At 64.3% G+C, this 57,671-nt stretch carries 51 protein-coding genes and 4 pseudogenes (1 of these 55 only partly in view); 19 read left to right on the plus strand and 36 right to left on the minus strand.

Annotated elements, in window-relative coordinates; translation table 11 throughout:
* The first annotated feature begins 156 nt into the window (after positions 1-156).
* On the plus strand, positions 157-1,497 hold the full coding sequence (locus FPV16_RS07560) for an LLM class flavin-dependent oxidoreductase (protein WP_227437574.1): 1,341 nt from the start codon (positions 157-159) through the stop codon (positions 1,495-1,497).
* Positions 1,498-1,724: 227 nt separating this feature from the next.
* Here FPV16_RS07560 and FPV16_RS07565 read toward each other — a convergent pair.
* A pseudogene (locus FPV16_RS07565) lies at positions 1,725-1,847 on the minus strand (integrase core domain-containing protein); the annotation flags it as partial.
* A gap of 269 nt (positions 1,848-2,116) precedes the next feature.
* On the opposite strand from FPV16_RS07565, the gene FPV16_RS07570 reads away from it, so the two are divergent.
* The 4 genes from FPV16_RS07570 (at position 2,117) to FPV16_RS07585 (ending at position 6,127) form a co-directional block, all read left to right on the plus strand.
* Complete coding sequence (locus FPV16_RS07570) at positions 2,117-3,025, plus strand: ABC transporter ATP-binding protein (RefSeq protein ID WP_227437577.1); 909 nt, start codon at positions 2,117-2,119, stop codon at positions 3,023-3,025.
* 159 nt (positions 3,026-3,184) lie between these two features.
* The gene (locus tag FPV16_RS07575; protein WP_227437579.1) at positions 3,185-3,862 is read left to right on the plus strand and encodes an ABC transporter permease; all 678 of its coding nucleotides are present in this window, start codon (positions 3,185-3,187) and stop codon (positions 3,860-3,862) included.
* A gap of 41 nt (positions 3,863-3,903) precedes the next feature.
* Entirely contained in the window at positions 3,904-4,953 is a 1,050-nt protein-coding gene (locus tag FPV16_RS07580) for an ABC transporter substrate-binding protein (RefSeq protein WP_227437580.1), read from the plus strand.
* Between the two features lie 10 nt (positions 4,954-4,963).
* Positions 4,964-6,127: an LLM class flavin-dependent oxidoreductase gene (locus FPV16_RS07585; RefSeq protein WP_227437583.1), complete on the plus strand. Its 1,164-nt coding sequence runs from the start codon at positions 4,964-4,966 to the stop codon at positions 6,125-6,127.
* Between the two features lie 152 nt (positions 6,128-6,279).
* Here the strand turns inward: FPV16_RS07585 and FPV16_RS07590 are convergent, their stop codons facing one another.
* The 9 genes from FPV16_RS07590 to FPV16_RS07630 form a co-directional block, all read right to left on the minus strand.
* Positions 6,280-7,062: an ABC transporter permease gene (locus tag FPV16_RS07590; protein ID WP_227437585.1), complete on the minus strand. Its 783-nt coding sequence runs from the start codon at positions 7,060-7,062 to the stop codon at positions 6,280-6,282.
* Positions 7,063-7,084: 22 nt separating this feature from the next.
* Entirely contained in the window at positions 7,085-7,891 is an 807-nt protein-coding gene (locus FPV16_RS07595) for an ABC transporter ATP-binding protein (protein ID WP_227437587.1), read from the minus strand.
* A 31-nt stretch (positions 7,892-7,922) separates the two neighbouring features.
* Positions 7,923-8,939 (minus strand): aliphatic sulfonate ABC transporter substrate-binding protein, encoded by a 1,017-nt coding sequence (locus FPV16_RS07600; protein ID WP_227437589.1) that lies wholly within the window; start codon positions 8,937-8,939, stop codon positions 7,923-7,925.
* Between the two features lie 32 nt (positions 8,940-8,971).
* Positions 8,972-10,294 carry a M20 family metallopeptidase gene (locus FPV16_RS07605; protein WP_227437688.1) on the minus strand — a complete coding sequence of 441 codons (1,323 nt, stop codon included), beginning with the start codon at positions 10,292-10,294 and terminating at the stop codon, positions 8,972-8,974.
* Between the two features lie 241 nt (positions 10,295-10,535).
* A complete protein-coding gene (locus FPV16_RS07610; protein WP_227437591.1) occupies positions 10,536-11,969 on the minus strand; it encodes an amidase in 1,434 nt (477 codons plus the stop codon).
* Positions 11,966-13,276, minus strand: a complete 1,311-nt coding sequence (locus FPV16_RS07615) for an amidase family protein (protein ID WP_227437593.1) — start codon at positions 13,274-13,276, stop codon at positions 11,966-11,968. Before FPV16_RS07615 ends, FPV16_RS07610 begins: the two co-directional genes overlap by 4 nt.
* Positions 13,277-13,369: 93 nt before the next feature.
* Entirely contained in the window at positions 13,370-14,209 is an 840-nt protein-coding gene (locus FPV16_RS07620) for an ABC transporter ATP-binding protein (RefSeq protein ID WP_227437689.1), read from the minus strand.
* Complete coding sequence (locus FPV16_RS07625) at positions 14,206-14,931, minus strand: ABC transporter permease (RefSeq protein ID WP_227437595.1); 726 nt, start codon at positions 14,929-14,931, stop codon at positions 14,206-14,208. The genes FPV16_RS07620 and FPV16_RS07625 overlap by 4 nt, the downstream gene beginning before the upstream one ends.
* 144 nt (positions 14,932-15,075) lie before the next feature.
* Entirely contained in the window at positions 15,076-16,065 is a 990-nt protein-coding gene (locus FPV16_RS07630) for an ABC transporter substrate-binding protein (protein WP_227437597.1), read from the minus strand.
* A 1,020-nt stretch (positions 16,066-17,085) separates the two neighbouring features.
* Between FPV16_RS07630 and FPV16_RS07635 the strand changes: the two genes are divergently transcribed.
* The 3 genes from FPV16_RS07635 (at position 17,086) to FPV16_RS07645 (ending at position 19,491) form a co-directional block, all read left to right on the plus strand.
* Positions 17,086-17,376, plus strand: a complete 291-nt coding sequence (locus FPV16_RS07635) for a co-chaperone GroES (protein WP_227437600.1) — start codon at positions 17,086-17,088, stop codon at positions 17,374-17,376.
* A 34-nt stretch (positions 17,377-17,410) separates the two neighbouring features.
* Complete coding sequence (gene groL, locus FPV16_RS07640) at positions 17,411-19,033, plus strand: chaperonin GroEL (protein WP_227437602.1); 1,623 nt, start codon at positions 17,411-17,413, stop codon at positions 19,031-19,033.
* Positions 19,034-19,218: 185 nt separating this feature from the next.
* On the plus strand, positions 19,219-19,491 hold the full coding sequence (locus FPV16_RS07645; protein ID WP_227437603.1) for an usg protein: 273 nt from the start codon (positions 19,219-19,221) through the stop codon (positions 19,489-19,491).
* Positions 19,492-19,748: 257 nt separating this feature from the next.
* Here FPV16_RS07645 and FPV16_RS07650 read toward each other — a convergent pair whose 3' ends face one another.
* The 7 genes from FPV16_RS07650 to FPV16_RS07680 form a co-directional block, all read right to left on the minus strand.
* Positions 19,749-20,744 (minus strand): ABC transporter ATP-binding protein, encoded by a 996-nt coding sequence (locus FPV16_RS07650; RefSeq protein ID WP_227437605.1) that lies wholly within the window; start codon positions 20,742-20,744, stop codon positions 19,749-19,751.
* Positions 20,707-21,729: an ABC transporter ATP-binding protein gene (locus FPV16_RS07655; protein ID WP_413629221.1), complete on the minus strand. Its 1,023-nt coding sequence runs from the start codon at positions 21,727-21,729 to the stop codon at positions 20,707-20,709. Before FPV16_RS07655 ends, FPV16_RS07650 begins: the two co-directional genes overlap by 38 nt.
* Entirely contained in the window at positions 21,726-22,598 is an 873-nt protein-coding gene (locus FPV16_RS07660; protein WP_227437607.1) for an ABC transporter permease, read from the minus strand. The genes FPV16_RS07655 and FPV16_RS07660 overlap by 4 nt, the downstream gene beginning before the upstream one ends.
* A gap of 4 nt (positions 22,599-22,602) precedes the next feature.
* A complete protein-coding gene (locus FPV16_RS07665; RefSeq protein ID WP_227437609.1) occupies positions 22,603-23,589 on the minus strand; it encodes an ABC transporter permease in 987 nt (328 codons plus the stop codon).
* 7 nt (positions 23,590-23,596) lie between these two features.
* A complete protein-coding gene (locus FPV16_RS07670; protein ID WP_227437611.1) occupies positions 23,597-25,045 on the minus strand; it encodes an ABC transporter substrate-binding protein in 1,449 nt (482 codons plus the stop codon).
* Between the two features lie 598 nt (positions 25,046-25,643).
* Positions 25,644-26,587 (minus strand): IS630 family transposase gene (locus tag FPV16_RS07675; protein ID WP_227437613.1). Its coding sequence is split into 2 segments (ribosomal slippage): positions 25,644-26,251 and positions 26,251-26,587, totalling 945 coding nucleotides; the frame shifts between segments, so codons are not numbered across the junction.
* A gap of 879 nt (positions 26,588-27,466) precedes the next feature.
* On the minus strand, positions 27,467-28,363 hold the full coding sequence (locus FPV16_RS07680; protein WP_227437615.1) for a LysR substrate-binding domain-containing protein: 897 nt from the start codon (positions 28,361-28,363) through the stop codon (positions 27,467-27,469).
* A 175-nt stretch (positions 28,364-28,538) separates the two neighbouring features.
* Here FPV16_RS07680 and FPV16_RS07685 point away from each other — a divergent pair, with 175 nt between their 5' ends.
* From FPV16_RS07685 to FPV16_RS07695, 3 genes and pseudogenes are all read left to right on the plus strand, one after another.
* Positions 28,539-29,366: a DMT family transporter gene (locus FPV16_RS07685; RefSeq protein ID WP_227437617.1), complete on the plus strand. Its 828-nt coding sequence runs from the start codon at positions 28,539-28,541 to the stop codon at positions 29,364-29,366.
* 46 nt (positions 29,367-29,412) lie between these two features.
* A pseudogene (locus FPV16_RS07690) lies at positions 29,413-29,541 on the plus strand (GFA family protein); the annotation flags it as partial.
* Positions 29,542-29,928: 387 nt separating this feature from the next.
* Entirely contained in the window at positions 29,929-30,582 is a 654-nt protein-coding gene (locus tag FPV16_RS07695; RefSeq protein WP_227437619.1) for a 2-hydroxychromene-2-carboxylate isomerase, read from the plus strand.
* On the opposite strand, the gene FPV16_RS07700 is transcribed toward FPV16_RS07695, so the two are convergent.
* The gene (locus FPV16_RS07700) at positions 30,498-31,928 is read right to left on the minus strand and encodes a nucleobase:cation symporter-2 family protein (protein WP_227437622.1); all 1,431 of its coding nucleotides are present in this window, start codon (positions 31,926-31,928) and stop codon (positions 30,498-30,500) included. The two genes, FPV16_RS07695 and FPV16_RS07700, sit on opposite strands and share 85 nt — an antisense overlap.
* Before the next feature lie 205 nt (positions 31,929-32,133).
* Here FPV16_RS07700 and FPV16_RS07705 point away from each other — a divergent pair.
* Positions 32,134-32,531, plus strand: a pseudogene (locus tag FPV16_RS07705) (transposase); the annotation flags it as partial.
* Complete coding sequence (locus tag FPV16_RS07710) at positions 32,515-32,712, plus strand: hypothetical protein (protein WP_227437624.1); 198 nt, start codon at positions 32,515-32,517, stop codon at positions 32,710-32,712. The pseudogene FPV16_RS07705 and the gene FPV16_RS07710, both read left to right, overlap by 17 nt.
* Before the next feature lie 99 nt (positions 32,713-32,811).
* Here the strand turns inward: FPV16_RS07710 and FPV16_RS07715 are convergent, their stop codons facing one another.
* From FPV16_RS07715 to FPV16_RS07740, 6 genes and pseudogenes are all read right to left on the minus strand, one after another.
* The gene (locus FPV16_RS07715) at positions 32,812-34,203 is read right to left on the minus strand and encodes an MATE family efflux transporter (RefSeq protein WP_227437626.1); all 1,392 of its coding nucleotides are present in this window, start codon (positions 34,201-34,203) and stop codon (positions 32,812-32,814) included.
* Positions 34,204-34,481: 278 nt separating this feature from the next.
* A complete protein-coding gene (locus tag FPV16_RS07720; protein WP_227437627.1) occupies positions 34,482-35,441 on the minus strand; it encodes an SMP-30/gluconolactonase/LRE family protein in 960 nt (319 codons plus the stop codon).
* A 116-nt stretch (positions 35,442-35,557) separates the two neighbouring features.
* Positions 35,558-36,736, minus strand: a complete 1,179-nt coding sequence (locus FPV16_RS07725) for a thiolase family protein (protein WP_227437629.1) — start codon at positions 36,734-36,736, stop codon at positions 35,558-35,560.
* A 36-nt stretch (positions 36,737-36,772) separates the two neighbouring features.
* Positions 36,773-36,937, minus strand: a complete 165-nt coding sequence (locus FPV16_RS07730; RefSeq protein ID WP_227437632.1) for a hypothetical protein — start codon at positions 36,935-36,937, stop codon at positions 36,773-36,775.
* A gap of 135 nt (positions 36,938-37,072) precedes the next feature.
* Positions 37,073-38,357 (minus strand): annotated as a pseudogene (fabF, locus tag FPV16_RS07735) (beta-ketoacyl-ACP synthase II).
* Between the two features lie 85 nt (positions 38,358-38,442).
* A complete protein-coding gene (locus FPV16_RS07740) occupies positions 38,443-38,985 on the minus strand; it encodes a TetR/AcrR family transcriptional regulator (protein WP_227437634.1) in 543 nt (180 codons plus the stop codon).
* A 166-nt stretch (positions 38,986-39,151) separates the two neighbouring features.
* On the opposite strand from FPV16_RS07740, the gene FPV16_RS07745 reads away from it, so the two are divergent.
* The 3 genes from FPV16_RS07745 (at position 39,152) to FPV16_RS07755 (ending at position 41,930) form a co-directional block, all read left to right on the plus strand.
* Entirely contained in the window at positions 39,152-39,478 is a 327-nt protein-coding gene (locus FPV16_RS07745) for a hypothetical protein (protein ID WP_227437636.1), read from the plus strand.
* A gap of 237 nt (positions 39,479-39,715) precedes the next feature.
* Positions 39,716-41,161 (plus strand): dGTP triphosphohydrolase, encoded by a 1,446-nt coding sequence (dgt, locus tag FPV16_RS07750; protein ID WP_227437637.1) that lies wholly within the window; start codon positions 39,716-39,718, stop codon positions 41,159-41,161.
* Positions 41,154-41,930: a hypothetical protein gene (locus FPV16_RS07755; protein ID WP_227437640.1), complete on the plus strand. Its 777-nt coding sequence runs from the start codon at positions 41,154-41,156 to the stop codon at positions 41,928-41,930. Before dgt ends, FPV16_RS07755 begins: the two co-directional genes overlap by 8 nt.
* A 322-nt stretch (positions 41,931-42,252) precedes the next feature.
* Here the strand turns inward: FPV16_RS07755 and FPV16_RS07760 are convergent, their stop codons facing one another.
* From FPV16_RS07760 to FPV16_RS07815, 12 genes are all read right to left on the minus strand, one after another.
* Entirely contained in the window at positions 42,253-42,597 is a 345-nt protein-coding gene (locus FPV16_RS07760; protein WP_227437641.1) for a hypothetical protein, read from the minus strand.
* A gap of 552 nt (positions 42,598-43,149) precedes the next feature.
* The gene (locus FPV16_RS07765; RefSeq protein WP_227437643.1) at positions 43,150-43,647 is read right to left on the minus strand and encodes a nitroreductase family protein; all 498 of its coding nucleotides are present in this window, start codon (positions 43,645-43,647) and stop codon (positions 43,150-43,152) included.
* Between the two features lie 163 nt (positions 43,648-43,810).
* Positions 43,811-44,404 carry a 7-cyano-7-deazaguanine synthase gene (locus FPV16_RS07770; RefSeq protein ID WP_227437645.1) on the minus strand — a complete coding sequence of 198 codons (594 nt, stop codon included), beginning with the start codon at positions 44,402-44,404 and terminating at the stop codon, positions 43,811-43,813.
* A gap of 165 nt (positions 44,405-44,569) precedes the next feature.
* Complete coding sequence (istB, locus tag FPV16_RS07775) at positions 44,570-45,304, minus strand: IS21-like element helper ATPase IstB (protein WP_319802226.1); 735 nt, start codon at positions 45,302-45,304, stop codon at positions 44,570-44,572.
* On the minus strand, positions 45,301-46,800 hold the full coding sequence (gene istA / locus FPV16_RS07780; RefSeq protein WP_227437647.1) for an IS21 family transposase: 1,500 nt from the start codon (positions 46,798-46,800) through the stop codon (positions 45,301-45,303). Before istA ends, istB begins: the two co-directional genes overlap by 4 nt.
* A gap of 161 nt (positions 46,801-46,961) precedes the next feature.
* Positions 46,962-47,480, minus strand: coding sequence for a MucR family transcriptional regulator (locus FPV16_RS07785; protein ID WP_227437649.1), 519 nt, complete (start codon positions 47,478-47,480; stop codon positions 46,962-46,964).
* A 514-nt stretch (positions 47,481-47,994) separates the two neighbouring features.
* The gene (locus FPV16_RS07790; RefSeq protein ID WP_227437651.1) at positions 47,995-48,411 is read right to left on the minus strand and encodes an ester cyclase; all 417 of its coding nucleotides are present in this window, start codon (positions 48,409-48,411) and stop codon (positions 47,995-47,997) included.
* 254 nt (positions 48,412-48,665) lie between these two features.
* The gene (locus tag FPV16_RS07795) at positions 48,666-48,959 is read right to left on the minus strand and encodes a hypothetical protein (RefSeq protein WP_227437653.1); all 294 of its coding nucleotides are present in this window, start codon (positions 48,957-48,959) and stop codon (positions 48,666-48,668) included.
* Between the two features lie 4 nt (positions 48,960-48,963).
* The gene (locus tag FPV16_RS07800) at positions 48,964-49,662 is read right to left on the minus strand and encodes a tetratricopeptide repeat protein (RefSeq protein WP_227437654.1); all 699 of its coding nucleotides are present in this window, start codon (positions 49,660-49,662) and stop codon (positions 48,964-48,966) included.
* Between the two features lie 4 nt (positions 49,663-49,666).
* The gene (locus tag FPV16_RS07805; protein ID WP_227437656.1) at positions 49,667-50,791 is read right to left on the minus strand and encodes a hypothetical protein; all 1,125 of its coding nucleotides are present in this window, start codon (positions 50,789-50,791) and stop codon (positions 49,667-49,669) included.
* Between the two features lie 130 nt (positions 50,792-50,921).
* Positions 50,922-53,354 (minus strand): LamG domain-containing protein, encoded by a 2,433-nt coding sequence (locus tag FPV16_RS07810; protein ID WP_227437658.1) that lies wholly within the window; start codon positions 53,352-53,354, stop codon positions 50,922-50,924.
* A 106-nt stretch (positions 53,355-53,460) separates the two neighbouring features.
* The gene (locus FPV16_RS07815; RefSeq protein ID WP_227437660.1) at positions 53,461-53,901 is read right to left on the minus strand and encodes a N,N-dimethylformamidase, small subunit; all 441 of its coding nucleotides are present in this window, start codon (positions 53,899-53,901) and stop codon (positions 53,461-53,463) included.
* Positions 53,902-54,737: 836 nt separating this feature from the next.
* On the opposite strand from FPV16_RS07815, the gene FPV16_RS07820 reads away from it, so the two are divergent.
* The 3 genes in view from FPV16_RS07820 to FPV16_RS07830 are tightly spaced (at most 22 nt apart) and all read left to right on the plus strand, a layout consistent with a single transcriptional unit that may run on beyond the window.
* A complete protein-coding gene (locus tag FPV16_RS07820) occupies positions 54,738-55,427 on the plus strand; it encodes a response regulator (protein WP_227437662.1) in 690 nt (229 codons plus the stop codon).
* Positions 55,420-56,967 carry an ATP-binding protein gene (locus FPV16_RS07825; protein WP_227437664.1) on the plus strand — a complete coding sequence of 516 codons (1,548 nt, stop codon included), beginning with the start codon at positions 55,420-55,422 and terminating at the stop codon, positions 56,965-56,967. The genes FPV16_RS07820 and FPV16_RS07825 overlap by 8 nt, the downstream gene beginning before the upstream one ends.
* A gap of 22 nt (positions 56,968-56,989) precedes the next feature.
* Positions 56,990-57,671, plus strand: partial view of an ABC transporter substrate-binding protein gene (locus FPV16_RS07830; RefSeq protein ID WP_227437666.1) — the 5' portion only. Its footprint extends 602 nt past the window's final position; 682 of the gene's 1,284 nt are visible here — the first part of the coding sequence; its start codon is at positions 56,990-56,992; its stop codon lies beyond the right edge, outside the window.

Consider the following 57,671-nt stretch of genomic DNA (forward strand, 5'->3'; position numbering starts at 1 on the left):
GCTATTTGGAAACTCACCAGCGCCGAGCCGGCGTTTCGGAGACGAAAACTTCGACTCGCATCGGCGCGAAGAACCGGATCGTCTCCCGGACATGACCGCACCGCGCCACGCTCGCCCCGACACGTCCCACCCCGCGATCGACGGATCACCTTCCCGATGTCTCCACGCCAGCTGCATCTCAACGTGAACCTGCTGCATTCGGGCGTGTACCCGTCGGCCTGGCGCTTGCCCGACAGTCAGCCCGACGCCTTCGTCGACATCGCCCATTACGTACGGGTCGCCCAGGTCGCCGAGCGGGGCTTGTTCGACGCGATCTTCCTCGCCGACACCCCCTCGATCTCGGACCGCCTCGATTACCGCCCGTTCAATGCCCTGGAGCCCACCATCGTGCTGGCCAGCATCGCCGCGGCCACGGCGCGGATCGGGCTGATCGCGACGGCCTCGACCAGCTATAACGAGCCCTACAACCTCGCCCGCCGCTTCGCATCACTGGACCACGCGAGCGGCGGACGGGTCGGTTGGAACGTGGTCACCACGGCCGATGCCGCCGCGAGCCGGAACTTCGGGCTGACCGCCGCCGTCGAGCACGGGACGCGCTACGCGCGCGCCCGGGAATTCGTCGAGGTCGCTCACGCCCTGTGGGACAGCTGGGAGGACGATGCCCTCATCGGCGACAAAGCCAGCGGCCGCTTCGTCGACCCGGGGAAGGTGCATGCCATCCGCCACCGGGGCACTCACTTCTCCGTCGACGGGCCCCTCAACGTGCCGCGCTCACCCCAGGGCCGCCCGGTGACGGTTCAGGCCGGCGGCTCGCAGGATGGACGTGATCTGGCGGCGGCCACCGCCGAGGCGGTTTTCACCCTGTCGCAGACCATCCCGGATGGAGTGTCCTATGCGCAAGATCTGCGCGCCCGGGCCGCCAGCTTCGGGCGCCCGGCGGATTCCCTCGTCATCCTGCCGGGGCTCACCACCATCCTGGGCAGTACCGAGGCGGAGGCGCGCCGCCGCCAGGACGAGTTATGGGATCTGGTTCCCCTCGAATACAGCTTGGCGCGTCTCGCCGGCACGCTCCAAATCGCACCTGATCGCCTCGCCCTCGACAAGCCGCTGCCGGACGCGCTGCCACTGCCCGCCAATGCCAACCACACCATGTTCCTCGGAACCGTGGCGCTCGCCCGTCGCGACAACCTCACGGTGCGTGAATTGCTGCGGGCCCTCGGAGGCGGTGTCGGCCACCGCATCATCGTAGGCACGCCGGAAGCCGTGGCCGACGACATTGAGGCGTGGTTCCGGGCCGGAGCGGCGGACGGCTTCAACCTGATGCCCGACGTGCTGCCCGACGGTCTGGAGACCTTCGTAGACGCCGTTGTGCCGATCCTCCAGAAGCGCGGCCTGTTCCGCACCGCCTATTCGGGAACCACTCTGCGGGACCATCTCGGTCTCGCCCGGCCGCCGAGCCGTTTCGCGGATAGCCCGGAGGTTCGAGTTACGGCCTGAACCCAGCGATCTGTCCCCAACTCGCTACCGGCGCGGGCTTACGGCACGATCGAGGTCAGAACCTCGGCAAGAGGAGGTTTTCGTTCAGCCTGCTGACCTTGCAGGCTGAACGGAGCTGACTGTGACCTCGAAGTTCGGGCCTCTTCGTGACCTGACCCCATTCGGTGGCCCAGGATCGAAGTTAGTGCATCGTCGGTCTGAGGTTGACCCCGTTTGTGGTCCACGGCCTATGCAAGTTCTCGGGCTGTGACAGCTTGGTTGGCGAAGGCTCGGGGCGTCAAGCCGCCCAGGGCCGTGTGGGGTCGATCTTCGTTGTAGTGGCACCTCCATTCCTCGATGCGCTTGCTCGCGGAACAGGACGCACATGGAGGTTTGCGGTTGGCTGACGTCGATCAGCCTATCCGAATGTGGTGCAAGGGAGAGAAAGGCAGAAGCAGCGGCAACACAATGTCGCGACACCATCGACCCATACAATCCGGCCAACGCATGCCGATGTGTGTACAAAGCCAGGGCAAAGTCTGCACGCCATCCAAAGATAAATTTTATTCATATTGCAATTTTATAGGAACAAGCATCCTTCGCGCCGGAGAATAAAAACTAAATATTGCTTTTGACTACCATGACCGATCATTTTATACACAGTACTTACTGGCACTGGCTGACGCCTCCCTCTCTTAAAATCAATACGGCGTCGGCTGTGAATAATTATGGTGCGTTCCGACAAAAAGCAGATCGAAAGCGCTTTGTGTTCAATTTTGTGAACGTTAGTAAAAGCTATCCGGAACGCAGAGCGCTTATCGGCAATTTGGCGATTTCAGATATAACTTTCGAAGTGCGGGACGGTGAGTTTCTATGCTTGATTGGTCCATCGGGTTGTGGAAAATCAACTTTACTTAATATCATGGCCGGCTTCGACCGGCCATCAAGCGGCGATGCACACTTTAGAGGGGCGCCAATAGAGAAGCCCGGTCCCGATAGAACTGTCATTTTCCAAGACTATGGTCTGTATCCCTGGATGACCGTGGCCGAGAACATAGGCTTCGGCTTGAGCGCGAAATCGGTTGCAAAATTGGAGCGACGTCAGACCATCGCTCGTCTCGTCGAATTCGTGCGCTTGAGTGGATTTGAGGACCGTTTCCCTGACGAACTGTCAGGCGGGATGCGCCAGCGCGTTAGTTTGGCTCGTGCCTTGGCGCCTGATCCAAGTGTCGTTCTGATGGACGAACCATTTGCGGCACTCGACTCGATCACGCGAGATGCATTGCAGGAGGAATTGCTTCGCATCTGGGCAGTCTCCCATCAGACGTTCGTCCTCATCACCCACAACATCGAGGAGGCCGTCTTCCTCGCCGATCGGGTGCTCGTCATGAGCGGCCGGCCCGGGCGCGTCGACACTGTGATCGACGTCGATCTCCCCCGGCCACGGACGAACGCCGTCCGCGTCGATGCGCGCTTTGTTGCCCTAAAGGAGGAGATTTCGCGCCGTTTGCGCATAGGCGTCCTAGCACAGAATGGCGAGAGGGCTTGAACCATGCCGGAAGCATTAGCGACGGCCAACCGCGCCTCACCCATATCTCCGCGCGTAAAAGCATCGCTACACACTGCGGGGCATTTGATCACGAGCAGCGCCCACGCGGTCAAACGCTTCATCCTTATACCAGTACTCCTGGCCAGCTGGGAGATGGGGGTGCGCACCGGATGGCTGAACGGAAACCTAGTTCCCCCGCCGTCGGCTGTGCTGAGCGCACTTCGCGACCTCGCCTCGAGCGGGATGCTGTGGGAGGATACCCGTGCGAGCATTCAGCGCGTCACGATCGGCTTCGGTATCGCCGCGGCTGTTGGAATTGCGTCTGGACTGCTTCTCGGGCGTATCCGATGGCTGGCCTTCTATATCCTGCCCCTCATCGACCTCGTCCGTCCGATCTCGGTGATTGCCTGGATCCCGCTTGCAATCCTGTGGTTCGGCCTCGGCGACCAGCCGGCTTGGTTCATCATCGCCCTCGGCGCCTTCTTCCCGATCTTCAGCAATGCTTATCAGGGAGCGCTTTCCGTCGCCGAAATCCACCTGCGCGTGGCACGGTGTTTCGGTGCCGGTCGATGGCTCACGCTGCGGAAAGTGCTTCTGCCATCTGCCCTTCCGTACATCCTGACGGGTCTGCGCGTCGGGTTGGGAGTGGGATGGATGTGCGTGATCGCTGCCGAACTTATTTCGTCGACTTCGGGGCTTGGTTACCTGATCCAGCTCGCGCGCACGACGATCGAAACGGAGAAGGTTCTGGCCGGCATGGTCGTCATCGGGCTGGTCGGTCTCTGCATGAATGGCATCATGCTCGGACTCGAAAATTTCCTCATTCGTCGCCGGTGACGTCCCACACTCCATGCCAACTCTAAAGCGGATCAAGGTCAATGCAGCGTAGGCAATTTCTCGTCGGCTCGAGCCTCGCGGTCGGGGCTTTCTCAGGCCTTGCACCAATCCGGTCCCGCAGCCAGGAGCGCATCAAGGTTACACTCGGCTACCAGTCACTTTGGGCAGGAGGTGGCAGCGTCTTCGAGACGCTCAAGCACACCAATATCCTTGAACTGCACGGCGTCGACGCGAGCTTCAAGACGTTTACCTATGGCGGTCCCTTGGCGGAAGCTGCCGTGGCCGGCGCAATCGACAACATTTTCGCGGCGGATGCCCCGACGCTGCGGGCAATGGCGAGGATTCCAGGATCGAAGGTCCTTCAGCGCACGCATGATCAGCGTTTCGCCGTGATCGCACGGCCTGATTTCATAGGTGACCTCGCCGACCTACGTGGCAAGCGCCTCTCCGGCCCATTCGCAACGACAGTGTTTCCGCGATGCATTCAGGCCATCATCGCCGCGGGCGTGAGGGAGCCGTTCAAGGAAATTCGTATCGTAAACCAAGATGTGGCTGAGCAGGCCGACGCGATGCGAGCCGGAGCGGTCGATGCGGTGACAAGCTGGGATCCCACCTTCGAGAACCTGATCCGGCAGAAGCTTGGCCGTGTCGTCTGGCAGGCCCCCCTCGGGGCTGGGTCTGGCATACAGGGGTTCTCGGGCCCGTGGCTGCAGCGCTACGGCCAGGACGGAGCGGTGAAATTCCTCAAGGCCTGGATCGCCGCCACTTGGTGGACCTCACGAAACATTGACCAAGCAGACGCTTGGTTCAGCAAGACGTCACGCCTCGACCCTAAAATTCTGACTGCGGCAGACAAAGCGGACCGCTATCTACGGTCGCCAGTGGCCGAGATTAAGACGCTTGATTTCTTGATTTCCGCGCAGGAGGTTCAAGACACCCAAGGTGTTCTTGACTTCCTGCATGACCAAAAGCTCCTGACTAATCGAATTGAAGCCGCACCCTTCTACGACATGGCCCCCCTGGAGCGCGCCCAGCGGGAGATCGCTGCAGGCGATCACGTCGATCTCAGCCGTATTACCATCACCTCCTGAGGCAAGCGCAATGGATCTACGGCTCGACCTTCCGGAACCTCCGGAGCCGGCAAGCTTCGCTGAAAGCCCGCTGTCCCATGCCCTAGCGCAGCCTCTGATGTTGGGATTGTTTCTTCCAATTCAGAGCGGTGCGTGGTCCCCGTCTCTCGAACCCCGCTCGACGTCATGGACCTTCGACTATAACGCCGAGCTCACGTTGCGAGCTGAGGCGCTGGGATTCGACCTCGTCTTCGGTCTGGCAGAGTGGGTCCGTCACGGCGGTTACGGCGGCGTATCCAGGTTTCGAGAAGAGTCGCTCGATCCGTTCATCACTGCGACGGCTTTGGCCGCGCTGACAAAACGGATCATTCTCATCTCGACGATCCATATCCTCTACGGCCCGTGGCATCCGCTACACCTCGCTAAGTTTGGGGCCACACTCGACCACATTGCGGCCGGCCGTTGGGGCGTCAACATCGTCACCGGCTACGCTCCGCGCGAGCCCTCTATGTTCGGCATGAAGAAGATCGAGCACGACCTGCGCTATAAAATGGCCGATGAGTTTGCAACCATCCTGAAACAGCTTTGGCGTTCGAGCGAGGATGTCACAATCTCGGGAGATTATTGGCATCTCGATGCTGCCTTCGCGCGGCCAAAACCGCGCTTCGGTCGACCCATCCTCGTCAGCGCTACAGGCTCCCCGGCCGGCTTTGACTATGCGGGCCGGCACTCCGACATCGCTTTCATCACAAGCCCTGCCGGTGCCAAGTTAGTGAACGCGTTACCTGCGTTGCCACAGCACATAGCAGCGATCAAAGCGGCCGCGGGGAAATACGGGCGCAATCTTCGAACGATCATCAACCCCATGATCGTCTGCCGGGAAACCGATGCGGAAGCATGGGCTTATTACGATCGCATCGTCACGAACGCGGATCACGGGGCGGTCGAGGGCTATGCCCGACATCATGCCCTCGCTGACAGCAAAGCATGGAAGAACCACCTTCCGCAGGATCGAATTCTCGGCGGCAATGTTCATATCGTCGGTGGCCCGGAATACGTCACGGAGCAACTCTGTAACCTAAAGCGCGCCGGTTGCGACGGCTTGCAAATATCGTTCTTCGACTTCAAACCCGATCTCGAATTCTTTGGAACACGCGTCCTTCCACTGATGCGTCAGGCAGGACTGCGAAAGTGACTGGCGCGTCCCCGAACCCAGAAGGGACGGGACTTTTGCAGGGCCTGAGGCATCCGCATTGGTAGGGCTGCCATGAAATCAGGCGCGCCACGTCGGGTTCTGGCCACATGTCACGTGAATCAATCCTCCAATTTTAAGGGCTCATCTGCGCTTCAGCGCTTTCCTTCCCAGTGGATAATTCGCCCCCTAAGGGCGACGAGGACCAGGTCGCTTACAAAGCCGATCAGTCCGATGAGAATGATACCGGCGAACACGTAGGTCGTTCGAAAAAAGCTCGAAGCATCAAGGATCAGGAAGCCGAGACCGCGATCCCCGCCGAGCAACTCGGCCGCGACGAGAATAGTCAGGCCGGTGCCCATCGCGACACGCAACCCCGTCATGATCTGAGGCAGCGCGGTGGGAAACACCACGAAGCGGAACGTCTGCCAACCGGACGCTCCCATGGATTGAGCGGCCCGAAGCGTGTCGAGCCCACACGCCCGTGCGCCGGCTTGGGCGTTCACCATCGTGATCAGGAAAATCGAGAGGAACATCAGGAGGATCTTCGAGGTCTCGCCGATTCCGAACCAGAGAATGAACAGGGGTATGAGGCCCAGCGGCGGGATCGGCCGGACAATTTCGGAGGGCACCAGGAACAGGGCATCGATCTCGATCACACGGCCCCGCAACAGGCCGACCACGGTGCCGCAGACGGCGCCGGCGACGAACGCGATGCCGACGCGACGCAGGCTTGAGACCACATGCGTGCCGAGATCGACGCCAGAATAGCCTTCGACGACCATGTCCTTCAGGGCAGCGAGCACGGCCAGCGGAGGCGGCAGCAGGATCGGCGTCACCAGCTCCTGCATCGTCACGACGGCCCAGAGAGCCAAGAGGGCCAGCGGTGAGAGCGCGGCCAGAATCCGGTAGCGCCACGGAACCGTGTTTCTGTTCAAGGGAGCCTCGCGGCGCGGGTGTTCAATGGGAATGCCGCATGGTCCGGTAGATCGCTTCGCGCAGGCGGAGGAAGGCGGGAGCAAGGCGGTTCTCGGACGACGCGCGAGGGGCGTTCAGTTCCACCGCGAACGTCTCGAACTGGCCCTGACGGAGGTTGTCGATGAGGAAGACACGGTCTCCCAGAAACACCGCCTCGTCGATACTGTGCGTCACGAAGACGATCGTGCACCCGGTGCGGTCGCGCAGCCGCAGGACCTGCTCCTGCAGGTCCTCCCGCGTCTGCACGTCGAGCGCCGAGAACGGTTCGTCCATGAGCATCACGCGCGGGCGGGCGGCGAGCACGCGGGCGAGGCCGACGCGTTGGCGCATGCCGCCGGACAACTCGTACGGATACGCATCCTCCCGGCCCGCGAGGCCGACGAGGGCGGCAGTTTCTTCGGCCACCCGTCTCCGCTCGCGCTTAGAGCGCCCGGCGCAGCGCAGGCTGAACGCGATGTTCTCCGCCACCGTCATCCAGTCGAACAGGGCCGCGGCCTGGAACACGACGCCTCGATCGGGGCCGGGGCCGGAGATTTCGGCCCCGTCGACGAGAGCCCTGCCTTCAGTCGGGCGGAGAAAGCCGGCGATGAGGTTGAGGATCGTCGTCTTGCCGCAGCCCGACGTTCCCAGGAGCGAGACGATCTCGCCGGAGCCGATCCCGAAGGAGACGTCGCGCATCACCGTTCGATCGCCGTACGCGAAGCCAACCCGGTCGAACGTCAGGACCAGCCGCTCCGTCGCCGCTTCCGGCTCGGTCGTGCCGACGGATTTCGACGTAGTACCGATCACCTGGCGTCACCGATCACTTGGACGCGCCCGATCACTTGGACGCACCGGACAATGCGGTCTGGATCGGCCGGGTGTCGAACAACGCCGTCCAGTCGGCAGGCAGGGCCTGGATGCGCTTCTCGGCGACGAGGAAGGCACCGATGCCCTGGAGGTGCTTCATGAGACGCGAGTCGATCTCCTGTCCCGGCGCCCCGAGAAAGTCCGCGGTCAAGGTCTGCCGAAAGGTCGGATGCGCTACGTTCTGACCGGCGACGAGGCGGTCGAAGTCCGGGCCGTCCATGCCGATCCGCTTCGCCTCGGCGGCCCGAACGGCGGCCGGGTCGCTGCCGTAGGCCGTCTGCGCTTGGTCCCAGGCCCTGAGGAAGCGCTGGACCGTTTCGGGGTTGCCCGTCACGAAGGGCTTGCGCCCGACCCAGACGCCTCCCGTTATCATGCCGAGGCTCCGGGTCGAAGCGATGGGCTTCGCACCCTGACGCTCCATGGCACCGACGTTGGGCTCCCAGACGAAGGCGGCATCGATCTGGCCGGCCGCGTAGGCCGGGGGCATGTTGGCCGGGCTGAGATTCACGAGGCGCACGTCGTCGGCCTTCAATTCCGCCTGAGCGAGGGCCCGCAGCAGGTGGTAGTGGCTAGTCGAGCCGATGGCGACGCCGACCCTCTTGCCCCTCAGGTCCGACGGAGTCTCGATGCCCGCGCCCGGGTTGACCACCAGCCGGACATTCGTCGCATCGATCCGTTCCATGAACAGAATCGCGATGGGGAGCCCGTTCGCGTAGCCGGTCACCGCCGGAAACTCGCCCATCCAGGCGAGATCGACCTCGCCGGCCGCTAGGGCCGGCAGCATCGCCGGGCCAGCCGGGAACTGAGCCAGGGTGACAGCGAGCCCGTTGGCCTCGAACAGACCGGCCTTGAGTGCGTGAGAGAGCAGGACGTTCACCTCACCGGTCTGAAAGCCGATCCGGAGGGGCAGCGTCTCCTCCGCTCGCCCCCCCGTGGTTCCGAGGAACAACGAGCCGAGCAGGGCGAGCAAGAATGCAAGGCGGGTCATGGACGGAATCTCCGAGAGACGGTCGAGGGGTTTCATTCGCTACCGAGTAGGTCGAGAACCGTGAGTGCCAGGATACGGGTGGCGGCCACGGCCTTGGCGATGTCGATGTACTCGTTCACCGGCGGCCAACCGTCCTCGCCGGGGCCGAACGTTACGGCGGCGTGGCCGCGCTCCGCGAACCGGATCGTGTCGTTGAAAGCGTTCTTCCGATAGATCTGCGGCGCTTCGCCGAGCAGGCGCTCATAGGACCGGGCGATGGCCGCGGTGGGCTGGGCCGCTTCATCCTGCTCCGCCGTTCCGTCGACGAAGAGCGCACCCGGATAGGGACGGGCGCTGGCCCGTAATTCGGGGTCCGCCGCCGCCGCCGATGCGATCACCGCGTCGATGTCGGCCATCACCGTCTCGACGCTCATGCCGGGAAGGATGCCGACGACGGCCATCACGGCGCGGCAGAGATCGGGGGTGAACTGCATCTCCCGCGGGAGTCCCCCCGAGACCCGCAGGATCGTCGTGCGGGGCGGCGTACCGCCGGCGAGACGAGCGGGCTCGTGCGCGAAGGTCATCGTCTCGAGGGCCGGGAGCAGGCGGGCCATCTTGGCGACGGCGTTCACGCCCGTGTCGGGCCGCCAGAGATGGGTCTTCACGCCCCGCGTCTCGACTTCAACGAGGACGTGGCCGCCATTGGCGACCGCGATGCCCATGCCCCAGGAACGACCTGCCCCCTGGGGGCCATCCGGCTTCGTCCAGCCCGTCGGCTCGCAGACGATGGTGTAGTCCGCGCGCAGGCCATGCTCGTCGAGGAGGAAGATCGAGCCGTCCGGACCATTCTTCTCCTCGTCGACGGTGTAGACGCAGCTCAGCGTCCCCTTGAGGCGGATACCGGCCTCCCGGATCGCGCGGACCGCCAGGAGGGTGCAGGCGAGGTTGCCACGGGTGTCCGATGTTCCCCGCGCGTAAAGGCGCCCGCCATGGCGCGTCGGCTTGAACGGGTGGCCGTTCGTCATGGTCCAGGCCGACCAGTCGCCCGCCGGGTAGGTGTCGAGATGATCGTTCAGAATGAGAGAGGGGCCTTGCGGGTCCGAGCCCGGCAGGACGGCGATGACGTTGGGCCGTCCCGGGCGCTTGGCGACAAGGTCGACGGACAGGCCCATGTCCTCGAGAAGACCGGCGATGAACAGGGCCGCCGCCTCCTCCCGGGCGGACGGCTCGTCTGGATCGAGGGGGTTCTCGGCTTCGGGCTGGCCGGCAGGGATCAGGGCGCAGGCAAGATCGAGCCACGCAGGCTCGTCGATTTTCTCGAGAACCCGTCGCTCTGTGTCGGAGAGATCGTCCCGCTCCATCGAAACCAGCTCCATCACCGATGCCGTCACCCTATTCCCAGACCGATTCTTGGTGCCTTCACAGTTGTCCCGAGACAAATCCCCCCGAACGGCGGGACGTCATAGCCTGGATTGCTGTGGACGCCGCAGATAAAGCCACCGGTTCGACCTTCAGATAGACGCACGAGAAACCGAAGCAATTAATTGACGCCCCTGCATCGAGGGGCGCCCTTTTTCCCACGGTGGATCTTCGCCGCGCGGCATCGTCGTGCCCCGCCTATGGGATCGGCGCCCCGTCGAAGCGGTGAGCCCGGTCCTGCGCCGTCGCCCGCTCGATGGCCGCCGCCACGCGGATCACGAGCGCTTCCCCCAGGGCCGGCCCAACGACCTGAAGACCGATGGGCGATCCGTCGGCGGCGGTGCCAGCGCACAGGGAGAGCGCGGGTTGTCCCGTCAGGTTGAAGGGATAGGTGTACATGGACCACGAGATCGGTCCTCGCCCGGCCAGATGGGCGGGGGCATTCCATCCGACGCCGAGGCTTGAGACCGGAAGCGTGGGGGTGATCAGGACATCGAAGCGCGCGAACCCACGCTCCATGCGGTCGCGGAGCGCGAGGCGTTCGGCGGCACGGGTGCGGTTTCCCTCACAATTCTGTCGCAGAGCCCAGTCGAGCCGCTCGGCGACGGCGGGATCGACGAGCTTCCGCTCGTTCAGGAGAGTGGCGCGAAGGTGGGTACCGACACCGCCGTAGAATTCGGATGACCAGATCGGCTCCGGATCTGCGCCGAGGATGTCCTCCAGCTCCTCGACGAGAGCCCCCTCGTCGGCCAAGGCCAGGACGCGGCTCCGGCCGATCCGCACGATGTCCGGATCGGCTCGGGCGTATCCGAGGGTCGCGCTCCAGGCGATGCGCACCCCTTCCACGGAGGACCGCAGGGCGGCGAGGAGATCGGGCGGCGGACCGGCGATGGAGAACGGGTCGCGCGGGTCGTACCCGGCCAGAACCGACGTCAGCAACGCCGCATCCCCGACCGTACGGGCCAGAGCGCCGACATGGGCCAGGGTCGGCGTGGCGGTCGGCGGCCAGACCGGCACGCGGCCGAACTGCGCCTTGAACCCGACGAGGCCCGTTAGGGCGGCGGGAATCCGAAGCGATCCGCCGCCGTCCGTCCCGACGGCGAGGGAGGTGATGCCAGCCGCGACGGAGGCTGCGGCGCCTGCGCTCGATCCTCCAGGGGTCTTACTGAGGTCCCGGGGATTTCGCGTGATGCCGGTCGCAGGCGAGTCCCCGACCGCCTTGCACCCGAACTCGCTCGTCGTCGTCTTCCCGATGAGAATGGCGCCCTGAGCCCGCACTCGTTCGACGACGGGCGCGTCCACCGTCGCGGTGATCCCGGCCCTCGACCGGGAGCCCATTTCCCAGGGCTCCCCGGCCACCGCAATCAGATCCTTGACCGAGACCGGCAGGCCGTGAAGCGGACCCGTCGGGTCACCCCGCAGGATGGCCGCTTCCGCCCGCCTTGCGGCTTGGCGCGCGGAGACCGGCATCAGGCAGGAGAAGGCGTTGATCGTGGATTGCGTGGCTTCCGCCCGGCGAAGGGCGCGTTCGGTCAGTTCGACCGGCGAGACCTGCCTGGCGGCGAGGAGCCCGCGCAACTCTATCGCCGACAGGAGGTCGAGGTCGCTCGCGTCGTCCGGGACCGGCGTCACGCCGCCCCGCCCCGGGGGGCATCCATCGCGGCTTCGAACCGTGCCGCAAGGTCGGCGACGGTCCCGTCGCGTCCCGCGAGGCCGATGAAGGATAGGGATGAGGGCAAGCCGTCGGTGCGGACCGATCCAGGAACCGCGACCGCGCACAGGTCCATGGGATTCACGAAATAGGTGTAGCGGCCCATTACGGCGTTTCGCGCCACGGGCTCGGCCAGCATGTCAGCGATCGTATAGAGGGTCGGTACCGTCGGCACCACGAAGGCGGCAAAGGGGGCCAGCGCCGCGCGTGCCCATCGCCGAGCCTCCGTGAGTTGGCGGATCGCGTCGAAGGCGTCCTTTGCCGAGTAGCGCAGCCCCGGCTCGATGGCGGCCCGGACGACGGGATGGATGGTCTCTGGCCGCCCGGTGACGACGTCCCAGTAATCCACCAGCCGCTCGGCCACGAGGGCGGATTGGAAGACGAGTCGCCCAGCTTCAGCGAACGGATCGAAATCAATCTCGACGAGCGTAAAACCGAGAGCTTCGAGGGTTTCGAGATTGGCACGATGCGCCGCCTCGGCAGCGCGATCCGTCTCGAAATCGAGCTGGTCGAGCCGCGGAACGGCGATCTCCCGCGGGAGGTCGCCCAGAGGCGCGGCCACCGGTGGAGGGAGATCCCGTCGGCTGGCGGGGTCGAGGGAGTCGAACCCCGCGATGGTCCGGAGGATCTCGTTCGCGTCGGCGCAGGTGCGGGCGAAGACCGGAATGCAGTCGAGGAAGCGGCTGTTGTACAGGAGGCCCCGGCCGCTCACGAGACCGATGCTCGGCTTCACGCCGACGATACCGTTGCAGGCCGCCGGCACCCGGCCAGAGCCCCCCGTGTCGCTCCCAAGAGAGAAGGCGACGAGGTCGCGGGCGACGGCGACCGCCGAACCCGAACTCGACCCGCCGGGAATGTAAGAGGGATCGATGGCGTTCCGGCACAGCGGCTCGGGACTGCGCGTGCCGTTCAGGCCCGTAGCGAACTGGTCCATGGTGTTCTTGCCGACCAGCACGGCACCCGCCGCCTCCAGGGCGAGGACGGCGGCGGCGCTGGCCTCCGGTTCGAGGGAGAGGCCGGGACAGTTCGCCGTCGTCCGCATCTCCGCGACATGGATGTTGTCTTTCACGCTGAAGGTCAGGCCGAGAAGCGGCAGGTCCGCGCCCGCACGAGCCTGGGCGGCAGCGGTCCGGACCCGGTCGACGGCGACCCCCGCCGGGACGAGGGCGGTGAAGCAGCCAGTCCCATAGAGTAAGACCCGCCGGCAGCTTTCCGCGACGATCGCCACGGGATCAGCCCCCTCTGACAAAGCCGCACGCACCGAAGTGAAAGTCATTGCGAGGGAATGGAAATCGCTCATCGCTGTCCCGTTGGGTTCACCTCAACGGCCTGGCCGGGCTTCGTCAGCCTCGAACACATGCCGGCTCTCCTGCCTGATCAGATCCAGGCACTCCTTCTTGAGCGCCAGGAAGCTGGGATCCACGGCGAAGTCGACAGAACGGGGGCGGGGAAAATCGACGGCGATCTCCCTCAGGATCCGGCCCGGCCCGGCGCTCATGACCAGGATCCTGTCGGCCAGGAGGATCGCTTCGTCGATGTCATGCGTGACGAAGACGATCGTCGCGCTGATCCGCGGCCACAGCCTCAGGAGGTTGTCCTGCATGATGGAGCGCGTCTGCGCGTCGAGGGCCCCGAAGGGTTCGTCCATGAGGAGGATGCCCGGCCGCGTGGCGAGCGCCCGCGCGATCGCCACGCGCTGCTGCATGCCGCCCGACAGTTCATGGGGATACGCGCCCGCGAACCGGCCAAGGCCGACCATGTCGATCAGCGCGTCGGCCTGCCTCAGGGCCTCGGCCTTCGAATGCCCGGCCATCCGGGGACCGTGGGCGATGTTGTCCCGGGTGGACTTCCAGGGGAACAAGTTCGGCTGCTGGAACACCACGGCACGATCTGGACCCGGACCAACGACCTCCGACCCGGAAACCCGTATCGTCCCGGACCGGAGCGGTTCGAAGCCCGCGATGGCGTTGAGGAGTGTCGACTTTCCGCAGCCGGAAGGCCCCAGCAAGCAGACGAATGCGCCGCGGGCGATCCGAAGCGAGACAGCGTCTACCGCGATTGTGGATTTGCCTCCCCACTCAAAAACGATCGAGGCCCCCTCAATCTCGATGGCAGGCTCCGCCGATCCCAGGGCGGCTTGGCCGTACTGTGACGGCATCATCGCCACCAGACCAGGCGCGCGGCGGCTGCAGCAAATGCGCGATCGGCCAGGAAGGAGACGAGCCCGAGTACGACGAGGCCGCCGAGCACCAGGCCGGTCTGCATGTTCTGCTGGGCAAGGGCGATCCGGTAGAAGACGCCCGAAAAGGCCCCCGCGAGTTCGGCGGCCACCAGGGTATAGAACGAGATGCCGACGGCTGTGCGAAGGCCGACGACGATGTAGGGCAAAGCACCGAGGAAAATGATCTCCCAGTGCAGGCGCAGGCGCGGCGTGCCAAGCATCTGCGCTGCTCTGATTAGGCCTCGATCCACTTTCTGAACCCCAAGATGGGTCGACAGCCAAACGGTGAAGAACACGCCCCAGAAGATGAGAAAGATTTTGCCCGACTCCGCAAGTCCGAACCACAGGATGACGATGGGCACGAAGGCGATCGGCGGGATGGGACGCAGAATTTGGAAGACCGGGCCGAGGAGCCGAGCAACAAATGAGATGCGTCCGGTCAGAATGCCGACCCCGACGCCGCAGGTGGATCCCAGCAGGAAGCCCACAGCAACCCGCGCAAGGCTCGCGGCTAGGTCCGACGGCAGTTCACCAGAGATCAGCCATTCGTGCAGCGCCTGCGCCACGACAGTCGGCGGCGGGAAGAGCACGGTGTTGACGATGCCCGCCCGCGACACGGCTTCCCAGATCAGGAGGAACAGCGGGAGCGACAGGTATCCCACGGCAGCATTAAGGAGCGAACCGATGCGACGGGTTACTGCGCTCCTACCGACGGGAGATGCCTCGAGCGAATGACCCGTTGACATCGCCGTGGGTGAGGGAGCTTGAGAACGTGAGACAGGAAATGCAGCAATACCCGTCACGTCTCAGCCCCCCGTATAGGTGACGCGAGACGGATCGAGGCTCCGCAGGGGGGCGGGGATTACGAACTTGGAAAAGTCCGGGACCGCTGTGACGCCTGGTGGATGGTTCTTGGTATCAAGTCGCCATTGGGCGTGAGTCTTTAATGCGTCGATCTGCTTCTCACCAATCGCGACGTGAAACACGTAGTCGCTCCAGATCTCCGTCAGATCCTCGGCTTTCATACCGACGGCCTTTGCAATGATGCTAATCGCCTCGTCCGGGTTCTGCTTTAACCAAGTCTCAGATTCGATCAGAGCGGCCAGGAAGCGATCAACGACCTGAGGATGCGTCGTGAGGTAATCCTGCGTGACGACGATGTTGAAGGTCTCAGCATAGACGCCTTTCGTGTCGAGCGGGACGACCTTGTCGCCCAGGGCCCGTCGGCCGTTAGCGATATGCGGCTCCCAACTGTTAAATGCATCGATGCTGCCAGATGCTAAAGCTGGAAGCATCTCCTGCGGCTTCAAATTGACAAGCGTTACGTCTTTGCTCGTAAGGCCGGCCTTTTTGAGAAGTTCCGTCGTATAGACTTCGCTGCCCGTGCCGGCGGTGTAGGCGATGATCTTTCCTTTCAACGAGGCTACTGTCTGGATGCCCGACGATCGAAGCGTCAAGGTCTTGTCGTCCGAATACTCCATGCCAGCAACGAACGCGATGCTTTGCTGGGCCATAGCCGCAGCTGTCACGGGCGCTTCGGCTGTCGTCGCAATATCGGCGCCGCCTCCGATCACCGTGTCGAGACATTGCTTGCCGCTGGTGAAGTTGCTGATCGATATGTCAAGACCATTCTTCTCAAAAAGCCCTTTCGCCTTCGCGACAATGGTCAGGCCAGATATGGGCGACAGGTTCTGCGCAAGACGGGCTTTGACGAGCTCGCCCGCCTGCGCATGTGATGAAGCCGCGAAGCCGAGACTGATGAAAAGTACGGCAGCACTTTTTCCGATTATGCGCATCGTTGATCCAGTTTTGCTAACGAACTCGGGTCTGCGAATGCTCGGAAGCATACGGCTCGCAGCCCCTCGCATGAACGACTCTGGCGGGTTCGACCGGCAGGAGGTGTTGCTTGGGGCTCCGATGGTGAAGCAGGTATGGTCACCTGCCGGCATGAAGCGAGCAATTAATTTCATCTAAGGTGCGAGATAGATCTGCTATTTATGGGCTATTTAAAAGAATTCGTATCCCCCATACGTAGAGGAGCCTCCAAATTTACTAAGATATAAAACCACAAGTGTTATGGCGGTGGAATGTGAACTTTCGGTCTGTAGCTAGTCTGCCGGAGACAGATTGAAGAGTCTCATGACCGGAGAATGGCAGGTTCATCGCAGTCCTAAGGGGCGAAGAAGAGGTAATATCTGGTCCGCCGTGGAAGGCGGCGGAAGCCCTGACCAAGCATGTCCGCTTGGCCGCTCGTCGGCAGGTCACGTCCGAGCAGGAGATCGGTACCGTGTGGGCTTCCACCTCGGTAACGACTGCGTTGTGAGTCAGGTGAATGCAAAGCGGCAACGCAAATAGTGTCTCGGAGCCACCCCTCATGGCAACGGGAATGTTCTTTTTAAAGAACGGCTGAAAGCGGAAATGCCGCCGCAAATTCGCATAAACCCAGGATTTATTTCCAAGGCTCGGGTGCCGCTGGGACGGCTCGGCAATTAACGGCGATGCGTTCGGGGCGTACGCATTCCTTCCATTCGTCATGCCCTCATTGAGATCCGATCTCAGGGTGAATTCTGTTCAACAATCGGATCACACGGGCTAGGGCCCGCTGCCGCGAAACAATCGTATGCGTTTTGGCCTCTAGCGTAATCTTCCGGACAGCGCCGGTTTCGCCGTCAATTTAGCCCCCACGACTGCGTTCTATAAAAAGAACAATCTTGTTGACTGTAGGCACAGCGCTCTGCACTCTTTCATAGCCCGGCCGTCGCCTATTACGCCCGCCGGGACAGTCCACCGACCTTTCAGACGGAGCTTCAAGTCCGATGGCCTTTCGACCTTTGCACGATCGTGTGCTGCTGCGACGCCTCGAAGGCGAAGAAAAAACCAAAGGCGGCATCATTATCCCTGACACCGCCAAGGAGAAGCCACAGGAGGGCGAGGTCGTCGCTGTCGGCCCCGGCGCCCGCGATGAGGCCGGCCGTATCAACGCTCTCGACGTGAGGGCGGGCGACCGGGTGCTGTTCGGCAAGTGGTCCGGCACCGAGATCAAGGTCGACGGTCAGGATCTACTGATTCTGAAAGAATCTGACATCCTCGGCGTGATCGCCGCCTGAGCGACTTATAAGCATCAACAAGCGGAGAACAAGAATGGCTGCCAAGGACGTAAAATTCTCAGCCGATGCGCGTGAGCGCCTGCTGCGCGGTGTCGACATCCTGGCGGATGCGGTGAAAGTTACGCTGGGGCCGAAAGGCCGCAACGTCGTGATCGAAAAGAGCTTCGGCGCACCTCGTATTACCAAGGACGGCGTTACCGTCGCCAAGGAGATCGAACTCGAGGACCGCTTCGAGAATCTCGGTGCTCAACTCCTTCGGGAGGTCGCCTCGAAGACTAACGATCTCGCCGGAGACGGCACGACGACTGCCACGGTGCTCGCTCAGGCCATCGTCCGCGAGGGCGCCAAGGCTGTCGCGGCGAACTTCAACCCGCTCGACCTGAAGCGCGGCATCGACCTCGCCACGGCCGCCGCCGTCAAGGACATCACGGCCCGCGCCCGCAAGGTCAAGAACTCCGACGCCATCGCCCAGGTCGGCACGATCTCGGCCAATGGCGATGCCGAGATCGGCCGGCTGATCGCGCAGGCCGTGGAGAAGGTCGGCAACGAGGGGGTGATCACCGTCGAGGAGGCCAAGACCGCGGAGACCGAGCTCGACGTCGTCGAGGGATTGCAATTCGACCGCGGTTACCTCTCCCCGTACTTCGTGACCAACACCGAGAAGCTGATCGCCGAACTCGAGGATCCCTACATCCTCATCCACGAGAAGAAGCTGTCCTCGCTCCAGGCACTGCTACCGGTGCTCGAGGCGGTCGTTCAATCGAGCCGCCCCCTGCTGATCATCGCCGAGGATGTCGAGGGCGAGGCGCTCGCCACCCTCGTCGTGAACAAGCTCCGCGGCGGCCTCAAGATCGCGGCCGTGAAGGCGCCGGGCTTCGGAGACCGCCGCAAGGCGATCCTCGAGGACATCGCGATCCTGACCAACGGCCAGGTTGTGTCCGAGGATCTCGGCATCAAGCTCGAGAACGTGACACTCGCCCTGCTCGGGCAGGCCAAGCGCATCCGTATCGACAAGGAAAGCACCACGATCGTCGACGGTTCGGGCGACAAGGCGGTGATCGAGGCCCGTGTCGGCCAGATCAAGGCGCAGATCGAGGACACCACCTCCGACTACGACCGCGAGAAGCTCCAGGAGCGCCTGGCCAAGCTCGCTGGCGGCGTCGCGGTCATCCGCGTCGGCGGTGCCACCGAGGTCGAGGTCAAGGAGAAGAAGGACCGCGTCGACGACGCGCTCAACGCCACCCGCGCCGCGGTGGAAAAGGGCATCGTTCCCGGCGGCGGGGTTGCCTTGTTGAGTGCCCAGAAAGCCGTCTCCGCACTTAAGAGCGAGAACGCGGATGTCCAGGCCGGCATCAAGATCATTCTCAAGGCGCTCGAGGCTCCGATCCGTCAGATCGTCGCCAATGCCGGCGTCGAGGGCTCGATCGTCGTCGCCAAGATCCTCGAGAACCCGTCCGACACCTTCGGCTTCGATGCGCAGACCGAGACCTACGGTGACCTCATCGAGGCCGGCATCGTCGATCCGGTCAAGGTCGTGCGCACGGCGCTGCAGGACGCGGCGTCCGTGGCCGGCCTCCTGGTGACGACCGAAGCGCTCGTCGCCGAACGGCCGAGAGAGAAGTCGGCGCCGCCCGCCCCAGGCGGCCCGGACTTCTGATCGTCTCCGGCGAGGGGCCGGCTATGCGGTCTCTCGCCGCCTCGGCAAACGGATGGCCGATTGACTCGGCCAGCATCCTATCGGCGGCGCCTTCTTCGCGAATGAGGAAGGCAACGCCCCTAAGAGAAGACAAACTACCGATCGCAAAGACGTTTTTCTGCCACGTCCTTCAATAAGGTGGGTTTATGGCTGTTTCGCAGGAGTTTCGCCGTCAGCTAGAGGGGTACAGCCTCACTACCGCCGAGGTGCTGTACCATCTTCCCGATCACCCCCATCTGTTGCAGGTCTTCGTCTGGCAGCAGCACGACATCTTCCCGCTGTTTCCCCATCTAAAACGCTTCCTGGCTTTCTGGCAGGAAACGCTGGATGGACCGCTCCATTCGGTCAGGGTGATGCACAGTCGTCTGATCAAACCGGCCGAGTTGAAGACGATTTCGGGCGAATTCAACCTCCACTAAACTTACCCTGGACCAAGCAGCCACGACGTCGGAGAGGCCGTGCACCTCGTCCGCCGAAGGAGCGAGGCTGTCCTTTGGGCCGGGGCGGAGACAGGCGCGGCTCGTGATCGGGCAGGTGACGTGGCGTCTGGGCTGATCCATGAGCGGACGATCGGCGATGATGGCGCCCTGCGCCTGTTAGAGCCGCACCCGTTCGGTTTGCAACCGCGAGGGCGCGGGCATGAACGACCGGACATGTGCCGCTTCTGTCGCTCAGCTCAGGCGAGATGGCAGGCCACCTGATGCCCTGTTTCCGCGGTTGGGCGGAGTGCTGGCGGCTCGGAGCGGCAGCGTTCGACCGCGATCGGGCAGCGGGGATGGAAGTTGCAGCCCGCCGGAGGGGCGTAGTGACTCGGCAATTCGTCGGGTTTCCCGGAACCCCTCTCGATCCTGTGCCGCCTGCGCTCCTGTGACGGTACAGCCGCGAGGAGCCTGCGAGTGTAGGGATGGGCCGGCGCGCGCCACAGCGCCTCGCGGGACGCGATCTCGACGATCCGGCCGAGATACATCACGGCGACCCGATCGGAGACGTACTCGACCACGGAGAGGTCGTGGCTGATGAACAAGAGAGCGACACCGCGCTCTACCTGACAATCGTGCAGCAGGTTCAGGATCTGCGCCTGGACCGAAACGTCGAGGGCCGAGACCGGCTCGTCGCAGACGACAAGGTCGGGTTCCAATGCCAGAGCGCGCGCGATGCCGATGCGCTGGCGCTGGCCGCCCGAGAAGGCGTGCGGATAGCGCCCGGCGGCATCGGCGGGCAGGCCGACATCTGCCAGCAGCCGCGCCACCCGCGCCCGGCGCTCGGCGGCCGAGCCGCGCCCGTGGATGCGCAGCGGCTCCTCGATCAGCCGGCCGACGGTCCAGCGCGGGTCCAGCGCCGCCCCGCTGTCCTGGAACACCATCTGGAGGCGGGCTCGCTCGCTTCTCAAGGCGCGGGCGGGCAATCCGACGAGGTCGCGGCCGCCGAGGCGGATCGCTCCCCGGCTGGGCTCCACGAGGCGCAGGATGGCGCGGCCGAGGGTGGACTTGCCGCAGCCCGATTCGCCGACGAGGCCGAGGGTCTCGCCTGGGTGGATCTCGAACGACACACCGTCCACCGCCCGCACCGTGCCGCGCCCGGTCCGGTAATGGACCGCAAGGTCGGCGACGGCCAGCAGCGGAGGGGCATCGATCTCAGGCACCGAGTGGTGCAGCGGATTGCTCTGAAGCACGGATTTCGTTCCAGCGGAGGCAGGCGACTCGCCCGGCGGCGGACCCGGCCGCGTCCAGGGACGGCAGGGTCTCGCGACAGGGCAGGGCGGCGAACGGGCAGCGGGGCGCGAAGGCGCAGCCGGGCGGCATGGCGCCCAGCAGCGGGACCTGGCCGGGAATCTCGGCGAGGCGTCGCCTCGGACCTGTCCCAAGGCGCGGACGCGCCGCGAGAAGGCCGCGCGTGTAGGGGTGGAGCGGCGCCGCGATCAAAGTCTCGGCGGAGCGTGTCTCGACCACGCGGCCGGCATACATCACCGAGACCCGGTCGGCATGTTCGGCAACGAGGCCGAGATCGTGGGTGATCAGCACCACCGCCATCCCGGTCTCGCAGCGTAGGTCGTCGAGCAGGTCGAGGATCTCCGCCTGCACCGTGACGTCGAGGGCCGTGGTCGGCTCATCGGCAATGAGAACGGCCGGCGTGCAAGCCAGCGCCATGGCGATCATCACGCGCTGGCGCATGCCGCCCGACAAGCGATGGGGATACTCGCCGAACCGGCGCTCCGGATCGGGGATGCGGACACGCGCGAGCAGGGCGAGTGCCCTGGCACGGGCCTCGGCGCGGCTCACCGCCTCATGCTCGCGGATCGCCTCGACGATCTGCGCACCCACGGTCAGAACCGGATTGAGGGCCGTCATCGGCTCCTGGAAGATCATGGCGATGCGTGCGCCCCGCAGGCGCCGCATCGCCTCGCCTTCCAACCCAAGGATGTCGCGTCCCTCGAGACGGACGCGGCCCCTGGCGCGGGCGTTGGCGGGCAGCAGACCGAGCAGGGCGTAGGCGGTGAGCGACTTGCCGCAGCCGGATTCGCCGACGAGCGCCAGGGTCTCGCCCGGCGCCACAGCGAAACTGACGCCTCGCACGGCGACGAGTTCGCCGCCCCGGTCGTGGAAGGCCACGGACAGGTCCTCCACCTCCAGAACCGGCCGTTCGTTGTGCGCGCTCACCGGGCCGCCCGCTTCAGGTCGAGGGCATCGTTGAGACCGTCGCCCAGGAGATTGAGGCCGAGGACGGCGGCCACGATGGCAAGCCCAGGCACTGCGGCCACGAACCAGTCGGTGCGGATCACCTCGCGGCCGGCTCCGACCATGCCGCCCCAGCTGACGACGTTGGGATCGCCGAGACCGAGGAAGGCGAGGCTCGACTCGGCCAGGATCGCGTTCGCCACAAGGATCGAGGCGGAGACGATCACCGGTGCCAGCACGTTGGGCAGGATGTGGAGCCCGATGATGCGTGCATCCGAGGCCCCGATGACGATGGAGGACTGGACGAGCTCGCCATCCCGCAGGCGCAAGACCTCCGCGCGCACCAGACGGGCGAGCGCCGGCCAGCCGGTGAGCCCGATTGCCAGCACGATGGTCGAAATGGAGGGCTGCAGCACCGCGACGATGGCGAGGGTGAACAGGAAGGGCGGGATGGTCTGGAACAGCTCGGTGAGCCGCATCAGGGCAGCTTCAATGCGCCCCCCGTAATACCCTGCCACCGCACCGATCCCGACGCCGATGACGAGGGCCACGAGGGTGGCAACAGCGCCGATTAGGAGCGAGATCCGGGCCCCGTAGGCGATACCGGCGGCAAGATCGCGGCCGAGCATGTCGGTTCCCAGGGGAAAGTCCGGATCTGCGCCGGGCCATTGCAGGGGAGCGCCCACCATGTCGAGGGGATCGCCCGGATAGAGGACCGGCGCGGCGAGGCCCAACCCAGCAACGTGGCCGAGGAGAATGAGGCCGACAAGCGCCGACGGGCGTTGCACCAGGCGGGCGAGAAGCCCGGCCGGATTCCGCCGCGACGCGGCCAGGGGAAGGGCAGACGCCATCGGCTCAGGACCGGGTGGTGCGCGGGTCGAGCACCCCGTAGAGCAGGTCGACCGCGAGGTTGGCGAGGACGACCACCACCGAGCTGCAGAGCAGGATGCCGAGCAGCAGGTTAAGATCACGCTGGAACAGGGCCTCGAAGGCAAGGCGGCCAAGGCCTGGCCAGGCGAAGACCGTCTCCACCAGAACGGCGCCGCCGAGGATTGAACCGAGCTGAAGCCCAAGCTGTGTCACGATGGGCAGGAGCGCATTGCGCAGAACGTGGCGGCGGGCGATCCGGTGCGGCCGCACGCCCTTGGCCACCGCCGTGCGCACGTAATCCTGCCCGTAGGCCTCCAGCATCGCGGCGCGGGTCAGGCGGGTGTAGACCGCGAGGTAGTACAGACCGAGGGTGAGGGCCGGGAGCACGAGATGCTGTGCGACGTCAGCGGCGTAGCCAAGCCCGGTGAGGCCGGCCTCCACCTGCGCCATGCCGCCCACCGGCAGCCAGTCGAGCCAGACCGAGAACACTACGATCAGCATCACCCCGATCCAGAACACCGGCGTGGCGTAGAACAGAAGCGCGAGAATCGAGATCGCAGTGTCGAGGGGGCGGCCCGCATGGCGCGCGGCGGCAAAGCCCAGCGCCCCGCCGACAAGGACGGCAAAGCCGATGCTGGTTCCCATCAGCAGCAGCGTCGGCCCGACCCGCTGGAGGATGAGGGTCGCGACGGGTAGTCCCTGTCGGAAGGAGAAGCCGAGATCGAGGGCGAGCACGTTGGAGAGGTATCTGGCGAACTGAACGGCCATCGTCTGATCGAGGCCGAACTGCGCGCGAAGCGCCGCGATGTATTCGGGCGTGGCTGACCCAGCCTCCCCGGCCAGGACCTGGACGGCGTCGCCGGGCGCTAGGTGCAGCAGGCAGAAGTTGATGACGGCGATGCCGACCACCACCGACGCCATCTGGAGGAGGCGCCGGCCAAGGGTGCCCAGATTCGCCGTCAGCCTGCTCATCGCCCGCTCAATTCGCACTTGCGCGCGAATGCCCCGGCACCGGCCCGTCGAAGCGGAAGTCGCGCAGGGTGCCGTAGACCTGATCGCCCCGGGCGTCGTGGCGCAGGTTGGACGCCTCGACGGTGAAGAACTTGAGTTCCAGCAGCGGCAGGGTCGGCAGGTCCTCCAGCACAATCTGCTGGAAGCGCCGGAACAGGTCGCGGCGCTTGCCCGCATCCGCCTCGCCCTGGACCGCTGCGATCAGCCCGTCGACCTCCGGGTTGCGGTAGCCCGAGCCGTTCGTCCATGGAATGTTCTTACCGATCGAAGCTGACCAATAGGCCCGGGTGACGCCGACCTGCGGATCCGAGAAAGCGGCGAACCAGGTGATCGCGATGTCGAAATCGCGATCCCCGTAAATGCGGCGCGTATAGCTCGGCGTGTCCTGGCTCCGGATATTCGCTTCGACGCCGACGCGGCGCAGGGAGGCTTTCAGGAATTCGGCCGTCCGTTTGAAATCGTCGCCATAGGGAATGTAGTCGATGTCGAGACTGAAGCGCGTCGCGTTCGCATCGCGCTTGAACCCGGCCTCGTCGAGGAGCACCTCGGCCCGTTTTGGGTCGAACGGATGGGCCGGAACGTCCTTGGCGTGGAAATCCGTGAGCGTCGACGGCACCGGGCTCGTCGCCGGCTGGCCGAAGCCGAACCAGACGACCTTGGCCAGAGCTGCACGATCGATCGCGAGGGCCAGGGCGCGGCGCACCCGCACGTCCTTGAGTGGGCCGCGCTCGACGTTGAAATCGGCAAACAGCCACGGCGAAAGCCATTCGTAGCCAGTGGTCGCGACGCGAAGGTTCGGCAGCGCGCCGAGGCGGGCGGCGTCTCGCAGGGGCACAGGGCTCAAGGGTGCGTATTGCGCCTCGCCCTTCTCCAGCGCCGCAGCGCGGGCAGCGGCATCCGGCAGGACACGGAAGACGACCTTGTCCAGATACGGCTTGCCCTGATCCCAGTAGCTCGGGTTGCGCTCCAAGACGATGTGGTTGCCCCGGTTCCATTCCTTGAAGACGAAGGGGCCCGTGCCGACGGGCTTATTGTTGTAGGGGTTCGAGAGCACGTCCGTACCCTCATAGAGGTGCTTGGGAAGCACCTGCGCGCCGTTGCTGTTGAGGGACGACAGGATCGCCGGCGAGGGCTGGCTCAGGCGCAGGATCACCGTGAGCGGATCGGGCGTTTCGACGGTCGTCACCTTGCCGAAGGTGATCTGGTTGCGCGGATGGATCTTGGTCCAGACGTTCTCCAGGGTCCACTTCACGTCCGCCGCCGTGAAGGGCTTGCCGTCATGCCAAGTCACGCCAGAGCGCAGGTGGAGGGTCAGGCTGAGCCCGTCGGGTCCTGTCTCCCAGGCGGTGGCGAGAGCCGGGATCGGCTTGAGATCGCGGTCGTAATCCACGAGCCCGTCGAAAATTGTCCCGCTCACAACCCCGGTCGGAGCGGCCGAACTGACCGCCGCGGTCAAGATCACCGGTTCCGGCTGTACGATCGCCGTCAAGGTCCCGCCGTTCCGCTCAGGCTCGGCGCATACTGGACCCACCGTGAGTGCCAGACCAAGCATCACACCTGCGACGCCTCGCTTGTACGCTGATACCATCCCGCCGCTCCCGTCGTACACGCCGAAGGCTAAAGACAGCCGACCCGCCCCGCCACAACACGACGGCTGTGTATTGGATAATGGGACTGTCAGTACCAGCATGATCCGTTCGATTGAATTCTCTATTTTTTCTCAGTGAGAGATGATCATTTTACCGGAGTCGGCAAGATTGGGATTTATATTCGTCGCATTCGATGCCGCGCAACGCTCCTCGCGAATGTCAATCTAGCTGAGCGCCGAACGAATTTGCATTTGGCGGGTTACACTTAATCTTGAAGGCGCTTTATCCCCGAACCAGATCGAGAATACCGTGCTCAGGAGGGCAGCGGGGCCCATTCTGCGTCGCGCACCTAGATGGCGCGGGAGATTAGGCCAAGGCGAGGGAAGGGTCCGTCGTCGCTTGCTGGTTCGCTAGAGCATTTTCGGTTTAATCTGGTTCGTATCCTGCGGCGGCGAAGAAGTTGGCGCACTCATCCGGGGTGACGGTGTCGATGAGGCGTCCGATGGCCGCCCATAAATCCTCGACGGTTCGCTCGGCCGCTTTGCGCAGCAGCGCCTTCAACTTCGAGAACGCCATCTCGATAGGGTTGAAGTCGGGCGAGTAAGGCGGGAGGAACAAGAGCCGTGCGCCGGCCGCTTCGATGGCGGCGCGCACGGCCGGCCCCTTGTGGCTGCCGAGGTTATCCATGACGACAATGTCGCCAGGGGTGAGTTCAGGCACCAAAACCTGATCGACGTAAGCCTGGAAGGCGTCACGGTTGATCGGCCCATCGAGTACGAACGGTGCGGCGATCCCGGACAGGCGCAGGCCCGCCACCAGGGTGGTGGTCTTCCAATGGCCGTGCGGAACAGGCGAGCGCAGCCGCTCGCCGCGGGGCGAGCGTCCGCGCAGGCAGGCCATGTTGGTCGAAGTCCAGGTCTCGTCGAGGAACACGAGGCGCGTCGGGTCGAGATCGAGTTGGCCCTCGAACCATGCCTCGCGCGCGGCCTTCACGTCCGGGCGTTCCTGCTCGGCGGCGTGAGCTGTCTTTTTTTGTAGGTGAGATCACGTGCGTCGAGGAAGCTCCACAGGGTGCCGAGCCCGACCGCGAGGTCGTGCTCGTCCCGCAGTCGGGCGCGCATCTCCTCCAGGGTGATGTCGACTTGTCCGTCGATCAGTCCGCGCAGGAACGCCTCGTGTGGATCGAGCTTCGAGCGGCGTGCCCGCCCTTGCGGACGAGCAGCCACCGTCCCGGTCGTCGTGAGCGCGGCCATCCAGCGGATCGAGGTCGCGATGCCGACCCCAAACCGCGCGGCCGCCTGCCGGCGGGAGGTCGTTGCAGCGGCTTCCACCACTCGCTCGCGCAGATCCTGGCTGTAGGGTCGTCCCATCTATCGCTCCTCCTCCAGAGCGATCAGTGAATCAGCCCGTGACCTCTTCGTGAACCCCACACCATCGATTCAGCGCAAACCGAAAACGCTCTAAGCGACGTAATCGTCCAGACAGGCAGAAAGCAACGTGACCTTATCACGGTCTGCTGTTTGGACAAAGCGTGCCATCTTTTATCTCCCGCCTCGGGCGATAGACTGTCATAATAAAATAGAAAATTGAACAAGAAGATCGACGATTTACATTATTCGCATATGCGATACGACTGACAGCATGCTTGATTTTGACCTGCGTCATATCCTGGCAGCGCTCGGAGCGCAGGCCATCGAATGCTCATGGACGATGAGCGGTGTCACTGCATACGATGCGGCTTTCGATGCGACGGGCGAATAGGCCGGACGTCTCGAAGAGCTTGCGACCTCCGGCAGGCGGATCAAGGGAGATCGGCTGCGAGACCTCGCCAACGGAACCAAGCAGGTCATCTGGGGCGAGTTTCAGGCTTACGCGGATGCGAGCGCTACAGTGCCCCTGTTGATCGTGCGCGCCATCGACAGCAGCTTCTACGAGGTCGCCACCAACGACCCATATGTCCTGCAAAACCTCAGGGCAACCTTCCGCGATGTCAGGCCGGCCTAATCACCAGACGCTCTTTTCACACAGCCTCGGTGGGGAACGGACCTTGGCCGTGCGTCCGGAAGCGGACTTTGCGCCTCCGACCCAAGCCGGTCACACGGGGGGCTGCCCACACCACCGGAAAGCGGAACTAAGCTTCGATGCTCGCTGACGGCAGGACGTGGCCGGGAGTAGAATGGCAGCTTTCGGGCAGACGACTGAAGAAATCGAACGTCCTTCGCAATGCATCGACTCTCAGCTTGTGAACATCAACACCGCTGAAGCAGTTGGCTCCCTTCCTCCTCGATCCAGGACAGAAAATGGGTAATACTTAAGTTTGAGACCCCATCGTTACGCACATAAGTGCAATAGCTTCGGGCCGGGAGAGAAGGGCCAGTGAATGGCGCGACGAGACGTTCTCGCGCGAGATCGCCTTCGATCAGCGCCACGGGACCCATTGCAACGCCAATGCCGTCGAGGGCCGCCTGCAGGGTCAGGTAGAAATGGTCGAGACTGAGTGCCGCGACGGTTGCGAGACCTGGGACACCGGCTTCCGCCAACCAATCGTCCCAGAGCCTGGGAAGGCTGAGGGTGTGCAGGAGAGTGTGAGCCCCCAGATCCCCAGGTGTTCGCAGCGGAAGACGGTCGAGCAGACCCGGACTGCAGACCGGCAGCCGTCGGTCCGTTAGGAATGGGCGCATCGCGTATCCATAGAAGGTGTCGGGACCGCCTCGAATGACGACGTCGTAGTCCTCGGGAAGGGCTTCAAGGCTCTGGTTAGAGGTCTCCAGCCTCACCTTCACGTCGGGGTGACGCTCTCGAAAGCTTGCGAGACGTGGAACGAGCCAACGCAAGGCGAAGGTCGCCGGCGCGTTGATCCGGAGGACGGCACTGTCGGCTTGGCCGTACCGAGCCGTGGCAGCGGCAAGCCGGTCAAAGGCTGGCCCGACCTCGGCGAGGTAAGCGCGCGCCGCTGGCGTAAGGACGACGCGCCGATTGTGTCGTTCGAATAGGGGTGCTCGTAGCCAGTCTTCGAGCAGGCGCACCTGCTGGCCAATCGCGCCGTGCGTTACACCCAACTCGCCCGCAGCCGCCTTGAAGCTGCCAAGACGCGCAGCCGCCTCGAAGGCTCGTAGGGCGTTCAACGAGGGTAGGCTGCGACGCATTCGCGATAGATTTCCTGTCCAATCGTGCCCGAATAAATGGTTTGTAGCTGGCGTTCGTAATAGGCAACCTGCTCGCTCCTGTCCTGGAGCGCTTACCCTTGTTCGGTCGTCCTCACCAGAAATCAGCTGTCCGCGTGGTCACGACCGCGCTCCGGATCACCAGCGGGGCCATCGCATGAGCCCATTCGTTCTTGGATGCGTCACATGCGCCGCGATCCTTCACGCGAGCTGGAATGCGGTGCTGCGCGGCGGCAGCGACCGCATGTGGTCGATGACGCTGATGATGGTTGCCGTCACCTGCGTCACCGCCGTCGGAGCCTTCTTACTCCCGTGGCCGAACGCTACCAGTTGGCCCTACGTGATCGCCTCGGCGTTAATCCATACCGCCTACAATCTGTCCCTCGTGCAAACCTACCGGTCGGGCGATCTCGGCCAAACGTATCCGATCTCGCGCGGCTCATCCCCCGTCCTCGTCTCGCTTGGCGCGGCCGTCTTCGCCCATGAGGCGGTCAGTGTCCTGTCCCTGATCGGCATCGCGCTGGTCTCGGGCGGCATTGTCTCCCTGGCCTTTCAGCGCGGCAAAGTCGGGGCCGACTTCTTGCCGGCTGCGCTGGCCACCGGGGTGCTGATTGGTGCTTACACCGTTGTCGACGGCATCGGGGTGAGGCTGGCGGGAAGCAGCCTCGCCTATACGAACAGCATGTTCCTGCTGTGGAGCGTGACGATGCCGCCAATCTTCATCGTGCTGCGCGGGAGACCCCCCGTATACACCACGGCGCAGACCGCTTCGGCGCTGACGGGTGGGCTCGTGTCCCTCCTCGCCTACGGCATCGTCATCTGGGCCATGCAATCGGGTGCGATGGGCATTGTCTCAGCCTTGCGCGAAACGAGCGTCATCTATGCCGCCGTCATCGGGCGCATCTTCCTGAAGGAGGAACTAACCCCTCGCCGGATCGCGTCGTGCCTTGCAATTGCGATGGGAGCCGCTTGCTTGGCGGCATAGCTCTGCCGGTCCGGCCACCTGCCGGGGTGCGAACAGGAGCGTTGAGATGGCGGGCGCTGGAAAAATTCGGGCGGGCCGGTGCCACTGCGGCTCGGTGCGCTTTGAAGTGTCGCTGAGCGACGGCTTGCGATCGATCCGCCGCTGCACCTGCTCCTACTGCCGCATGCCGGGGGCGAAGCTAACGATCGTCCCTACACGACAGATGGTCTGCCTCTCAAATTTCGCCTCCCATAACCAGACCGGCAGCAAACCACCCGCTCCGGTCGCAGGTCCTCGACCACCAAGCAATTAAGAAGCGGACTTTCCCAGGTTATCAGAAGAGTCGAAAGCAGCCCCGGCAACGGTTACCAAACGTCAGATTTTCACCACTAGGATCGCTTTGAGGAGCGGCCCAACGCCGAACTGCGTCCGGTCGGCCGGCCACCTTCTGGATTGCCAGGGGAATACCGCTCATTCTGGGGACCGAAGGCGGCGTGGATCGGCACCGTTATGGTGGCGCGAGCTGGGAGCGAAGTGGTATCGGTGATGCTCGCCAACTGCAGACTGAAACAGGAGCAAACTTATGTCAGAGCCTGCACCACGGCCCGTGATCACCTATTATTTCAGCTTTATTTCGCTCTGGTCCTACGTTGGCAGTCGGGCTTTCCAGGCGCTTGCCCAACGCCACACCGCCGAGATTGACTATAGACCAGTCAACCTGCTGGAAGTTTTCGCGGCAGGCGGCGGCAAGCCGGTCAAAGAGCGGCCTTTGCAACGCCAAGCCTACCGGCTTGTCGAAATGCAGCGCTGGCGAATTATCCGCGACATCCCGCTGGTCTTTCACCCGAAATTCTACCCTGCCGACCCCTCGTTGGCGCACCGCGTGCTGCTCGGCGCACTCGACGAAGGCGCCGACGTCGCCGGTTACGTACATGCGGGTCTGTCGGCGGTTTGGGCGGACGAACTCGATATTGCCGATCCGGATACTATCGTACGGCTCGCCAATGCGTCCGGGCTCGATGGTTTACGTCTTCTGGAAGGTGCATCCGCGCCGGACTTGCTCACGCGCGAAGCATCCCTGACACACGAAGCGATTTCCCGGCAACTCTTCGGGGCGCCGTTTTACTTCTACCGCGAAGAGCCGTTCTGGGGTCAGGACCGACTCGATCTGCTCGATGCAGCGATATCGGAAGGTTGCGAACCAATCCCGCTGCCCAACCTATCCGTCCCGGCCTGATCAGCGATAGCGCGCTTACCCGCGCCGTTGAATAAGGCATTGAGAGCTAGGGCCGCGAGTGCGGTCAGCAGGATCGGGTCCTTGACGATAGGGTTCCACGCCTCGGGCACCAGCTTGAAGAACTGCGGCTGCACGATGGGGATCAATCCAATCCCGAGTGAGACCGCGATGATGAGCGCATCTCGGCTGCCAGGCCGGGCGAAGTCGATCTGCCCGAGGATGCGAATGCCGGTCGCGGCAACCATCCCGAACATGACAAGCGCAGCGCCGCCCAAGACGGGTTGAGGGATCGAGGCCGCGACGAAGGCCACCTTGGGCACGAGGCCGAGCAACAGCATGATTCCGCCGGCCGCCGCACAGACCCAGCGACTGTGGACGCCCGTGAGACCAACTAATCCGACATTCTGCGAATAGGACAGGTAGGGAAAGGTGTTGAACACACCACCGATCAGTGTCCCGAGCGCGTCCGCACGCAAGCCCCGGGCGATATCACGCGTGCCAACGGCGCGGCCCGTCATGACCGAGAGGGCCAAGAACATGCCGGTTGCCTCTATGAAGACGATCGTCATCACGAGGCAGAGGATCAGGGAGGGCACAAGGTGAAAGGTCGGAAGGCCGAATGCGAAGGGCAAGACGAGGCGTAGCCATGGTTCTGCACCCAGCCCGTCGAGATTTGTCCAACCCATCGCCGCGGTCACGGCATAACCGAAGAGAATACCAATCAGCACAGCGACATTGGCGACGAAGCCGCGAGCAAACCGGGCGAGTAAGAGGATGACGCTGAGCACGAGGCCAGCGACGAGGATATGACCGGTCGCACCAAACTCGGGCGTGGCCGCGCCGCCGCCCGCCCACCCGACGGCTACGCGCGTGAGCGCGATGCCAATCATCGTTAAAATCGTTCCCGTTACGACGGGCGGGAAGAAAGGCATCAGACGGCCGATAAAGGGCACGATGGCCAGCCCGAACAGGCCGGCAACAATCACCGCGCCATAAATCCCTTCCAGGCCAACTCCAGGTATCGCGGCGATCGCTAGGAGCGGCTGGATCGCGACCGCGGTGACGCCCATGATGACAGGCAAACGGATGCCGAATGGACCGATTCCAATAGTCTGGATCAACGTCGCGATTCCGCAGGCAAATAGATCGGCATTGACCAGCAATGCAATCTGATCCTTTGGCAATTTGAGTGCCCCGCCAACGATCAGCGGCACGGCAATAGCATTGGCGTACATGACAAGGACGTGCTGAAGGCCGAAAGCAGCAAGGCGCGGCGCTGGAAGAAGCTCGTCTACTCTGTCGGTAACGGCCGCAGATTGTGCGACGATGGGGGGCTGATCGTCCATTTATTAGGCCACTTACTAGTACGCCACACGAGTGTCTCGTTTCCTTTTTTGTATTGCTACAGTCAATAGTAAAAAATTACAAAATACCAGATAAAAGGAGATAGTATTTTCATGGCGAGTCATTTTATCGCTGCCAGTTCATGATCAGCCCCCATTGAAGTGGTCCGCCCTTTGGTATGGCGTTTGAGCCTGGAGGACGGACGAGATAGCAAAGCACCCGAAGCCCGAGGAGATCGTCGCCAAGCTACGGCAGGCGGATGTGCTGATCTCACTGGGCCAGAGCGTGGCCGATACAATCCGCGCGCTCGGCGTGAGTTCAGTGACATACTACCGGTGGGGGCGTGAGTTTGGCGGCCTGAAGTCGGATCAGGTTCGGCGGATGAAGGATCTGGAGACCGAGAACGCTCGGCTGCGAAAGGCGATTGCGGATCTCACCCTCGACAAGCTGATCTTGCAGGATGCGTCCCGGGGAAGCTTCTGGGCCCCGCGCGCCGACGCGCCTGTGTCGAGCACATCATGTTGACGATGACCGTCTTCGAGCACCGCGCCTGTCGGGCGCTCGGACACCCTCGACGACCAGCAACTGATGATCGAGGTGGCCGCCAAGGGAGGCGGCCTCGCCTACGTCTGGGAGGATCGCGCTAGGCCGTACCTCGATGCCGGGACGCTGGACCTCTGCCTGGAGGCGTGGTGCCCGGTGAAGGGCGACCTGTTCCTCTACTATCCAAGCCGAAGGCATGTCTCCGGCGGTCTCAGGGTCCTGATCGACCGCATGCGGATCTGATGCTGCGGATGGAATGCGACGAGCGGGCGACGGCGCCATCAACGCCCCCACGAACGGATAGGGCGTGTCGGCGCTCGGGAACGCCGGCGCACCGAAGTTCTACGTCATCTTCGCGGCGGCGAAAGCGCGGGCTTTGCCGGGGTCGGGGGGCGCCGGGATCATCCTGTTCGTCGCGAACGCGAATGCGTTAACGAGGCCCATGGCCACGAACCCCGCCGCCAATGCGACGAACATGCCCGTAATGCCGAACCCCAGCGCCGCCGCGATCCAGGCGCCACCGAGCGCCACGCCCATGCGAAGAAGGCTGGCGGCAAGCGGCCAGCCGACGCGACCCGCACCCTGAGCGGCGAAGTAGAGGGCCAGCCCGAAGCCGAAGAATCCGTAGAACGGAGCGACGATGCGCAGGTACAGCGAGCCCGTTTCGAGCATCGCCGGATCGTCACCGAAAAGGCCGAGCCACGCGGCGGGATACAGAGCTGCCATGAGCCCGATTGTCTCCGTCAAGACACCGGCCGCGACGGCGCCCGTCAGCGCGGCCCGTCGCGCCCGGGCATGGTCGCCGGCTCCGAGCGCCGTCCCGACGATGGCGGCGATGGGTGAGCCAAGCCCGAACACGAGCGGGACTAGGAGATATTCGAGCCGTGCGCCGGTTCCGTATCCGGCCACGGCCGCCGGGCCTGCAGTCCCGACGAAGCCGGTTGCGGCGATGACCGTGACGTTCGAGGTCATGCTGGCAATACCCGAGAGCACGCCGATGCGCAGTATCTCCCGGGACGGCGCCCAGGTCAGTTTGGGGAGGCTACGGCTCGGATGCAGGACACCCCGGCCGGACCACAGATAGATGGCGAAGACCGTGGATCCCACTGCGTAGTAGGCGACAAACGCAACGCCGCCGCCGGTGATCCCGAGCATTGGAAGCGCGCCCCAACCGAAGATGAGCACGGGCGATAGTGGGATCAGCACGACGGCCCCGAGACACGCGACGAGCGCCGGAAGCACCATGTTGCCGGTGCCGCGGATCACCGCCGCGAGCGCGTTGAACAGCCATATCAGGATGGCACCGCCGAAGACGATCGTCGCATAGGCGGTCGCCGCCCCGAGCGATCCGCCAGTCCCGCCCATCAGCGCGTAGAGGGATGGCCCGAGGGTCAGGGCGAGGAGAGTCGTGGCGATCCCCAGGCCGATGCCGAGAACCGCCGCATGCCATGCGAGGAGCCCCGCATCCGCCTGCCGCCCGGCGCCGAGGGCGCGCGAGACCGCCGATTGGATGCCTCCGCCCATGCCGCCCGCGGAGAGCATTTGGACGAGCATCACCACAGGGAAAACGAGTGCCATGCCGGCCAGCGCATCGGTGCCGAGCGCCGCGACGAAGTACGTCTCGATCAGGCCGACGGAGGTCTGGACCATCATCACGAGGATGTTCGGCGCCGCCATCCTGACCAGGGTCGGCATCAGGGGGGCTTCGAGCAGGCGGCGCGTGCGAACGTCCATGTCGAAGCTCTCAGGCGTTCCATTGGTGGGGGCCGGGCCTGTCGGAACCCGCGGGCGCCGCTCGCGAGCGGGCATCCTCCGAACTTCCGACGATGGCTCGCAGCGACGCGAACTCAGCTTCGAGCCGCGCAATGCGTCGGTCTCGGATTTCCCCCTCGGTCAAGCCCATCGCAGCTTCGATGTCCCTGAGCCTGTCGAGGTCGCGTCGCCATGAGTCCGGTGAAGACCGGTTGCGAAACAAGGGGCCGATCATGCTCGTGCCTCCGGTTGACGCCGCTTCAATCCACGGCAATCGAACGGAGATGGAAACTGGGAACCACCCCTCCGCCCTTCGCCGGCTGTGAGAGAAGTCCCAGCTGCCCTTCGGCGACCCAGATCCTGTCGCCGGCGACCGTCACGCCCGTAGGGCCGGCGAACTGACGGATCGGCTCGATCCGAGCCACGGCACCCGCGACCGTGACGCGGCTGAGCGCGCCGCTGCCCTCGACCATCAGGAACCCGTCCTCGAAGGTGCGCAGCCCGTCCGGATACTTAAGGGGGTGCGTCGTTTCGAGTTTCGTGATCGGGCCCGCGGTCCCGTCCTTTACCTCAATACGGAACAGCTCCCCGCCGAGGAAGGTGTTGACGTAGAGGTTGCCGTCCGAGCCGAAGGCGATGCCATCGAGCCCGTTCTTCAGGATCTCGTTATCTACGAAGACCTCGAACTCGCCGGCGCCTGGCCTCAACCTCAGGATACGGGGAGCGAAGGTGTTCGTCACGTAGAGCGCACCCTGCGCGTCGAGGACGAAGTCGTTCGCGAGAGCCTTCTCGCCCGGCAAGCGGACGCTCTGCTTGAGGGCGCCGGTCGCGAGGTCGAACGCCTTGACCCAGCCGCCTTCCGTCGTGGTCGGCCCCTTGGCCCCGATGGCCGTGGCATCGTTCGAGGCGACCCACAGGGTTCCCCGTTTCTCATCCGCCAGGACACCGAAGGTCGATCGCGTCCCATGGTCGCCGGGCTTCAGGAAAGGCGTCGTCACCTCGCCGTTCCCGGTGATCCTCAGTACGCCGCCGTCGGCGATGCTGCTGACGTAGAGCGTGCCGTCCGAGACCGATGTCACGCTCTCTGGGAATCGGGAGCTGTCCGGCAGGCGTATCTCCGACGTCCGTTCCAACGCCGCGGCGGGCAATCCCACCCCGGCGAAGAGGATCGCCAGCATCGACAGCCTGATCGCGTGCCGCAGAGGTTCGACGTGTCTCATGGCCTGATCCTTCCGTTGTTCGTTGGTTGGCGACGAAGCCCGCGTCCCCGGTCCGTCACCGGGGATCGAGCAAGCCCCCGGGTAAGCCAGCTCGCGGACGAGGATGCACGTGCGAGTCAGATGGCTTCCAGCAGGAGGGCGATGCCCTGACCACCACCGATGCAGAGGGTGACGAGACCGCGCCGGATGCCGTCCCTGCGCATGGAATGGAGAAGCCGCGTCGTCAGGACCGCACCGGTCGCGCCGATGGGATGGCCATGCGCGATGGCACCACCCTCGACGTTGACGATGTCCTCGGGCAAGCCGAGTTCCTTGGCCACCGCCAGGGGTACGACGGCGAAGGCTTCGTTGATCTCGACGCGCTCGATGTCGCCGAGGGACCATCCGGCGCGGTCCAGCGCTTGGCGGACGGCCGGCACGGGCCCCAGGCCGAACAAGCCCGGCTCGCAGGCGCCGATGCCATGGGCGACGAGGCGTCCGAACGGCCTCAGCCCGGCGGTCTCGGCGAAGGCGCGCTCCGCCACGACCATCGCCGCCGCGCCCGAATTCAGGCCCGGTGAATTACCCGCCGTGATCGTCCCGTCCTTGCGAAACGCCGGCCTGAGCTTGGCCAGGGTCTCGGCCGTCGTCTCGGGACGGGGCGCCTCGTCGCGCGCGAATGTCTCCTGGCCTTTCCGCCCCTTGATCTCGACGGGAGCGATCTCGTCGTCGAATGCGCCGGTGGCCTGCGCCTTAGCGAACCGCGCCTGGGAGCGGGCCGCCCAGGCATCCTGCGCTTCGCGACTGATTTCGGACTTCGCAGCGAGATCCTCGGTGTGCCAACCGGAGTGCTCGCCCGAGAAGGCATCGTTGAGCCCGTCGTTCAGCATGCTGTCGAGGATCTGGGCGTGTCCCATGCGATGGCCCCAGCGGCCGCCCTCCATCAGGTACGGCGCCCGGTCCATGTTCTCCATGCCGCCCGCTATGGCGACGTCGTGGTGTCCGAGGCGGATCTCGTCCGCCGCCGTGGCGATGGCCTGAGCCCCGGATCCGCAGACACGGTTCACCGTCAGCGCCGGCACCGCGACCGGGATACCTCCGTTCACGGCGGCTTGGCGGGCCGGGTTCATGCGGTTGCCGGCCTGGACGACGTTGCCCATCGTGACGCTACCGAGCAGGCCCGCGTCGAGGACCGAACGGCGAAGCGTCTCGCGAATGGCGAAGGCGCCGAGATCCGTGGCGGAGACCGCTCTCAGGCTTCCACCGTAGGTACCGATGGCGGTCCGGACTGGATTGCAGAGAACGATGTCACGCAAGGTTTTCACCTCCTTGGTTCAAGTCGGTGATCGGCCTCAGGAGATCCTGAACCAGTCGGAAATATCCCAGGTCCGGTCGGCGTCAGGCGCAGGGTCGGCCTCGGCGGCTTTACCCGGGGCGGGTGTCCTGCCGGGCTTGGACTCCGTGCCGCCCTCGGCTTCGACTGCTTCCTCGTCACGACCGGTGAGTGTGTTGTTCATGGTCGCCGTACCCCATGGATGGACCGTCGAATTCCCGACGCGGTCCGATTGCTGATGGCCAATTAAATATTATGATCAACATCTATTGTGGTAGGGTGAGTGCGTCAACCGCCCTGGCATCCGTCCCAGAAAGATTTAGGTCGAGACGGTTCGGTCCGGTGACATCCGCCTGAGGACGAGGCTGGCGTTGACCCCGCCGAACCCGAAGCCGTTCGACAGGGCATACTCGACGGAAATGGAGCGGGCGGTTGGGCCGATGAGGTCCATCCCCTTCGAGGCGTCATCGGGATCGGTGAGGTTCAGCGTCGGGGGCAGGATGCCGTCGCGGAGTGCCATCGCCGTGATGATCGCCTCGACGGCGCCGGCGGCTCCGAGAAGGTGGCCTGTCGCGGACTTGGTCGACGAGATCGCCGGCCCCCCCCTCACCGAACACCGAACGGATTGCGGCCAGCTCGCCGGCGTCGCCGACCGGGGTGGCCGTCGCATGGGCGTTCACGTAGCCGATGTCGGCGGGTGTGAGCCCCGCCATCGCAAGGGCCGTGACGATGGACTGCCGCGCACCGCTCCCGTCCGGGGGACCCGCGGTGAGGTGGTAGGCATCCGCGCTGGTGCCGTACCCGACGAGTTCGACCAATGGGACCGCACCCCGCGCCAGGGCATGGGCCAGCGTTTCCAGAACGAGGATGCCCGCACCCTCGCCCATGACGAACCCGTCGCGGCGCCGGTCGAACGGGCGGGATGCCTCGGCGGGCGCGTCGTTGAAGCCGGTGGATAGGCTGCGTGCCGCGGCGAAGCCGCCGAGCGCCACTCGGGTGACGCACGCCTCCGCACCGCCGCAGACGACGACGTCCGCCTCGCCGCTGCGGATGAGGCGCATGCCGTCCCCGATGGCCTGGACGCTGGCGGCGCAGGCCGTGACCGGGGCTCCGAGCGGTCCCTTGAAGCCGTATCGGATGGAGACATGGCCGGCGGCGAGGTTGACGAGGAAGGCCGGTACGGTGAACGGCGAGAGGCGCGAGGCGCCGCGTGTACGGACGGTCTCCACCGCGTCCGTGATGGTTTGGAAGCCGCCCACCCCGGATGCGATGACCGTAGCGGTCCTGATGCGCTCGGTCTCGCTGCCCGGCTTCCAGCCCGACTGGCGCAGCGCCTGATCAGCCGCGACCAGCGCGAACTGAATGAAGCGGTCCATCTTCCGGCGATCCTTGACTGGGATCAGGGCGTCCGGGTCGAAGCCGTCCGCCTCCTCGTCCTTCGCCGGCACGATCCCCGCCACCTTCGCGTCGATGTCCGGAACGATGTCGTCTGGCAGACGCCGGAGGCCGGACTCCGATGCGACGAGGCGGCGCCACATTCCCTCAATGCTGCTGCCGAGGGGAGAGACGACGCCCATCCCGGTGACTACGATGGGTTCGCGCATCGACGGTATCCTGGGTTCTGGGGAAAACTTGCTATTGCGCCGCTCAGGTCGTTCGACCCGACGAGCCTGCCACGACCTTGGGTGGTCACGATGCGACGGATGCCTTCGCCGCCAGGAGTAGTTCCTTCGCCAGCGCCTCGTCGTCGACGGCCCGTGCGAGGACGACGGCACCCACGAGCGTCGACAACGTCGCCAGGGACCGTTGACGGCGACGTTCCTTCGAGGCCTTCGGCGTCAGGCCCGCGACGATGGACGCCAATCGCTCGACACCGTGGGTGAACCGTGCCCGGACGGGACTGGCCGTAGGCTCGCGGGCAACGTCGTTTGCGAGGGCAGCGAGTGGACAGCCTTTCCCCGGGGTCCGGACGTGGCCGAGGGAGAGGTAGTTCTCGACGACCGTATCGATGTTCCCGCGGTATTCCTCGGCCAGCGCGACGTCGAACGCCTCGGTCGCCAGTGCATCCTTGTTTGCGAACTGACCGTAGAACCCGCCGTGGGTGAGGCCAGCGGAGCCCATGATGTCCGCCACTCCGATGCCGTGAAGGCCACGCTCACGGAACAGGGCCGAGGCGACCTCGACCACGCGCTGCCGGTTGAGCCTGGCCTGCTCCTGCGAAACCCTCGGCATTGCTTGGTCCTTCGACGCCCCTGGAAGCGTTATATATGTGCATCATCATCTAAATAAGGCAGACCCAACCAGGGTTCCCTTTGAAAGTGGCGGGAGGGAACGATGGACCTCCGTCCAAGGCGCAAGAGCCCGTCGCCTTCCATCCTTGCAGGACAAGACATGATCCATGAACGATCAGATCACCTCGGCATCCGTCACGGTGGAGTACGTGACGCTCCGGTCGTCGAAGCCGTTCGAGACGATGCGGGAGCCGCTGGAAGCCGTGGTGCCTCCCTTGGACCATGCTTTCGAGAAGTTCCTGCTGGACGGCAAAGTGGACGAGGCACGCGACCTTCTCGAACGGCTGGCTCCCCTCTCAATCGTCGGCACTCGAGATCATGGCGGCGTGCTCGTTACCGCCGAGCTCACCCGTAAGGCCATCCAGTACGACACTCGTGACGAAAACATCGGCTTCAGACGTAGGAAGCGGTCGCGCGGCTTCCGCTCCGCATAGTCCTCGGTGATCCGTCCGCTCTCGGTATCCCACTTCCAATGGCACCTCGTTCCTCATATGTTCTGATTGTCGATTTGAAACGGCTACTGCCTTGCCGGCCGATCCAGCATCATCCCGTCAACGAATCGTGGACAACTCCCGAATGGACGCGTGACGGCGGACCGGATGGGAACGTAGACAGGGCCAATCTCGGTTGTCCGCGTGCAAGGATGCAGGCGCCGGCGGAAACGGGACGGAATGACCACGCCACTCGATTGGACTAAGCTACTCAGTACGCGGCGCCGGAAGGACGGTGACGCCGTTCTGACGCCGAACGAGAAGGCCTTGGAGGCTCGGACCGAGCACGAGCGAGATCACGACCGCATCCTGTTCTCGACGCCGGTCCGGCGGTTGCAGGACAAGACCCAGGTTTTCCCGCTGGAGCGCAACGACAGCGTACGGACCAGGCTCACCCACAGCCATGAAGTGGCGAACATGGCCCGCAGCATGGGAACCACGTTGGCCTTCGTGCACGGCGGAGCCTTGGGATTGCCCGACTGTGTCAACCCACTGCGCAACGTTCCGGCGCTGTTGGAGGCGGTCGGCCTTGCGTACGACCTTGGCAATCCGCCCTTCGGCCACCAGGGGGAAAGTGCCATCCAGGGATGGATGGCGAAGAACGCTACCCCGCGTGGCGAGAACGCGGGCTCGCTAGGCATCTTCGACGGATGGGCTCCATCGGAGGCGCAGAGACAGGATTTCCTCCGGTTCGAAGGCAATGCCCAGGCTTTCCGGCTGCTCACTAGGCTGCAGATCGTTAACGACGAGTTCGGCCTGAACATGACCTATGCCTTCCTCGCCGCGCTCATGAAGTACCCCGTCCCGTCGAACGAGACTAAGAAGGGGTCTCAGGCACGCAAGAAGTTCAACTTCTTCCAGTCCGAGGCCGACATCGTCCAGGATGTCTGGACAAGGACGGGCCTGTCCAAGGGCGTTCGCCATCCCCTGACCTTCGTCATGGAGGCTTGCGACGATATCGCATACTCGGTCGTCGACGTGGAAGATGCGGCCAAGAAGGGCCTGATCAACTTTAACGTCCTCGTCGCCTGGCTGAAGCATCACGCCGAAGGCGACGAAGTCACGCTTTCGGTTGTGAAGAAGGCCGAGGAGCGGCACTCGGAGTTCCGCGGCAAGAGTCTGTCCCCGCGTGAGCTCGATGACATCTCGATGCAGATGTTCCGGGTCGACGCCATCGGCTGGATGGTCAATGCGGCCGTCACTGCCTTCGTGGAGAACAAGGACGCGATCCTGGTCGGCGAGTTCGACAAGGAACTGATGGCGGTGAGCAAGGCGGATAAGCTATGGGCCTCGCTGAAGAGCTTCGCCAAGCAACACGTCTACAGCCACCGGAAGGTCCTTGAGGTGGAACTCGAAGGCCACCGTACCATCCATGCCCTGATGGATATGTTCTGGTCGGCCATCACGGATAGGGCCGACGCCACGGATCTCTCCTCGCGTCGTCCGCCCCTATCCGGATACGTCTATTCGCTGATCTCGGAAAACTACCGCCGGGTGGCGGAGGGGCCCAACAACAGGATGCCGATGCGTTATCGCGAGCTCCAGCTTGTCACCGACATGATCTCGGGAATGAGCGACAGCTTCGCCATCGCCCTCCACGAAGACCTGAGGCGCCACCATGCGTAAGGGCGAGGCCGCGGCCTGCAATTCGAGCGAACTGGCCCGCCGCATGCGCGCGTTCATTTCAGACCCCGCGCGCGGCGGCCCGGAGATCGCCGACATGATCGGGCATCTCGGGGCCATCGGCGAGGTGGCGATCTTCGGAGGCATGCCCCGCGACATCGCGAAGGGCGGGGCGGACGCGTTCCGCTCCGACGTGGACCTTGTGGTCGATACCTCGGATGACCGCTTGGCCGAGTTGCTTCGTAGCGGGCATGCGGTCCGCAATCGCTTCGGCGGCTACCGGCTCAAGGGACAGCGCCACACCTATGACATCTGGGCACTCCAATCGACCTGGGCGGTCCGGTCGGGCCATGTCCCCGTGTCGGGCTTGGCCGATCTCATTCGAACCACGTTCTTCGACCGTGATGCCGTGGTATATCTCTGCAATACCGGTCGCATTCATCACGCGCGGCGTTATTGGTCATGCCTGAAGGACGATACGGTCGACATAAACCTCGAAGCGAACCCGAATGTGGAAGGCGCCATCGTCCGGGCGCTCCGCCTGATCGTGGATTGCAAGCAAAAGGCCGGGCCGCGGCTCGTACAATATCTAGCGGACACGTCCCGTACCTCATCGTATCGTCTAGACCCTGCGACGATGGAGTGCCTGCAGGCCCTAACAACCTCATGGTCGCTCTTGCAGGAGGTGCACCACACGGCACCTGCAAGCCTGAACGTGAGGAGGAAGCCAAGGAAGCGGTACCGTGCGCGCTCCGCCAGTGCGGTAGCTTGAAGGTTCCTGCGCCTCGACACGATGTTGGGGAGTGATGCAAACGGATGGATCAACCTTTCCGGCAATAGTTGCGGAGGGCGTTTCGGTTTATCCCTGCCTGCGACGGTACCACCGGCTGCCGTCCTCGCGATGCTCGCTCGCGAAGTATTTGGTGTGCGTCACGCGGATGCCCACTATCGAGTTGAGCCGGCACGGTGTGAGAGGCTTTTCCTGGGCGTTGGCCTCCCTACCAGTGGACGCAGGCAACGTTGCATAGGCGCCAGTGCGACGAAACTTCGGGGACTGCGAGACTGCCGTGGGCTCGGTAGGCCGTATTGTGATTTCATCCCTGATAGAGGAGATTAGCTCCTTTCAGATCCTCGCATGCCAGCCTTATGTAGCTTGCAATCAGCAGGTTACTGATGATCCGGCGACAGATCCAAAGCGTCCCGGACTCCTCGACCGGCAGCGCATCCACTGTCTCCTTCGGGTAGGCACGCTCCATATGGGCCTCGTCGCGGACCCGTCGCCGCCTGCTCCCGATCTGGATCGCCGCATCGGTCCCCAGGAGTTCGCCGCAACAGCGAAGGGCAGCCTCCTTCTCCCAGGGACCGAACAGGCCGAGGGCCGCCCCGACCCGAGGCTGGCGACCCCCGACGTCGGGCACCTCCAGATCAGGCAGGATCAACGAGACCCTCGTCATGCCCGGCACCGCCCCGCGCAGATCCTCCACCGTCCAGGCCGGCAGGGCCGCGCGCCTATAGAGGCGGTCGAAGCCGTCTCTCCCGGGGCAAGGTGCAAGCAGGCGGTCGTGGTTGCGACATGCCAGGCATGGCCGACGAAACAGCCGGTCCGTAGAGGATAGGGCGCGGCGCTACACGCTACGTCCTATGATCCGGGCCGCGAATCCCGGCCCCCGCACTTCGTGGGCACGCGGCGCCGGCCGTGCCCCGTCCGACGCGGTCGCGTGAGACTCGGGCGAAGTGTTCGCGATGGCGGATCGCAGTCGGATGACCGACCTCGGCGATACCCTTAGCCGAAAAGGAGCTCGATCGTGTAGGCCCGGGTCACCTCGGGGGGGCGGGCGTTGTGCGATCTTCGTCACCCCGTTGTTCCACGTTCTGATCGCCTCGTCCTTCCGCGGCAGGCCCGAGCCCCGAGCCGTGGATGCGGGCGGGGATGGGCGACCGCACCAAACAGGACGGAGCCGTCGGGGAGGCTTCGGCCCGGACGCGTCGGGCTAGCCGGGTTTCCCCAGAAGGGCACCGCCGACCGCGACGAACCTCGGTTCGGGGAACCCGAGCGGTCCGACGAGATCCTGCCCCAGGAAGCCGAGGGGGCACGCCGTCATCCCGAGCCACTCAGCCGCGAGGCACAGGGTCGCCGTCAGGCAACCGGCATCCCGAAGCACGAGGCTAGCGGGATGCTCGTAGGCGGCGGCTACCTTGTCGGTGTCGGCGAGAAACCGAACGGTGCATCCCCGTCGCCATCCCAGGACGGCCTGCAAGGCCACACCGTTCCTAAACCCGACATCCCCCGCGTCCGCGTCGAGGAGGCCGAAAGCGTGAGCGGCGGGGTCGTAGATGCGCGGTGCGGTGCCTGCATCGTCGATGCAGACCATGCGGATTGGTTGGAGCCCTCCGGCTGACGGGGCGGGCCCGCGTCGCGCGACAAGGCCGGCGCGCCCTAGCGTCGGGGCCGCGGTGTCGACGGTGACGTGGCTCAGCAGAGTGCCCACGGCATCCCAGCCTATGGAAGCCCCGACCGCGGACCGCCTAGCGGTCAGGACGTCGTGGAAATCACGGCCGGCATTTGGTCCGGGCGACGGCAACGACTCCCATCCCAGCACGACGGGCCGAAACTCGGTCCAGGCGGAGGGAACGCCGCGCGGGCGCGGTTCCTCAATGCGGGTCCCAGCCAAGGGCCTTCCAGGTTCGATAGTTTTTCACGCAGCCGCGGCACCGACCGCAGGCGAGGTCGCCGACATGGCAGGAATGTGCCCAGGCCAGCACCTCGCGGGGGATGCCGGACACCCGCACAAGTTCCGGCGCGTCCATGCCGATGGCGGGTGCGTTCACAGTAAGCCCGCCTTCCTGCAGGGCCATCAGGCCCGAGATGGCGGCCACGAAGTCGGGGCGTCCGTCGGCATGCTCGGCGTCGGTCACTAGCGCCCCGATCAACAGCGTGCGGACGCCGAGCCTCAAGGCCGCGATACCCGCCAGCGTCAGGATCAACTGGTTGCGGAACGGCCACCATTCCGGGATCGGGGCGGCATGGAGGGCGGGCGTGCCGGAAAGATCGCCCGAGCCAAGCGCAGAGCAGTCGGCCCGGATCGTCTCGTGGGGTATGCCGATGGCCGCGCAGACCGCTCCGGCCGCCCTCAGCTCCGCTCCCGCCGGCCGTTGGCCGTAGTCGACCGAGATGGCGACGTCGGGCTTCTTCCACCATGCGATGGCGGTTGAGTCCATGCCGCCGGACAGGAGGAGGGCCCTCATGCGGTGGGAATGTCAAACAGCGTTGAACATTGACCCTGGATCGGCGTCGAACTTTGACCCCCTGGATGGGTATGGCGGGACGCCCCTGATCAGCCCGGCGAAGCGGGTCGGGGTGGCGCAGCCGGGCTGATCAGGGGTCCAGCAGGCGCGACGTGTGTGCCGGCCTCAGGCGCGGTTCTTGAAGCGCCAGCTCTCGTTGCCGGTCTCGACGATCTCGCAATGGTGGGTGAGCCGGTCGAGCAGCGCCGTGGTCATCTTGGCATCGCCGGCGAACACGCTCGGCCATTCCCCGAAGGCGAGGTTGGTGGTGACCACGATTGAGGTGGTCTCGTAGAGCTTGCTGATCAGGTGGAACAGGAGCTGGCCGCCCGACTGCGCGAAGGGCAGGTAGCCAAGTTCGTCGAGCACCACGAGATCGAGCCGAGCGAGATGGTCGGCGATGCGGCTCTGCCGGCCGGCGCGCGCCTCGGCTTCGAGCCGGTTGACGAGATCGACCACGTTGTAGAAACGGCCCCGCGCCCCGTCTCGGATGCAGGCCCGCGCGATGGCGATGGCGAGGTGGGTCTTGCCGGTGCCGGTGCCGCCCACGAGCACGACGTTGCGCTGATGCGCCAGGAACTCGCCGCCGGCGAGATCACGCACCAGCCCCTCGTTGATCGGAGTGCCGTCGAAGGCGAACTCGGCGATGTCCTTGGCCAGGGGCAGCTTGGCGATCGTCATCTGGTAGCGGATCGAGCGTGCCTGCTTCTCGGAGATCTCGGCCTGAAGCAGGTCGCCGACGATCTGCTGCGGCTCGTGGGTGCGCTTGACCGCGATCTTGATGATCTCGTCGTAGGCGGCCTTCATGCCGAAGAGCTTCAGCTCGCCCATGGTGGCGAGGATGTGCTGGCGTTCCATCATGGGGCTCTCCTCAGGCTGTCGTAGCGGGCACAGTCGGCGACCGGCTCGTGGCGCAGCCGCAGGCTCTCGGGCGTCAGGATGGTGACGGGCGCGGTGGGGGCGCGCTGCCGGGCGAGGATGTTGAGGACAACATCGGCCGAGTGGACGCCCTCGCGCAGGGCCTCGGCGCAGGCCGCTTCGACGGCCGGCAACCCGTCGGCGAGCACGGCGGTGAGGATCTCCACCATCTGCCGGTCACCCCCGGCATTGCCGGAGAGCTTGCGTCGGACCCGGTCGAGGGCGGCGGGCAGCACCCAGTCCTTGAACGGTGCGCCGTTGCGGAGCGCGCCGGGTTTGCGGGCGAGCACGGGGACATAGTGCCAGGGATCGAACACGGTCTGATCCCGGCCGAAGGCGCGCTCGTGCTCGGCGACGACGCGCCCGTCCTGCCGGATCTCGACGCGCCCGGCGTAGGCCCGCACCTCGACCGGTCGACCGATGGCCGAGGCGGCGACCGAGTAGCGGTTGTTGTCGAAGCGCACGAGGCAGGTCGTGGACACCGAGGCGGTGATGGCGTGGAAGCCGTCGAAGCGGCCGGCATAGGGAACGAGGGCTGCCCGCTCGGCCTCGAACCGCTCCCAGATGTTGTGCTCACGCTCCTCGGGATGAGGATGCACCTTGGCGTAGGCGATCACCTGATCGAGCAGGAGCGCGTTCAGCTCCTCGTAGCTCTTCACCCGGACACGCGGGGTGAAGAAGCGCTCGCGCACCAGCCCGACCTGGTTCTCGACCTGGCCCTTCTCCCAGCCCGAGGCCGGCGTGCAGGCGACCGGATCGACGAGGTAGTGCGAGCACATCTGCAGGAAGCGGCGGTTGTAGGCGCGCTCGCGCCCGACGAAGATCGTCTCCACCGCGGTCTTCATGTTGTCGTAGATGCCGCGCTGGCAGGTGCCTTGGAAGAACGCGAACGCCCGGTCGTGGGCGTCGAACACCATCTCCTGGCTCTCGCGCGGATAGGCCCGCACGAACAGCATGCGCGAGTGGCAGAGCCGGACGTGGGCGACCTTGACCGTGACGGTCGTGCCGCCGATCAGCACGATCTCGTGGCTCCAGTCGAACTGGTAGGCCTCGCCCGGGGCGAACGACAGCGGCACGAAGGCCTGCGCCGTGACCGAGGCGCGCTCGCGCTTCCAGGATTTGGCATAACGCCGAACGGCATCGTAGCCGCCCTCGTAGCCGAGCCCGCGCAGCGCCTCGTAGATCCGGATCAGCGTCAGCCGCTCGCGGGCCGACCTGCCGGCGTTGGTGGTCAGTATCCGATCGAGATCGTCGCGCCATGGCCCGAGCTTGGGCAGTGGCTGCACCTCACGCTCATAGGCGAAGGCGGTGGCTCCCGACCGGATGACCTTCCGGACCGTGTTGCGGGAGACGTGCAGGTCGCGGACGATGTCCTTAATCGCGCGGCCGCGGGTGAAGAACTCGCGCCGGATGCGCGCAATCGTGTCCACGCCCTTCATCCCCCTACACCACCCTTCCGACCGTACCGGAGGGCAGTCTGCGAGAACGAGGTTAGGGGGTCAGAATTGGACGCCGATCCCCCGCCTCACGGGGTCAAAGTTGCACGCCGAAACACAACCCAACCTGATCGGATGCGGCTCTAGAGTGCGTTTGGCGCCCGTCAGGCTGCGGCAGCCTTGCGCGGCCGACCCGCCTTCTTGGGCTTCTCAGGAACTGGAGCGGTCTCCTGAGCGATTGGCTTCTCCGGGGCGGCGGGAGGCGCCTTCCGAACCTTTCCCAAACCAATTGCTCGAGCAAGCTCCGAGCGCTGCGCCGAGTAACCTGCGGAGACCATGGGGTAGTCGGCAGGCAGGCCATGCTTCGCACGATAGGCCTCGGGTGTCAGACCATGGGTGGTTAGGTGTCTGCGCAGCGTCTTGTAGGACTTACCGTCCTCAAAGCTGATCAGCCCGTCTGGCGTAATCGACTTCCTGATCTGAGCCGGCGTTGCCTTCTCGATCTTGCTCTCGGCCACTGCACCTTTTTCACCAATCGCGAGACCACTGACGGCAGCATGCACATTGCTCAGCAGCTCGCCCAAAGCGTTTGGTGGCAATGAGTTATTTGAGACGTAGGCGGCGACGATGTCAGCCGCGAGTTCGATGTAGTTTGCCTGAAAATCTTGGGTACTGTCAGTCATAGCGTTTTCTCTGAGGACCGTAGACGCCCCATAGAGTAAGTTTGGTACGAAACACAACATTTCCAACGAACAGAACTCACGCAGCTTGTTGGATAGCGGCTCCCTGATTGAAATCCGACGGGTGGAACCCATGACCTGAGTCAACTTTCGACCGAGGCTGTGTGAAAACGCGTGTCGGTCTGATGCAAGTAGAAAGATTTTCTTTTGAGGCTCTCTGAAGTCGCTGTCGCGGCCATCCGAGCTGTTGTTTCCAGTCTTCCATGGAAGATTACGCTCCGGTGTGGCGAAGTGCCGACGTTTTTACACAGCCTGGACCCTTAGCGGAAGCCGAGAGCGTCCGCTTGCAGGGCACTCGGTGAGGCAGAGACCTACGACCGGGATGGGTGGTTATTGGCCCTTCCGCTTACGGAACTAGCCACAGGGAAAGCTGCCTCTCGCTGAAGCGGCTTGAATGCCAACGGATGGCGGCCTCGTCATACTGCTTGTTGGAGGACGAGGCGCGCCACTTTGAGAGCTATGCCCAACCAAGCTCCCTTACGGCTTGGGCGTCGTTCCAGATCTTCGTCATCGCAACGATCCTGTTGCCCTCGAACTGCATCACGTAGACGTAGTCGGTCGACGTGCTCTTGCCCGTCGGTGGGCACGGACCGCCTTCCCCGGTATGGGTTCCGCGGAAGATACCGTATGCCGCTACGTTCCGGCGCTCCTCGTCCGAGGCGAAGGATTTCACCTCGTACCGACCGTCGGGGATGAAGGTCAGAAGCCCCTTCATCCAATCCGTATAGTCCCGTAGCGAGGTGACGCCGGCCAAGGCGTCGGCTTGGGCCGAGAAGGTCGCGTCAGGAGTGCAATAGCGCTGGCATGCCTCCCAGCCACCACCTGTCTCGCAGGCATTGAAGAAGGCCTTCGCAACCGTCGCGATGTCGCTCATAGCGGAGTCATTCCTTTGCTATCGCTTCGGACGCCGCCTGTCGCGGATGCCCGTCCGGGGGTATGTCGCATAAAGGCTCGCCTCGTAAGCCTCCATCGAACGGAGCAAGGCCGTAGACACAGGTCCCCCGGAAGGACGCCTGCGTTGGCCTTCGTTCCGCTAACTCGCCCGGGCGACCTCAACGAGGTTGTCCGAGAAAGACGTGCCGTGGCCCATACTGCGTCGCCCAAAGACGGCGATTAGCCGAGCGCTTATCAATTTTCCGCACAGTGCCGCTTGAATATGAAGACCTCAGCACCGGAGGCCTCGGCGGAGACATTCGTGACCCCGTGACGATCGACCAGCCAAGACCGGACCATGGCGGCGGCCGCGGGGGTGAGCGCTGGCTTCCAGAGCCAGACGTCGCCGGCCTCGTCCACGCCGTTCTCGCGGAACAGGGCTTTACGGGCATCATCCGCAACGCCCACCGACCACTCGCGAAAATCGGCGCCGAACTCTTTGACGTAGCTGGCGAACTCGAACTTGATCTGCTGGACGCTGTAGACCATCGGCTCAACCTGGGATCGGATTGATGCGGGCATCGACCGGACCGATGCGACGGCCCTGCGCACGCGCCATGCCTGTGCGCTTCTCGTCGGCAGACATCTCTTTGATGACGGCCTCGAGGGCGTTGAGCGCCGTGCCGACGCCGTGCTGGGCGGCCAGCGAAAGCCAGGCGAAGGCCTCGACCCGGTCCTTCCTGACGCCAATGCCGTTCGCGTAGAGGTGCCCGAGGCGCGCCTGAGCCGGATAGTGGCCGGCCTCGGCGGCAGACCGATAGAGCGAGGCAGCGCGTGCCGGGTCCGCCGGCAGGCCATCGCCCTTCGCCAGCATCGTCGCCAGATTGTACTGCGCCATCACATCGCCGCCGGAAGCAGCGCGTTCGAGCCAGCGCGCGCCCTCGCCGCGATCCTGCGCAATCCCCTGGCCCATGGCGAGCATCGCGCCGACATTGGTCGCGGCGGCCACGTTGCCTCCTTCGGCAGCACGCTGGTACCAGCTGAACGCTTCGGACAGGGACGAGTCCACACCGAAGCCGTTGGCGTAGTGCGCCCCAAGCCATGCCTGCGCCTCGGCGACGCCGGCCTCGGAGAGGGGCCGCAACCGCGAGAGGGATTCGGTGTAGGAGCCGGCGCGAAACGCCTCAATGGCCTTGCTGAGGTCTCCTTCGGCGCAGGATGCTGGGAATGTCCGTTCGGGTGACATGCTCATGGGCTTAGCGCCTTCTGCCTAGTGCCGTTGCATAGAGGGGTTCGGTGACGTCGATGTGGGGCCGTGCCTCGACGGCAGCAGCCAGCCGCCTTTGAAGCCAGCGCTCGGCCGCGTTAGGAAGAGTGGGTCGGCGGGCCGGATTGGTCTCCCGGACGTCGAGGTCTCGTTGAAGCTGAATGGTGGGCCGGGCGCGCGCATCGAGTTCGGCGAGCCAGTCGCCTGCGCCGCGTACCTGGTTTCCGAACAAGGCGACCCGGCAAAGGGTCTCGCCGAGGGCGGTGGGCTGCACGATGACGCCGCAGGTCTCGCCGCGCGCCGAAAACAGGATGAGATTCGGAAACAGGATCCGCGCCTCGGCGGCCCTGCCGTCCCTCAGTGTCGTTGTCAGCCATAAGCTGTCGCTCGTCGGCAAGGCGACCTCGCCGCCCGCGAGCGCTCCCAGGACAAGCTTCCAGTTGGCCGGGTACGTGCGACGAAAGGTTAGCACCGTCCCGACGGGGCCGGAGGTCTCGTCCTCAAAGGCGAGGTTCTGGAGCGGCTCCGAGGTCGTGCCGGCATCCAGGTTGACGAAAATCATCGACCCGGAGGTCCGCACGGCGACGGGAAGCAGACGTTCCGGGCGCAGGCCGAGATACTGGTGCATGGCCGGCGTCGGGCCGCCATCCGGTGCGGCCGAGAGCGGGAGGCCGTCGCGGCTATAGCCGCAGGCAGTGAAGGAGCAGCGGGTCTTGGTACCCGTCTGGCACTGAAGGGGCACCGCGCGGCACCCGCCGTGCTGAGCCTTGTTGAAACGCCCCACCAGACCGCCATCGGCGCGGCGCTGAACGTGGACGCCGTGATGCCCAACTGTGAAGGATAGCAGATCGTTCGTCTTCGGAATTTCCTCCTGCGTCCCGACACAGACCCAGTTCCGCGTCCAGACGGCATAGTCTTCGAGGTTGGCGAAGGCGAGCGAGCGATACGCCGTTGGCGGAAGATGATGCGGCTCGGCCGGATCCAGCGCCTCTGCGAAGAAGGCGGGATCGGAGAGATCCCAACCTTCCGCGGCATGGCCGAGATCGGGGCGGTCCGTAACGAAGCCGGCCGCTGGCATGGTGTGCGGGGCAGCCGGGAGCGATCTGACGGACATCGGCATTCCTGGAACAGGCACCCGGAGGGCAGCACTGGCGAGAGGCATTGGACGGGAGGCGTGCGGGGCCTGCACACCTCCCGTCCTCACTCCGAGCCCCCCGAGAGGGCCCAGAGATCGATCATGGGGATCAGGCGGGGAGCGGCTCGCCGCGGGCTTTGCGGCTCTGGTGCTCGATCGGGGTCGGATCGTAATCGGCGCGGCCGCGGTGCTTGATCGCATTGGCCGGCGGAGTGGGCAGCGGCCCGTCCGTCGAGAAGCGGTCGAGCACGTTCTTCACGAGCCGCGAGATGTTGTTATCGCAGTTGTTCCAGGGCAGAGAGCCACAGAACGCGATCGACGAGAAGGCGAAACAGCCGCCCCCGTTCGGCGTCTCGTGGAAGGCGATGTCGCCACGCACGCGCGGATGCGTCGTTCCGTCGAGGCCCTGCTGGTTGAAGCCAAAATCCTCCATAACGAGGAGGTAAGCTTCGGTGTGCCGGCCCGCCGAGGTCGCGACAGCCAGCGTATGGGGCGGCGAGCCAAGCATGGTATCGACGATGTCGAGCTCAAGACCGGCAGCACCGCCACCGACGAGACCGAAATTGCCGAGCTTCTCGTCGTAGCCGATGCCCTCGAAGGCCCAGGCCACACGCTCGTCGAGGCTGTCCGGCGTCCGCGAGAAGTAGGACGAGACGTCGAAGCCTTCCGAGGACATGCCGACCCCCGCCACGGAGTGCAGATAACGCCCACGGAAGCGCCACATGCCGCCAAGTTCACCGGTGCCCTGGTGATAGTACTCGCCGGGATCCGCGCGCCAGGTCCGGATGCCGGACTCGCAGCGGCGCATTTCGGTCACGATGCCGCGGCCCTTCTCAGCGTAGCCAGGATGGTAGGAGTGGACCCAGTACCACGCGTCCGCGCCCATATACATCAGGCGACCGCCGCGCTGCGTATAGTTGTGGAGGGCATCGAGCTGAGCACCCGAATTATGCTCCGGATGCGAGCCGGTGATGATGACGTTGTAGTTTTCGATCCGGGCCAGCCCATCATATGTGATGTCTTCGTCGGTGAAGACATCGTAGTCGTAGCCCATCGTCTCCAGCCAGTAGATAAGATGAAGATCGGCCGGGTATTGCCACGGGGCCTGCGCCAGAAAGTGATCGTATTTCGGCCGGATCGACAGGATCGGTCGCAGTCGCGACGAGATCGAGATACCGGTGCCGTCGGTGTGAGTGTCGTAGATCGAGCCGCCGTATTCGCGGTGCTCGGACAGGAACATGTTCTGCTCCTGCATGATCGGCACGCGATAGACGAACAGTTCGGCGCCACCAGCGTTGCAGGCCACGTGCTCGTTGGCATAGGCCATGTAGCTGATGGTCGGGACCATGACGGCGATCTTTGCCGTCTCCTGGCCGACGCGTGGCACCACCCAGAACGGGATGAAGTCCTCGTCGCCGTCAGAGGTGGTGAGCTTGGCGCCGTAGAACCGGCTTTTCACGCCGGTCTCGGGCACCGCCCATTCAAAGTCCGAGACCCAGCGGGCGTCGTCGACGTCGTCGTCGTGGAAGCTGATCGCGCCGTATTCCTGCGGAGCATGCTTCCAGTCGAAATTCTGGCCCGACCAGTTGTAGCCGGTCATGGCCCGGTTCGGGCAGTTCACCAGGGTCGCGTCGAAGCGATAAGGGCCTTCGTCCTTGCAGAACAACGTGTCGATGCCGGCCGAGAAGTTCCAGGCGGCGACGATGCACTCGGAGAGCTTGCCCGTCGGGCCGCTGTTGCGGCGTTCCGTCAGGCCCGGCTGCGCACCGGCCTTCATCATCTCGATCTCCGCGCGCGACAGTGCCCGATTGCAGATGCGGGGGCTGTCGATCTTGCCGTTATACTTGCCGGCGAAGACCACTCCGGCCGGCTTCGAGGACTGGGCGAGCGGATCGTCCGGGGCCAGCGTCTTCACATAGGCCGCGAGGGCGACCGGGACCGGAGCGTGGGCGATGGCGAGCTTCAGATTCGTCACGACCGGCGGGCTCTCGGGATCGAGCGCATAGACGACCTGAGGCTCGTGATAGAGGACGACATCACCGGTCGCGGCATCGAAGGTGGCCGCGCAGAAGTGCCAGGCGTGATCGCGGATCGGGATGCCGGTGGTGATCCGGTGCTCGTTGATGCGGAGTTCGAGGCAGCCGTCCTCGTTGATGAAGAGGCCGTAGCCGCTATCGTTGGCCCATTTGGTGACGAGGCCTTGGGCGCCATGCTTCCAGTAGCGCTGATGGGTCTTGGGCGCCGTAGGCCAGACCCAGCATTGGAGCGTGAAGCTTTCGACGTGGAAGGCCTTAGCATCCGGCACGTAACCGTACGAGCCGCCGTGGATGATCTGCTTCTGGCCCTTGTAAGTGCCGTTCACCGACGCCTCGATCGGCTTGTCGATGTAGCCCGGGCCTCGCGGATTGGTGTCGCCGTTGATGATCTGGACGATCTCGACCTTGTATTCGGCGGGACCATCGCAGTTCACGTAGAACTTGATCGTATCTCCGGGATGGACGCCGAATTTGTCGGCGTATCCGGTCAACCTCATGTAACTCATCGGACCAATCCTCGATGGGGCGCGAACTCTGCTCGCGGGCGCGCTCTCGCTGGCCTGACGCGCGGCCAAATTCGGTTTCGGCGGTGGGGTAATGACGGGTGGCGGATCAGGTGATCGGCCAGTTATCGTCCTTGCGTTTCCAGCCTTCGTGGAAATCGTCCGGGAAGCCGTAGCTGTCTGACAGTTCGTCCAGGCGCATCAGGAAGATGTCGTGCTGGATTTCCTGCTCGTCGGTGTAAACCTTGTCGCCGACGAGTTCGGGCGGAACGCCCCGGACGCCCGACAATCTGCCGATCCGCCATTCCCCGTCGATCTTCGTGCAGATGACGATCAGCTTACCTTTCGGGCTCTCGCCCCGCATGCGCAGCAGAACCCGCTTGAGGACGGGATCCGCATGCACACCACCGGTCAGCACCGTGGTGTCACCCGGCGTTTCACAGAGCAAGACAGAATTTCCGGCTACGCCCTTCATCGAATCCATGCACGCCTTGTGCTCATCGATCAGACGCTGGCGCTCCGGGCTGCCCTTTTTAGGAATCCGTTCCATTGCGTTCCTCTTGGCTGAGGCGCCCGGGACCTAGGGCGCGGTGATAGAACGACCGAAGGAAATGCAGCCGTTAATTGCAGAAGGGACGATCCTTCTGTTTAGCTCTGCGAATTAAAAACTACGCCCAGCCTAGACGTTACGTCAACACATTCCGCTATTTCATCTAGATGTTTTAGATTGCATTCTTTGCGCACTATGTGTGCAGAAGGGCCGATGCGTGTGCAGCTGCAGGAAGCGCTCGTGGCGAAGCCGACTAGTTCCCTCATCGGAAAGCCGGCCCGCGCTTGATCTGCTGGGTCGGTGCGCAGTCTCGCCCACGCCCGGATATCCAGCAAAAACCCAAAGGAACGGCTGCCCGAAGACCTGTTCTTCAGCGGGTACGTCACCGAACCGATCGAAGGTCCCCACTTCACGCCAAAGCGTTTAACCACCGGGAACCTTCTAGCGTTTTTTCGAGGATATAGAGCACCTTACAAAGCTGCATCCACTGGGGTTCTCAGCGCTGGCTCGACCTAGTCCGACCGCTTCTCCCCGACGGTCGCCAGGCCATTACCGAGCGGTGATGAGTGGACCTCATGGCCGCCTGCCCACGCGCGAAGTGACCGAGCTTGGCGGTACCCTCGAGGGAATTGGACGCTTTTGTTATTTGTAGCTAGATGTTTTTGCGGAATGGTCGGCATCTTGCGGATCAGCTCGTACGGATGCTCGCCTCACGCTGTCCACCGCCCCCTTGCCAGCAAACTGTCATGGCGGGTAAGGCTGTTAGATTGGTGGTTCCCAGGAGGTACTGCCGTCACGTTAGGCGTAGTGTTAAGACACGGGGCGGTCCTGCTCGCATGAAAATACTCATCGCCGACGATCACTGGGTCGTGCGAGAATCCTTGAAACAAGTTTTGCGGGGCCTTCGACAATCTCTCGAGCTATTCGAGGCAGAAACGTTCAACGAGGCTCAAGCAACTCTCGAAGCTCATCCCGATGTGGACTTGCTTCTCGTCGATCTCGTCATGCCGGGATTCTCGGATTTCGATGGCCTCCGTCGCCTCCGCGCTTCGTTTCCCGACGTTCCGGTCGTCGTGATCTCGGTTCACGAGGATGTGGACCACGTCATGAGATCCCTCGGGCACGGCGTGATCGGTTACATCCCGAAATCGTCCGGAGGCCAGGAGATCGAACGCGCGCTCGAACGGGTGCTGGAGGGGGAAGTTTCCTTCCCGAGGCGCATCATCGAGCGGTCGGGAAGCGCCGTCGCCTCTTCCGCCAAACCTTCCTACGTGCAGCTGCCCTCCGAAAGAGCTGCGCTTGAGCGCGACCCGGGCGTGTTAACCGATCGCCAGAAGGATATCCTCCTTCTGCTTGGTCAGGGTTACTCGGTTAAGAGGATTGCATCGGAACTCGAACTCAGCAGCCACACGGTCCGCGTCCATCTCGGCAACATCATGAAGGGCCTGAACATGCGCGATCGCGCCGAAGCGGTGCATTACGCAATACGGCATTTCGGCCCGCTGGCCGCGAGGGATCGTGGCTGAAGAGGCCAATCACGAAACGGACATCCCCCCTGCCCTGGACCCCGCGGTCCTGGGGGGACTGGACGCGCTGCCCAGCGGGATCACGATCTGGCGGCCGGACCGGCGCCTCGTCCACGTGAACGAAACGCTCCGCCGCACGCTTGGCATCGCCCCGGCTTCTGGCGAGCTATTCGACGACTTCATGATCCGCCTCGCCCACTCACGGGAGATCGTACTCGCGGATCCCAACCGTTGGGTTCAGGAGGAGATCGCGGATTTCGGACAGGAGAAATCAGCCGACTACATCCTCGCTGCCGGCCTCGTCATGAACGTCACGCAGCGTCCAACGCGCGACGGTGGCATGGCGGCGACCTATTCCGACGTCACCACGACGAAGCGGAATGAGCACGCCCTTCGCGAGGCCAAGGAGACAGCCGAAGCTACCGACGAGGCGAAGTCGCGCTTCCTGCGGGCAGCCAACCACGACCTGCGCCAGCCGCTCGCATCGCTTAAAATCCTCATCTACAGCTGCATGCGTGAGGCCGATGAGGAGACGCGTGCAGAGATGCTTCACGCGATGAGCGTGGCGGCGCTCATCATGGAAGACCTACTCGGAGCGCTGCTCCAGATCGGACAGCTCGATGCGGGGCGGATCAAGCCGCGTGTCACGAGCTTCCAACTCTCCCAGCTCTTCGAGCGCCTCAACATCCAGTTTCGACATCAGGCCGAGGAGAAGGGCCTGAGGCTGCGCTTCGTCACGCCGCGCGACACGGTCGCGACGGACCGGGCTTTGCTTGAGCGCATACTCAGCAACTTCGTCGCCAACGCCATCCGTTTCACAGAGGTCGGCGGAGTGGTGATCGGCTGCCGCAAGGAGGGAAAGCTCCTTCGGGTGGAGATCGTCGATACCGGGCGAGGCATTAAAGACGCTGATCGTGAGCGTGTCTTCGACGAATTCTACCGCGTCACGGACGAGCGGCGCAGCGAGAAGACGGGGCTCGGTCTCGGGTTGAACATCGTCAGGCGGCTCGCCGACTTGCTGGAACTCCCAGTGGGCCTTAGGTCCCGTTCGGGCCACGGCTCGATCTTTTCGGTCACCGTGCCTTTCGGCAACATCTGGCACAGCGAAGGCGGGGATGCCGAGATCAGCGAGGCTGTCGCCGGCGAGTTCGTCGGCGTTCCGGTTCTCCTGGTTGAGGATGACGACATTCTGCGCCGGAGCATGACGCAGTTGCTCCAGCGATGGGGCATCGAGGTTCACGCTGCCGCGAACGAGGACGAAGCCCTACGGCTGGCGCGAGGCGGCGTGCAGGTCCGCCTGATCATCGCCGACTATAACCTGACCAGCCGGACAGGCCTCGAGGTGGTACGCGAGTTGCGAAAAGCCTTCGGGACGGAGACGCCCGCCTTCATCGTCACGGCTGACGCAGAGCCGAAGGTTCTCAACGGCATTCGAGAGGCCGGCCTGCCGGTTCTGATCAAGCCGGCCAGCCCGCCGCGTCTGCGCGTCTTGATGCACAATCTACTGTTCGAACCGGAGCAAATCCGCCGGCCGGACTGATCGATAACGCGGGGTCAAGCGAGTGTCCGTCGAACTGCCGCCGATCCCGATAGGGAGTATGATCCCGCTGACCGGGCCATCTGCCGCCGATGGCGCAGAATTCCGGAACGGGATGACCCTCGCGGTCGAGGAGCTGAACGCCCAAGGCGGACTGCTCGGGCGCAAGTTCCAGCCGATCTTCGCCGATACCTGCCGGCAGACCGCCGAGGAGGTCGTCGGGGCCGCACGCATGCTAATCGAGAAGCATCAGGTGCATGCGATCATCTGTGGCTACAATATCGGTCCTCAAAACTCCGAATACGAACCGATTGCCGATGCGGGGATCATCTACGTCCACGCCAACACGCTGCTGCAGCACCATGACACGATCATGAGCGATCCGAAGCGCTACTTCGGATGCTTCATGGCCGATCCGGCCGACTATTGGTACGGGCCCGGCTTCATCAAATTCATATCGTGGCTTCGCGATACCGGACAATGGACGCCGAGTTCCGACCGCCTGGCCATCATCGCCGGGTCGAAGCCGTACAGCATCGTCATTGCGCAATCGATGGCGGCCGCTGCGGTCGATTACGGCTGGCGCCTCTGCTTCGGTCCCAAGATCGTGCAAACGCCGACGACCGAATGGCGGCAGGTCATCGACGAGGTTCGCGCGACCAATCCGGCCGTTGTCGCGAACACGCACTTCTACGCGGGTGATCTCG

Source organism: Methylobacterium sp. W2 (genome assembly GCF_020662345.1).
In the GTDB taxonomy this organism is placed as follows: domain Bacteria; phylum Pseudomonadota; class Alphaproteobacteria; order Rhizobiales; family Beijerinckiaceae; genus Methylobacterium.

What these genes read in the sequence shown, in the direction of transcription:
- FPV16_RS07785 (WP_227437649.1), bottom strand. Translation starts at nt 47,480, where the DNA reads ATGACTGACAGTACCCAAGATTTTCAGGCAAACTACATCGAACTCGCG.
- FPV16_RS07740 (WP_227437634.1), bottom strand. Translation starts at nt 38,985, where the DNA reads ATGCCGAGGGTTTCGCAGGAGCAGGCCAGGCTCAACCGGCAGCGCGTG.
- FPV16_RS07635 (WP_227437600.1), top strand. Translation starts at nt 17,086, where the DNA reads ATGGCCTTTCGACCTTTGCACGATCGTGTGCTGCTGCGACGCCTCGAA.
- FPV16_RS07695 (WP_227437619.1), top strand. Translation starts at nt 29,929, where the DNA reads ATGTCAGAGCCTGCACCACGGCCCGTGATCACCTATTATTTCAGCTTT.
- FPV16_RS07790 (WP_227437651.1), bottom strand. Translation starts at nt 48,411, where the DNA reads ATGAGCGACATCGCGACGGTTGCGAAGGCCTTCTTCAATGCCTGCGAG.
- FPV16_RS07645 (WP_227437603.1), top strand. Translation starts at nt 19,219, where the DNA reads ATGGCTGTTTCGCAGGAGTTTCGCCGTCAGCTAGAGGGGTACAGCCTC.
- FPV16_RS07605 (WP_227437688.1), bottom strand. Translation starts at nt 10,294, where the DNA reads ATGGAGCTGGTTTCGATGGAGCGGGACGATCTCTCCGACACAGAGCGA.
- FPV16_RS07680 (WP_227437615.1), bottom strand. Translation starts at nt 28,363, where the DNA reads ATGCGTCGCAGCCTACCCTCGTTGAACGCCCTACGAGCCTTCGAGGCG.
- FPV16_RS07660 (WP_227437607.1), bottom strand. Translation starts at nt 22,598, where the DNA reads ATGGCGTCTGCCCTTCCCCTGGCCGCGTCGCGGCGGAATCCGGCCGGG.
- FPV16_RS07730 (WP_227437632.1), bottom strand. Translation starts at nt 36,937, where the DNA reads ATGAACAACACACTCACCGGTCGTGACGAGGAAGCAGTCGAAGCCGAG.
- FPV16_RS07665 (WP_227437609.1), bottom strand. Translation starts at nt 23,589, where the DNA reads ATGAGCAGGCTGACGGCGAATCTGGGCACCCTTGGCCGGCGCCTCCTC.
- FPV16_RS07810 (WP_227437658.1), bottom strand. Translation starts at nt 53,354, where the DNA reads ATGAGTTACATGAGGTTGACCGGATACGCCGACAAATTCGGCGTCCAT.
- FPV16_RS07700 (WP_227437622.1), bottom strand. Translation starts at nt 31,928, where the DNA reads ATGGACGATCAGCCCCCCATCGTCGCACAATCTGCGGCCGTTACCGAC.
- FPV16_RS07600 (WP_227437589.1), bottom strand. Translation starts at nt 8,939, where the DNA reads ATGACCCGCCTTGCATTCTTGCTCGCCCTGCTCGGCTCGTTGTTCCTC.
- FPV16_RS07755 (WP_227437640.1), top strand. Translation starts at nt 41,154, where the DNA reads ATGCGTAAGGGCGAGGCCGCGGCCTGCAATTCGAGCGAACTGGCCCGC.
- FPV16_RS07800 (WP_227437654.1), bottom strand. Translation starts at nt 49,662, where the DNA reads ATGAGCATGTCACCCGAACGGACATTCCCAGCATCCTGCGCCGAAGGA.
- FPV16_RS07795 (WP_227437653.1), bottom strand. Translation starts at nt 48,959, where the DNA reads ATGGTCTACAGCGTCCAGCAGATCAAGTTCGAGTTCGCCAGCTACGTC.
- FPV16_RS07560 (WP_227437574.1), top strand. Translation starts at nt 157, where the DNA reads ATGTCTCCACGCCAGCTGCATCTCAACGTGAACCTGCTGCATTCGGGC.
- istA (WP_227437647.1), bottom strand. Translation starts at nt 46,800, where the DNA reads ATGAAGGGCGTGGACACGATTGCGCGCATCCGGCGCGAGTTCTTCACC.
- FPV16_RS07685 (WP_227437617.1), top strand. Translation starts at nt 28,539, where the DNA reads ATGAGCCCATTCGTTCTTGGATGCGTCACATGCGCCGCGATCCTTCAC.
- dgt (WP_227437637.1), top strand. Translation starts at nt 39,716, where the DNA reads ATGACCACGCCACTCGATTGGACTAAGCTACTCAGTACGCGGCGCCGG.
- FPV16_RS07770 (WP_227437645.1), bottom strand. Translation starts at nt 44,404, where the DNA reads ATGAGGGCCCTCCTCCTGTCCGGCGGCATGGACTCAACCGCCATCGCA.
- FPV16_RS07630 (WP_227437597.1), bottom strand. Translation starts at nt 16,065, where the DNA reads ATGCGCATAATCGGAAAAAGTGCTGCCGTACTTTTCATCAGTCTCGGC.
- istB (WP_319802226.1), bottom strand. Translation starts at nt 45,304, where the DNA reads ATGATGGAACGCCAGCACATCCTCGCCACCATGGGCGAGCTGAAGCTC.
- FPV16_RS07715 (WP_227437626.1), bottom strand. Translation starts at nt 34,203, where the DNA reads ATGGACGTTCGCACGCGCCGCCTGCTCGAAGCCCCCCTGATGCCGACC.
- FPV16_RS07805 (WP_227437656.1), bottom strand. Translation starts at nt 50,791, where the DNA reads ATGTCCGTCAGATCGCTCCCGGCTGCCCCGCACACCATGCCAGCGGCC.
- groL (WP_227437602.1), top strand. Translation starts at nt 17,411, where the DNA reads ATGGCTGCCAAGGACGTAAAATTCTCAGCCGATGCGCGTGAGCGCCTG.
- FPV16_RS07745 (WP_227437636.1), top strand. Translation starts at nt 39,152, where the DNA reads ATGAACGATCAGATCACCTCGGCATCCGTCACGGTGGAGTACGTGACG.
- FPV16_RS07580 (WP_227437580.1), top strand. Translation starts at nt 3,904, where the DNA reads ATGCAGCGTAGGCAATTTCTCGTCGGCTCGAGCCTCGCGGTCGGGGCT.
- FPV16_RS07815 (WP_227437660.1), bottom strand. Translation starts at nt 53,901, where the DNA reads ATGGAACGGATTCCTAAAAAGGGCAGCCCGGAGCGCCAGCGTCTGATC.
- FPV16_RS07570 (WP_227437577.1), top strand. Translation starts at nt 2,117, where the DNA reads ATGACCGATCATTTTATACACAGTACTTACTGGCACTGGCTGACGCCT.
- FPV16_RS07720 (WP_227437627.1), bottom strand. Translation starts at nt 35,441, where the DNA reads ATGAGACACGTCGAACCTCTGCGGCACGCGATCAGGCTGTCGATGCTG.
- FPV16_RS07620 (WP_227437689.1), bottom strand. Translation starts at nt 14,209, where the DNA reads ATGATGCCGTCACAGTACGGCCAAGCCGCCCTGGGATCGGCGGAGCCT.
- FPV16_RS07820 (WP_227437662.1), top strand. Translation starts at nt 54,738, where the DNA reads ATGAAAATACTCATCGCCGACGATCACTGGGTCGTGCGAGAATCCTTG.
- FPV16_RS07585 (WP_227437583.1), top strand. Translation starts at nt 4,964, where the DNA reads ATGGATCTACGGCTCGACCTTCCGGAACCTCCGGAGCCGGCAAGCTTC.
- FPV16_RS07710 (WP_227437624.1), top strand. Translation starts at nt 32,515, where the DNA reads ATGATCGAGGTGGCCGCCAAGGGAGGCGGCCTCGCCTACGTCTGGGAG.